Below are 57,671 nucleotides of genomic sequence, written 5' to 3'. Positions count from 1 at the left end.
TAACAAGCTGGTAGCCGGCCTTGAGAAACTGGGTATTGAAATGGCCGTTGATAAAGCCTACCGCTTACCACAGTTAAACGTAGTTCGTATTCCTGAGGGAGTAGACGATGCTGAGGTCCGTGGCCGCCTGTTAAATGATTTTAATCTGGAAATTGGTGCAGGCCTGGGTGCCTTTGCCGGCAAAGTATGGCGAATTGGTCTGATGGGCGCCGCCTGTACCGACAAAAACGTCGACTTTTGTCTGGCGGCATTAAAGACGGTATTAAAATAATACCGCTTTAAGAGGTTGTCTGCAGAGCGACTAAAAAATTCCTGAGTTTGAAGGCTGGCAAAATAAAAAATTGTTAATTGCCAGCCTTTAACGCTACTATCTCAAACTGTCGTGTCAGGTAACACCCGGGAAGGTGAGAACGACAGTGCGTTAATCTGCTATCTCTGCTTTCCTGTCTTTCGGTTTAACCTGTCCGCCTATTGTTTACTCATTATTCAGGTTAATCATCTATGCTGCATCGAATTTGGCTTATCTTTATTGTCAGCGCATTTCTGGCGACCTTATATCAGGCTCTGTGGGGCGAAAACCCTGGCGGCTTTCAGGATGTAATGAATGCGGTAAGCGGCATGGCCACGCTGAGTGTAGAGATTGCCATTGGCCTGATAGGCGTACTGGCTTTCTGGCTGGGCATATTTGAAGTGGCTGAAAAATCCGGCTTAATCAAAAAGTTTTCCAGGGTACTGGCACCGTTTTTATGCCGCATCATGCCCGACATTCCCCGCGACCATCCGGCGCTGGGCAGTATTACCATGAATATGTCGGCCAACCTGCTTGGCCTGGATAATGCGGCAACGCCGTTTGGTATTAAGGCCATGCAGGATATGCAAACCCTGGCGCCTAAAAAAGATACCCTCACCAACAGCCAGATCCTGTTTCTGGTGCTCAATACCTCGTCAGTCACTTTATTTCCCATCGCGGTATTCCTGTACCGTGGCGAGCAGGGCGCGGCCCAGCCCACAGATGTGTTTATTCCTATTTTACTGGCCACCAGTGCATCAACGCTGGCAGGGTTGATTGTTACCTGCCTGGTTCAGCGTATTAACCTGTTTAATCGTGTGGTGCTGCTGTATCTGGTGGGTGTGTTTGGCTTACTGGCGGCGGTAATTTTATATTTTGCCCAGTTGGCCGCCTCTGAGCTGGCCAGTCAGTCAGCTATTGTGGCAAACAGCTTGCTGTTTGCCTTTGTGGTCGGTGTGCTTATTTCCGGCTGGCGGGTAGGCAATAACACCTATGAGCAATTTGTTGATGGCGCCAAAAAAGGCTTTGAAGTAGCGGTATCTCTCATTCCTTTTCTGCTAGCGATGTTAGTCGCTATTGGCATGTTACGCGCCAGTGGGGTAATGGATATCCTGGTCCAGATGATTGCTACCGCAGCAGGGTGGATGGGCTTTGATCCGCGCTTTGTGGATGCGTTACCCACCGCATTAATGAAACCGCTCAGTGGCAGTGGTGCCCGGGCACTGATGATTGAAACTATGCAGCACCATGGCGCAGACTCCTTTGCCGGGCGTTTATCGTCGGTGATGCAGGGCTCTACCGAAACCACGTTTTATGTGCTGGCTGTGTATTTGGGCGCAGTAGGCATTAAACACTCACGCTATGCCGTAGCCTGTTGTCTGGCAGCCGACGTGGCCGGTATTGCCACCGCAATTGTGGTGAGTTACTGGTTCTTTGGCTAATAGCAATCTGCAGAGAAGTTCAGGTTAGGTTAAGTCTTTTGTTGCCATACTGCGCAAGTCTTATAACTGGAGTTGTTTTATGAATTGGAAAGTCATTGCATTTGCTGCGCTGGGTCTGGCGTTAAGTTTTCATTCTCAGGCAGACGAAAAAACGTTACAGGTGTCTGGCCAGGGGATTGTTGCGGCGGCGCCAGATGCTTATACCCTGACCATGGTCATTGAAGAGCGTGGTGCGGTAGTGAGCAAGCTTAACGAGCAGGCCAACGCCAAACTTAAAGCCGTAGTGAGCTTTTTATTGTCTCAGGGCGTTGCGGAACAGCACATACAGTCAATGTCAGTCAATTTATCCCCGTGGTATGAACACACACCTAATGGCAGAGAACATAAGGGGTTTATACTGAGTAGGCAGGTACGCGTAACCTCAAATCAATTGCAAAACTACGATATTGTGCTCGATGGGGCTATGAAGCGCGGCATTAACCGCATTGATCAGTTTGAGTTTATTAACTCCAATCCCGAAAAGGTCTATCGCGAGGCACTAATTGCCGCGGTGGAAGACGCCAAAGACCGCGCCAGCCTTATCGCTAAACAAATGGGCGTAACTATCGCCGGGGTCATTTCGATTAGCGAATCCATGTCTTATAACCAGCCACCGGTTGGGGTAAGAATGCGTGTTCAACAGGAAGATGCTTTCAGTCTACCCGGCCAGACTGATACCTCAGCTTCGGTGAACGTTACCTTCGCTATTGAGAATTAATCACCAGGGCGATTTTCACCGATTAACCTTTATTGAGGGAACTGCTACACTCTGCCGGTCTTGTAACTTTTCAATTGAGAATTATAGTTTGAACGACAGTAGCATTTACCCTCAATTAATTGAACAGGCGAAAAGCCTGATTGCCGGCGAACCTGATTTAATTGCCAACCTGGCTAATTTAAGCGCGTTGATTTATCACAATCTGGAAGACGTTAACTGGGCCGGCTTTTATCTTTATAAAGAAGAGCAGTTAATACTGGGCCCGTTTCAGGGGCTGCCAGCCTGTATTCGCATTCCGATGGGCAAAGGCGTATGCGGCACGGCAGCGCAATCCAATACCATCCAGCGTATCGACGATGTTCACGCGTTTCCCGGGCATATTGCCTGTGACGCCGCGTCAGAATCAGAAATTGTTATCCCGATTGTGGTAAACGACGAGCTGGTTGGTGTACTGGATATTGATAGTCCAAAACTGTCCCGCTTTAGTGCCGAAGACGAAGCCGGTTTGGTGGCCATTGTGGATGCTCTGGTGGCGGAATTATCATGAAGCACATGGTAGATATTCAGGTGGTTCTGGCCACCTGGCAAGATATGGAAGATGTGTTTGAGGATCCTGATGAGGCCGCAGAACGTCTCAATACCGTGTTACACATGGTTTATGATCGCGCCGAAGAAGACATCGAAATCGAGCGTTTAGAAAAATTATTGGCCCATACCTGGTCAATTTGGCATCAGGATGACAATTTATTGTACGTAAATGATGATGATTTGCTTGATTGGGTTGACCATCTCTTAGCAACTTGGGATGATGCAAACAATCTGGATTAACACTGACACACATTGACATTGATGGAATCATCACAGAAGTTTAGTAACAGCAAAGAGGTTATTGCCTTTCTTGCCGAGACATTTCCTAATTGCTTTACCTTAGAAGGTGAAGCCAAACCCCTTAAAATTGGCATTTTTCAGGATCTTGCCGAGCGCCTCGCCGAAGAGGAACGCGTTAGTAAAACGCTGCTGCGCTCGAGCTTACGCCATTACACAAATAGCTGGCGCTATTTGTACAGCATCAAGAAAGGGAACTTTCGCGTTGATCTGGACGGAAATCAGGATGCGGCGATAGAAGAAGAACACGAAGAGCACGCCAAAAAGCAACTGGACGAGAGCAAAGCCAAGGCTGCTGAAAAACGTAAGCAGGCAGTACAGGCAAATCGTAAGAAAGATGGCCGTTCATCTGCGGCGAATAGCGGTGAGAAAGCGGGTAAATCTCCTGCCGGACGCTATAATAACGGAACTAAATCGAAAAATAGCAGACCAATTAAGACGCCCCCGGCCAAGCTGTCTGATGCCGATTTAACCGTTGGTACATCAGTTACGGTAAAACTAGGCAAGGCACCAATGCACGCGGTAATTACCGAAGTAGCAAAAGACGGTGTACATGTTCAACTGGATACGGGGATGGTAGTAAAGGTTAATCCGCAAACACTGCGTTTAGCACGTTCCAAGAGGTAGTAATATGAAAGATATACTTCGCATTTCCGTTGCCAGTGCAATTCTTGCGTTAAGCGTAGGAGCCGGTGCGGTTACATCTGGCAATAGTGTCGAAGATCTGCCCATTCTCCAGCAAGAGCCGCAGCATTCCTCTGCGGCAAAGCGCATCAGTACGCTGTTCACCCGTGAACATTACAAACTGATCAAACTGGATGATTCGTTATCTGAGAAAGTGTACGACCGCTATCTCAAATCTCTCGACGGAAATCGAAATATCTTTTTAGCGTCCGATATTGCTGAATTTAACAAGCATCGGGATGAATTTGACGAAGCCATTCTGCGCGGAAACCTGCAAGTGGCTTATGACATGTTTAATCGCAACCTCGAATCACGCATTGGTCGCTATGAATATGCCTTAACGCTGCTCGACGGCGAGTTTAACTTCGAGAAAGAAGGCGATAAGTTTTATTACGACCGTGAAGAGGCTGCCTGGCCCGTGGATCAGGATGAGCTTGATGAGTTATGGCGTCAGCGCGTTAAGTACGATGCGCTAAACCTTAAGCTGGCTGGTAAAGAGCAGGATAAGATCAAAGAGTTGCTTACCAAGCGTTACGAGCGAGCCATTAAGCGTCTTAAACAAACTCAAAGCGAAGACGTGTTCCAAACGGTAATGAACTCATTTGCCCGAAGCATCGAAGCGCACACCAGTTATTTATCGCCACGTAACGCCGAGCGCTTCCAGATGGACATGAACCTGTCGCTGGAGGGTATTGGTGCAGTATTACAGAGCGAAGATGACTTTACCGTTATTAAGAGCATCGTTCCGGGTGGTCCGGCTGATAAGTCCAAGGCGATCAAGCCGGAAGATAAAATTATCGGTGTCGCTCAGGAAGACGAAGAATTTGTGGATGTCATTGGCTGGCGTCTGGATGACGTGGTTGAGCTGATCAAAGGCCCGAAAGGCAGTGAAGTGCGCCTGCAGGTGCAAAAAGGCGCAACCGAAAGTACAACGGTGTCGGTGATAACCTTAATCCGTGACAAAATTAAACTGGAAGATCGTGCTGCTAAATCTGAAGTGTTTGTGCCTGACTCAGGCCCGCATCAGAATGAAAAGGTAGGCGTTATCTCAATCCCGAGCTTCTATAACAATCTCCACGTTGACGTATTAAAGGAAATTAATGCGCTGAAGTCGGAAGAAGTTAAAGCGATTATTGTTGATTTACGTGGTAACGGCGGTGGTTCTTTATCAGAAGCCACGCTGGTTTCCGGCCTGTTTATTGAACAGGGGCCGGTTGTGCAGATCCGCTATGAAGGCGGCCGCATGAGCGTAAATCAGGATACCGACGGTAAAGTGGCCTATCAGGGCCCACTCACTGTGCTGGTTGACCGCTACAGTGCTTCGGCATCAGAAATCTTTGCCGCTGCCATGCAGGATTATAACCGTGCGTTGATCATCGGTGAGCAAACCTTTGGTAAAGGTACAGTGCAACAGCACAAAGGGTTAGGGCGTATTTACGACCTTTACGAAAACCCGCTGGGCAGCGTGCAGTACACCATTGCTAAGTTCTACCGTATCAATGGCGGCAGCACGCAGCATAAAGGTGTCGTGCCTGACATTCCGTTCCCGTCGCCAATCGATCCGGCAGAGTGGGGCGAAAGCCAGGAAGAAAATGCCTTGCCATGGGATAGCATCAAACGTGCTAACTACACTACCTTTGGTGATACCCAGAGTGCACTGGATGTACTGGCTGCTAAACACAACGCCCGCATAATGCAGGATCCTGAGTTTGGCTATATTCAGCAGGACATCGAAAAATATAAAGAAAATAAAGACAAAGACTTTATTTCACTGGTTGAGTCAGAGCGACTGGCCGAGAAAAAAGAGAACGAACAACAAGCACTGACCCGTGCAAATGAACGCTTATCCCGAATGGGACTGCCAGTTGTTGAAGATCTTGAGGACCTGCCTGAAGAGCTTGAGGAACTGGATCCGTACCTGACGGAAGCCGCCAACATTACTCTTGATATGGTAAATACGGGGAAATACGCACTTACCCGCGGTTAGTAGTTCGCTTCATTAAAGGGCTGACAGCACTGTCAGCCCTTTTTTCATTGCATCAGACACACAAATCACAAATACTAACGACAGTATTAAAATATATATAAAACAATAATAAAGGGAACAACGTGTATGGCGGTTCGTGGTGAGTTTTCTTCTCGTATCGGATTTATACTGGCAGCTGCCGGCTCGGCTGTGGGACTGGGCAATATCTGGGGTTTTCCAACCCAGGTAGCCAGTAATGGCGGCGCAGCTTTTGTTTTGGTCTACCTGTTACTGGCGTTCGCGCTGGCGTATCCGGTATTAATGGCAGAGCTGGTTATCGGCCGTGCTCACCGGGCCAATATGGTGGATTCACTGGGTCAAATCACCAGTAACCCGTTGGGGCGGCTTACCGGCCTGTGGGGCTGTGTTACGGTGTCGTTGATTCTGGCTTTTTACGCCATTGTTGGCGGCTGGATGATTGCTTTCTTTGCAGAATCGGCCAGCCGGCCAGTTGCGCCTCAGGCAGTCAGCGACTGGCTTACCAGTTATTCACTAAGCACCAACCTGATCTTTTGTGCGCTGTTTCTGAGCCTCACGTCTTATATCGTTCTTGGCGGGGTAAAAGCGGGTATTGAGCGCTGGTCTGTACGCCTCATGCCAACCCTGTTTATTCTGATGGGTATACTGATTGTCTATGTAAGCTTTCAGCCAGGTGCCAGCGAAGGCTGGGCTGCCTATCTGGTACCGGACTTTTCAGTAGTACTTAATCCTGATCTGCTGATCGATGCCATGGGGCAGGCGTTCTTCTCCATGTCACTCGGCGTGGGTACCATGCTGGTGTATGGCTCTTACATGAGTAAGAAAGAAGATTTACCGACCATTGGTGCCGCGGTAGCCCTGGTGGATATTGGTGTGGCCATTATTGCCGGTATGCTGATTATCCCGGCGATGTATGTAGCGCTTAATAATGGCGTGGAAATATTCTCTTCTACCGGCGAGCTGATTGCCGGCGACCAGTTGATTTTTACCGTCTTACCGGCGCTATTTAATACTATCGGGCCAATTGGCGTGGTGGTTTCCACCGTGTTCTTCGCGCTTATGGTAATAGCCGCCCTGACCAGCTCTATTTCAATGCTGGAAGTACCCGTGGCCTATTTGTCGGAAAGCCGTAATTTATCCCGTCCTAAGGCAGTAATGATTGTAACAACCGTTATTTTTGTTGCCAGCGCACTGATCATCTTTAACTTCTCTACGCTGTTTGGTTTTGTTATCGCACTGACCACTAAGTACAGTCAGCCGTTACTTGGCTTTGCTCTGTGTATCTTTGCCGGCTGGGTATGGAAACGCAACGAAATCCTGGCTGAGCTTAAGGTAAGCGCGCCGGATATGGAGCAGCGTTTATTCTGGAAAATCTGGCCATGGTATGTGAAGTTTGTTTGCCCGCTGGTCATTCTGCTGATGTTCTATCGTTCGGTTGCATAAGGAAATAACCATGACCAGAGAAATAAAACAACCGACGCTGTTAGACGCATTTATCCCGGTAATTTCACTCATTCTGATGCTCGGTACCGCCGTGTACCTGTTCGCCGATAATTCCTCTTACGGACCCAATCAGGTCTCGCTGTTAATCGGTACTGGCCTGGCGGCCATTATTGGTATGAAGAATGGCCACAAATGGCACGATATTGAAAAGGGCATTATTCAGGGCATTTCGGTGTCGCTGGGCGCCTGTCTTATTCTGCTGGTTGTCGGTGCACTGATCGGCACCTAGATGCTAGCGGGTACGGTACCTACCTTAATTTATTATGGGCTTGAACTGCTTAACCCCAGTATGTTTTATGCGGCTACCTGTATCATCTGTGCCGTGGTGGCAATGAGTATCGGCAGTTCGTGGACAACAGCAGCTACCGTAGGTGTGGCACTGATGGGCGTTTCGGCTGGTATGGATATGTCAGCGGCAATCACCGCTGGTGCGATTATTTCCGGTGCGTACTTTGGCGATAAAATTTCGCCGTTATCCGAAACCACAAACCTGGCTCCGGCAGTGGCTGGTACCGATCTGTTTGAACACATTCGCTACATGCTGTGGACGACGATTCCCAGCTTTGTACTGGCGCTGATTCTATTCGTTATCATTGGCCTCAGTGAATCCGGTGTGCAGTCTGCTGAGAAAATTAAGCAGATGCAGGTATTACTGGATGATACCTTTAACATCAATATCTTTATGCTGGTGCCGTTGGTTGTGCTGCTGACGTTGGCGGTACGCAAAATGCCGGCTTTCCCGGCAGTGGGTATCGGAGCATTGTTAGGCGGCGTCTGGGCGCTAATTTTTCAGCCGGATGTCATTCAAACCATGAAAGACAGCGCAGATTCATTTTCTGTAGGCGCGCTTAAAGTGGTCTGGACTGCCTTATTCGACGGCGTTAGTTTTAACACCAGTGACGACAACCTCAACAGTCTGCTGAGCCGCGGCGGCATGTCTTCCATGCTCAATACTATCTGGCTGATTGTGTGCGCCATGTCATTTGGTGCGGTTCTGGAGCGGGTAGGGTTACTTACTCGTGCGGTTGGCGCTATTTTACACGGCGCTAAAACTGCCGGCGCCATGGTGAGTCGCACGATCCTCACCTGTATCGGCACAAACCTGATCACTTCTGACCAGTACATGGCTATTGTTATGCCTGGCCGTATGTATAAGGATGAGTACGCCAAACGTGGCCTTGATCAGCTAAACTTATCCCGTAGCCTGGAAGACGGCGGCACCATCACGTCACCGCTGATTCCCTGGAATACCTGCGGTGCTTATATGCATGGCGTGTTAATGGTGCATCCGTTTGAATATATTTTCTTTGCCTTCTTTAACTTAATCAGTCCGGTTCTGGCGGTGATCTATGCTTATCTGGGAATTAAAATTCTCCGTCTTGAGCCACCGCAAGCCGTGACTACAGCTAAATAAACATCTTGTTAGGAGATGCAATGACGCTAGTGGCTAAACGTCGCGAGGATTATCGCGCGCCCGAGTTTACAATTACTGATATTAGCCTGGACTTTACCCTGGACCCGACTGCGACCAAAGTGGTCAGCGAACTGCAGGTAAAGCGCCAGGGTAACGCCAACGCGCCGTTAGAGCTCGATGGCGAACATATGCAACTGTTAGAAGTTGCTATTGATGATTTACCTTTTGGTGATTACCAGCAAACCGATAGCGGCTTGGTACTGAATAATGTGCCCGATGCCTTTACTCTGCGTATCGTGACGCAAGTTAATCCGTCTGAGAATAAGGCGCTGGAAGGGCTGTATCTGTCTAATGGCGTTTATTGCACTCAGTGTGAAGCTGAGGGTTTCCGCCGGATCACCTATTACCTGGACCGACCCGATGTACTGGCGCGTTTTACCGTTAAAATTACTGGTGACAAAGCCAGCCTGCCAACCATGCTGGCAAACGGTAACCCCATTGAACAAGGCAGTAACACCGACGGCACGCATTGGATTTTATGGCAGGATCCGTTTCCTAAGCCAAGCTACCTGTTTGCACTGGTAGCCGGCAGCTTTGATCAGTTAACCGATACCTTTGTTACGCAAAGCGGTAAGTCGTTAGCGCTCGAACTGTTTGTCGATAAAGGCAAGCGCCAGCGTGGCGAATTTGCCCTGGAAGCTTTAAAACGTTCCATGCGTTGGGATGAAGAAGTTTTTGGCCTCGAGTATGACCTCGACATTTACATGATTGTGGCGGTGGACTTCTTTAATATGGGGGCCATGGAAAACAAAGGGCTAAACGTTTTCAACAGCAAGTTTGTACTTGCCGATCAGGCGTCTGCTACCGATGAAGACTTCTTTAATGTAGAGTCGGTTATCGCCCATGAGTACTTTCATAACTGGACCGGTAACCGTGTCACCTGCAGGGACTGGTTCCAGCTAAGCTTAAAAGAAGGCCTTACGGTATTCCGCGATCAGCAGTTCAGCAGCGATATGAGCTCACCGCTCAGTAACCGTATCAAGCAGGTCAGGGTGATGCGTGAGCACCAGTTCGCTGAGGACGCCAGTGCTATGAGTCATCCCATCCGCCCGGATGAAGTTATCGAAATGAACAACTTCTACACGGTAACGGTTTACGATAAGGGCGCTGAAGTCATCCGAATGATGCATACACTGCTCGGTGCAGACGGTTTTCGTGCCGGGATGGATGAGTATTTCCGCCGTCATGACGGTCAGGCTGTTACCTGTGATGACTTTGTGTCAGCCATGCAGTCGGCAACCGATATTGATTTAAAGCATTTTTCCCGCTGGTACAGTCAATCGGGCACACCTCGCGTTGAGGTTAAACGTGCTTATGATGCCGCCAGCGATAAACTTACGGTAACGCTGACTCAGCAAAACCTGGCAACCGCTGATCAGTCGGAAAAACAAGACCTGTATATCCCGCTGCAAATTGAGTTTCTGGCAGCTGACGGTCAGCACGTGGCACCAGATAGCGGCATGTTCCGCGATAATCTGGTTATTCTGGATAAACCGGTAACTGAATTAACTTTTACCGGTAAAGGAAGTGATATAACGCCGGTAGCACTGGGTAATTTTTCCGCGCCGGTTAAGCTCACTTCCGATCTCACGCCGTTAGAGTGGCTGCATACTTTTCGTTTTGCCAACGATGCCTTTAGCCGCTGGGATGCTATTCAGCAGCTGTATAACTGGTGCATTGAGCAATATTATCAGGGCAGCCCGCAGCAGGTAGAAAAGGCCATCTGGCAGGGGCTCTATGAGGCCGTTGAAGCCAGCCAGGATAATCCGGAAATTCTCGGTGAATGTTTGGTGGTACCCAGCTTTGAAACCCTGTGCCAGACCCGTGAGAATATCGATGTACATGCCTTAAACGAAGCCAGACAAACCTTTAGCCACGATTTGGCTGAGTTCATGTCTGACTTGTTACTGGTAATTTACCAAACCAATCAATCAGACTCTTATGCCTATGAGCCGGCTCAGGTTAGTTCACGGCGGTGTAAGAATGTGGTGCTCACGCTACTGGCAGAATTACCACTGGCTGAAACGTTGATTACTAACCAGTTCTCAGGGTCCGACAACATGTCAGATACGCTGGGTGCACTGAAAGCTGCGCAACAGTTTGATTTAGTGTTGTTTAATAACCTGATGAATGAGTTTGAGCAACGCTGGCGCGACGATCCGCTGGTGCTGGATAAGTGGTTTGGTTTACATGCCACTTGCGATCGCAGTGATATTCTGGCGCAACTTACGCTATTGCGACAGCATCCGCAGTTCAGCCAGCAAAACCCTAACCGGGTTCGCGCGGTGATTGGTAGCTTCGCGTTTTATAATACTTCAGGTTTCCATGCCGATGATGGCAGTGGTTACCGATTCCTGACCGACTATCTGCTGGAGCTGGATAAAACCAATCCGCAGGTGGCTTCACGGTTAGTCACGCCGTTAACCCAATGGCAACACTTTGCGCCATCGCGTCAGGCCCTGATGCGACAGCAACTGTCCCGTTTGCTTGATGATGCCTCATTAAGTAAGGATCTTTACGAAAAAGTCAGTAAAGCTCTGGCCTACGGACATGATTCATAGTACCGATAAAGTGTATTTTTTTTCGGTAAATGAGCCATATCACCAGTGTCAGCTCCTTTACAGCGGTTCGATACCCGTAGTGGTATTGACCGCTGATTCTGGCGAGCGGGTGCAGGTACCATCGGGCCGCATTCGCCAATTTATTGATAGTCGGGGTTTTTATGGCCGCTTCAGACTCGTGGTTAGCGCACAAAATAAAATTAAATCTTTTGAGCGCATCGCCTGAATTTGAACTATAACTATCAAGCGGTTAAGAACGTTTTCACCAGACGCTATTTTTGTAACAGATTAAAAACACGGCTTTTTTTCAACTGGTACGATTAGTTCTTGCCATCTGTGTAAAATGATGTAATCATTTTGTTAAATAAACCGATGAGTTTGTCGTTTTATCAGCAGGTTACTGTTGAATCAGGAGTATAAAAATTATGATAACCAGGCTTAGCGCATTTAAGAAATCGCCTATCGCAGCTGGAATTTTTGCCTTTCTAGGTGCCGCCTCGCTACCAGCTGGTGCCGCTTCATGGGACTTTGGTGATGTATCCGTATCGCTGGATACAAACCTGACACTCGCTACCAGTATTCGCGTTGAAGACCGCGACTACAGTCTAATTGGTAACAGTAATCATCCTCAGTTTAACTGGTCTGGCTATAATGCGGCGACCAACGTTATTTACCCCAGTGCCGATGTGTGGGCGCTGGCTGATGGTGCCTATTCCAGTAACGGCGATTTGGGTAACCTGGCGCATGATTCAGGCGAAGCATTCTCAACCCAGATCTCCGGTAACCACGAATTAGACATTCGCTATGGCGATATCGGCTTTTTTGCCCGCGGTTTCTGGTTCTATGACTTTGAGCAAATGGACAACGACCGTCCATGGGATAACCCGATTACCGGTAATAACACTGAGCTTTGCGACGATCCAAGAGCTAAAGAATTATTGTGTACCGACGTACGTCTGCTGGACGCATTCTTCTATGGCGACTGGTGGATTGGCGATAACCCGCTAACCGTGCGTGTTGGTCAGCAGGTAGTAAGCTGGGGTGAGAGTACCTTTATTCAGCATGGTATCAATACCACTAACCCTGTGGATGTTACCCGCGCCCGTACTCCTGGTGCAGAACTTAAAGAAGTCTTTATTCCGGTAGGCATGGTTTTCGCGCAATTGGGTTTAACCCAGAATGTCAGCGTATCGGCCTATTATCAGTATGAGTGGGAGCGCAGTTGGTTACCGGTTGCCGGTAGTTACTTCGCCACCAACGATTTCGCCGGTGAGGGCGGTCAGGCAAATAATATCCAGCTTGGTTTTACCGGTAACCCGGATATCGATCTGGACTACCTGCTGTCTTCGCTGAATGGTCTTGGTGACGCCCTGCGCGCCGGCGGTAACCCTGCGGCAATTGGTCAGGCTTATCTTGCTTACCCAACAAAAGTGGCCATCCGTGGATACAGTGACGCCGCTCATGTGGATGCAGACGATCAGGGCCAGTACGGTTTACGTTTAACCTGGTTCGCCGAAGCGCTGAATGAAACGGAAATGAGTTTCTATCACATTAACTACCACAGTCAGCGCCCGCTAATTTCTGGTGAAACGTCTAACTTTACCAGTGCGGCCATTGCTGAAGATTTGGCTTATATCGCCAGTCATAACATTAACCGCGATAACATTACCGAGCTGCAGGCTTTCACTGAAGCGAAGTTCTATTATCCTGAAGACATTAAACTGTACGGTTTCAGCTTTAATACCAATATCGGTACCACAGCCCTTGCCGGTGAATTTGCTTATCGTCAGGATGAGCCTCTACAGATTGATGACGTAGAATTACTTTATATGGGTATGCCTGAACAGTTAGCGAACGCAGGTCTGCGTCCTGATCTGGCCGGTATTTCCCAGTTAAATAACATCGACCGTGCAGTTGGCCCGGGCGAAACGGCTCAGGGTTATGTATTTTCTGATACCTGGCAGGCACAGTTTACCGTGTCTCACGTATTTGGTCCGGCACTGGGTACTGACAACCTGATCCTGCTGGGTGAAGCAGGGTATGTTAATATTGTTGACTTCCCGGACCCATCGGTTGTGCGTCTTAACGCGCCGGGTACCGGCCGTACACCGTCGCTGGAGCCTACTGAAACAGGTAATCCGCGTATTGGTTTACACACAGGCTTATCAAACGGACCTGAAACTAACCCATTTGCTACGGATGATGCCTGGGGTTATCGACTACTGGCAGTGGCTGATCACAATAACGTATTTTCAGGTATTAACCTGCGGACTCGTATGACCTTCTCTCATGATGTGAAAGGTACTACACCGGATCCATTATTCCTGTTCACTGAAGATACTAAATCAGCCAATATTTCATTCACTTTTGATTACTTGAGTAAATGGTCGGCAACAGCCTCTTATAGTGCATTCTGGGGTGGTATCGGTACCACCAACCAACTGGCTGATCGCGACTTCGTTTCGTTCAACATCAAGTATGCAATCTAATAAAGAGTAGTATTTATTATGATGAAAAAAATCGGAATTATTGCAGCAGCCCTTACGGTTGCGCTAACGACAGTGCCTGTACAGGCAAAAGTAACTGCGGATGAAGCCGCTAAACTGGGCACCGAGCTGACACCTCTCGGTGGTGAAAAGGCAGGTAATGCAGACGGCTCTATCCCGGCGTGGACAGGCGGTATTACCTCTACGCCTGCTGGTTACAGTGCAGGGGATTTCCACCCGGACCCATACGCAGGGGAGACACCTGAGTTTGTAATTACCGCTGCTAACTATCAGCAATATGCTGATCAGTTATCTGAAGGCTTAAAAAAGATGTTCGAAACTTACCCGGACACCTTTAAGTTACCGGTTTACAAAACTCATCGCTCTGCATCAAACCCACAGTTTGTTTATGACGCGACCAAAGAAAACGCCACCCGTGCTACCTTATTAGATGGTGGTAACGGTATGGCAGGCGCTGCGGTAGGTATTCCTTTCCCCATTCCGGCTAATGGCCTGGAAGCGATCTGGAACCATATTGCCCGTTATCGTGGCCCGGCTGTGCAGCGTAATGGTGGTCAGGCAGCGGTAACCGCTGGCGGCGACTACAACGTAATCGGCTTTGATGAGCAGCTGTTAATTCAGTACTCACAGGAAAACGCTACGCCGGAAAGCCTGCTGGAAAACAACGTGTTATTTATGTTTAAACAGAAGGTAACTGAGCCGGCACGTCTGGCGGGTACTGCACTGTTAGTTCATGAAACACTGGATCAGGTAAAAGAGCCGCGTAAAGCCTGGACCTACAACACTGGTCAGCGTCGTGTGCGTCTGGCACCGAACATCGCTTATGATACACCGGGAACAGCGGCCGATGGCCTGCGTACTACCGATGACTTCGATATGTTTAACGGCTCGCCAAACCGTTATAACTGGGAGCTAAAAGGCAAGAAAGAAATGTACGTTGCGTATAACAACTACACCTTGCACGGCGATTCAGTAAGCTACGAAGATATTCTTAAGCCTAATCACGTAAATCCCGATTTAACCCGTTGGGAAAAACACCGTGTTTGGGTAGTAGAAGCAACCCTGAAAGAAGGCTTACGCCATATTTATCAGAAGCGCGTGTTCTATATTGATGAAGACAGCTGGCAGATCCAACTGGCCGATATGTACGACAACCGAGGTGAACTGTACCGTGTTGCTGTGGCCTATGGTGTGAACTACTACGAAGTTCCGACTCAGTGGTCTACGCTGGACGTTTATCACGACCTGAACTCACGCCGCTACCTGGCAATTGGCCTGGATAATGAGGAGAAAATGTACGACTTCTCAATTAATCCGAGAGAAGCCGAGTTCACGCCTCAGGCACTGCGCCGTGAAGGCATGAGATAACACTTCAGAATAACGGTTGGCCTGGCCAACCGTTTTCTTAATCAGGTATAACGATCCGGAGGCTAAACGTCTTAATGCGTAAATCCATTTCTTCGGTGCTACTGTTGTTAGTTTCTTTTGCATTGCATGCAGAACAGTCTTATCAGGCACCACTTGTTAAAGAATCTCTGTTACTGGATATTGCCTCCGGCGATATCACTGTTGCTGTGGGCGAACGTGGCCACGTGCTAATCAAGCGCGCTGATAGCGACTTTACTCAGGTCACCGTTCCTACCCAATCTACGTTAACCGCTGTTACCCTGGTCGGGGAACATATCTGGGCCGTTGGTCATGATGCCATTATCCTGCATTCCAGCGATGGCGGTGAGCAGTGGCAGGTGCAAATGTACCAGCCCGAACTGGAACGCCCGTTTTTAGATGTGATGTTTTTTGATAGTCGCCGTGGTCTGGCCATTGGTGCCTATGGTTTGTTTTATCAAACCAGTGATGGCGGTAATACCTGGGAAAGCGTGCGCCACGCCGAATTTCTCAACCCTTACGATCGCGAGTACTTAGAAGAAATTCGTCAGGAAGACGAAGAGTTTTATCAACTGGAGTTAAACTCCATTTTACCGCACTTAAACCGTATCAACCGTGGCCAGAACGGCACGCTATTGATAGCTGGTGAAGCCGGTTTACTGGCGATGAGCGATGATGACGGTCAGAGCTGGCAGCGTCTGGAGTCAGACTACACTGGCTCATTTTTCGATTTTGTGCAGCTGGATTCCGGTTTAATGGTGGCCGCGGGCTTACGGGGTAACATTCTGGTCAGCGAAGATGGAGAGCAGTGGGAGACTCTGCAAACCTGTAATACCGCGACGTTAAACTCGATTATCACCGGCCAGAATAAGTTGTCTTTTATAGGCAATAACGGCGTAATGGTTAAGGCCTCTCTGCCTCTGAAAACATCGTCGTTCGACCCGTATGCCGCACCAACGCTTAACTGTGAACCCGCCGCCGGAGTGAGCGTTTCACAAACCGAGAGTAAATCTGCGCTCTTAAATGCGGTGTCCGTAGACGGACAAACTGTTGTCACTGCCGCCGATGGCATCTATTCACTTTCTTTGGATTAACGTGTAGTTATGTCTTCATTTAGTCAAGTTTCAGAGCGTCTGATTTTCAATAATCGACCGCTGGTTATTATTCTGTTTATTTTTGCTACGTTGGTGCTGGCATTTCAGGCATCACGTATGCAGCTCGATGCCGGCTTCGAAAAAAATATTCCGCTGAACCACGAATACATGCAAACCTACATGGAGCACCGTAAAGACTTTGGCGGTGCTAACAATGTGCTTGTGGCAGTATGCGACAAAGACAGTGATATCTTTAATCAGTACTTCTTCGATACGCTGAAGAATGTTCACGATGAACTGTTTTTTATCAATGGCGTGAACCGTTCACTGGTGGTGTCGCTTTATTCACCATCCACCCGGTTTACCGAAATTGTTGAGGGTGGCTTTGCCGGCGGCCCGGTTATCCCGGCGGATTTTGACTCGTCTAACCCCATAGCGTTAGAGACAGTTGCCGCAAATATCGAAAAAGCCAAGATTGTTGGCCGTCAGGTGTCTAATAACTACCGCTGTGCCATGGTAACTGCCCAGCTACTTGAGTTAGATCCTGAAACCGGTGAAGCGCTTAACACCCTGGCACTGGCTGATGAGCTGGAAACCAAGCTGCGCGGGCAGTATGAAGACGATCAGGTAAGCGTACATATTATCGGTTTTGCCAAAATGATTGGCGATGTGGCGACCGGCGCTAAATTTGTTGTGCTGTTCTTTGCCATCGCTATCGTGATCACCGCCTTCATGGTGTATTTCTTCTCTCGCAATATCATGCTCACTGTGCTACCTATCATGTGCTCGGTTATCGCGGTTGTCTGGCAAATGGGTTTGCTTACCACGCTTGGCTTTGGTCTGGACCCTATGTCGATACTGGTGCCGTTTCTGGTGTTTGCCATTGGCGTGAGTCATGGCGTGCAGATGATTAATGCGGTAGAGAAAAACGTTATTAAAGGTAACAATGCCAAACAGGCAGCAATGACCGCGTTCCGCGCGCTGTTAATTCCTGGCGGTATTGCGCTGTTGTCAGACACGGTAGGTTTCTTAACCTTACTGGTTATTGATATAGGCATTATTCGCGAGCTGGCGATTACTGCCAGCTTGGGTGTGGCGGTAATTATTCTGACCAACCTTATTCTGTTGCCGGTATTAATGAGCTTTATCCGCTTCCCGGAGCATTACCTCGACCGCTTTGCCGGTAAGGAATCAAAGTCAGAAGGCCTGTGGCATGTACTGGATGTATGTACCCGTAAAAATACGGCGATCACCATCGTACTGGTTACCGGCATTCTGTTTGCGCTGGGCTTTGTGCAGTCCAAGCAAATGCAGATTGGTGATATTCAGGCCGGTGCTGCGGTATTGCATCAGGACTCACGGTACAACCAGGACACGGCTCTGATCACCGACCGCTTTGAAGTGACGGTGGATTATATTTCAGTTCTGGTAGAAACCACTCCAGAGGCCTGTACCAGCTACGAAACGATGCGCGCTATCGATGATTTCCAGTGGAAGATGACCAATGTGGATGGTGTGCAGTCAGCGGTTTCCCTTGCTTCAGTAGCGAAGGTGGTGAATGCCGGCTACAACGAAGGTAACCCGAAATGGCAGGTATTACCGCGTAATCAGCAAACCCTGGTGCAGGCGATTTCTCGTGTACCTACGTCATCAGGCTTGTTAAACGGCAATTGCTCGGTCATGCCAATCATTCTGTTTATGGAAGATCATAAAGCACAAACCATTACCCGGGTAGTCGATGCGGTGAAGGATTTCAGACAGCAATATCAGACCGAAGATACCCGTTTTAGTCTGGCGTCTGGTCCGGTAGGCGTAATGGCGGCCACTAATGAAGCGGTACAGGCAGCGCAAACACCGATGATGATGTACGTATTTGGTGCGGTGATCATCCTGTGCCTGTTGAGTTTCCGCTCTCTACGCGCCACTATTTCGGTAGTATTACCGCTGTATGTGGTCTCGGTACTGGCACAGGCATTAATGACATACCTGAATATCGGCCTGACTGTTTACACGTTACCGGTAATTGCACTGGGTGTGGGTATTGGTGTGGACTACGGTATCTATATCCTGTCGACCATGAACGGGTTGATTAAACAGGGCATGTCTGTTGAAAAAGCCTACCTTGAGGCGCTCAAGGAGCGGGGCAGTGCGGTACTGTTTACCGGTATTACTCTGGCGATTGGCGTGAGCACCTGGGTGTTCTCGTCACTCAAGTTCCAGGTAGATATGGGTATTCTGCTGACCTTCATGTTCCTGGTGAATATGCTGGGTGCCATAGTTGTGCTGCCGGCACTGGCCAGACTGTTATGGTTTAATCGTAGCGAAAAGTAAATTTTTTCGCATAAGTAACCAATAAAGGAGCCTCTCAGGCTCCTTTTTATTTGCTTAATCTGAATACTTACCCAAAATGTAAATATGATGTAAAAACAGGGCTTTTAATTCCGTCATATTTTCGAGAAAATATGTAGGTACAATCTATACTTAACTACAAATCATCATTAGGTAGAGCACATGACAGCTAACTCTCAGCGCTACTCAGTTTTGCTTGAGAATGTTTTTTCACTTATCGACAAAAAAGTAGATGCCAAAAGCCGTGAGCATATTCACACCTTTGGTCGGCATTTTTTTAAAAATATCTCTCTGGACGACCTTGAGAATCGTAACGACAGCGATCTATACGGTGCCACACTCAGTCTGTGGAATACCTTCTCCAATTTCGATGCCAGCTCACCCCACGTACGCGTATTCAACCCGGAAATCGAGAAGCATGGCTGGAAGTCGAGCCATACCATTGTTGAGCTGATCATTCGTGACGTACCATTTTTAGTCGACTCGGTGCGTATGGCATTAAATCGCCTGGGCATCACCGCACATATGCTGATCCACAGCCCAATGAATATTGAGCGTGATGACAATAACAAGCTGGTAAGTTTTCTCGATGCAAATCAAACCAGCAACTTAAGACAAACCGTGGTGTTTATCGAGGTTGACCGTCAGACCAGCAAAGCCGATCTGGAACAGTTAACCTCAGAACTGCATTCCACCATCGACGAAGTGTCACTGGCAGTGGCTGACTGGCAGCCGATGCTGGATAAGCTTAAAGCCATTACCGGCCAGGTGAGTAAAGCCAAGAAGTTACCGGTGGATAAATCCCATAAAGACACAGTACTTCGGTTTCTCGACTGGCTGAGCGATCACAATTTTACCCTGATGGGCTATCGCTACTATTCGGTTAGTGCCATTGAGGGCGATCATCAGTGGACGCCGGATAACGACAGTAGCCTGGGGCTAATGAAAAACTCCATCAGCGATAAACCACGGTTACTATCTAACCTGCCGGCAACAGCGCGGGAAGAGGCGTTGAGTCAGCACCTGTTATTACTGACCAAAACGAACAGCCGTTCACGGGTCCACCGTCCTGCGTACATGGATTATGTCGGCATTAAAGAATTTAACAGTAATGGTCAGGTTACCGGCGAGCACCGCTTCCTGGGCTTATACTCTGCCAGTTTTTATAACAGCAGTACCAAGGATATTCCGTTACTGTCGGATAAAATTCGTCGCATTTGCGAGTTGTCGCAGTTCGATCCGGATACCCACGCCTTTAAAGCGTTTAACAACATAGTAGAAACTTACCCACGGGATGAGCTGCTGCAAACGCCGGAAGAGGAAATGGCCGAAATCATCCGCGGCATCTTCCAGATGCAGGAACGCGGTATTACCCGCTTATTCGTGCGCAAAGACACCTTTGGCCGCTTCTTCTCGTGTATGGTGTATGTGCCCAGAGAGCGCTATAACACCCAGTTGCGTAAAGAAACCCAGGCATTATTGAAGCGCTCGCTGAATGCCAGCGGGGAAGTGGAATTTACTACCTTTTTCTCAGAGTCGGTGTATGCCCGGACTCATTACATCGCCAGGGTAGAAGACAACAATGCGGAATTAGACGTGAAGGATATCGAGCAGAATATTATTGAGTTAACCAAAACCTGGAATGACCGCCTGTCGTCTGCTTTATCTTCGGCTTATGGTGAAGCCAAAGCGAAAATGCTGGAGCGTAATTATCTCAATGCTTTTTCGCCCTCTTATACCGAGCAAAACCTGCCCAGTGCAGCCTTAGTCGATATCGAAAAGCTGGAACAACTGACACCTGAAGAAAACCTCGGTATGTTGTTTTATCGACCACAGGAAGAGCAGTCCGACAGTCAGATAGTGAAGCTAAAGCTATTCCACTTGTTTGAACCGATTCATTTGTCTGATGTACTCCCGATTTTGGAAAACTTTGGTTTACGGGTTATTGACGAAAGCCCGTATAAGATCCAATGCGCCGATGGCAAGCTCAAGTGGGTCATGGACTTTACCATGCTGCATAAGAGCGGTAACGACCTGGACATGGTCAAGGCCCAGCAGTTATTCCAGGATGCCTTTGCCAAGGTGTGGTACAACGATCTGGAAGACGACGGCTTTAACCGCCTGGTGCTTAGCGCAGAACTCACTGGCCGTAACGTAACCATTCTGCGCGCGTTTGCTAAGTATATGCGCCAGACCGGTAGCAGTTTCAGCCGTGATTATATTGCTAATACACTGTCGAATTATCCGCACATCGCCGAAATGCTGATCAGCTATTTTGAGCTGATCTTTAATCCAGGCCGCAAGCCGAGCAAGAAGCGCCAGCAAACGCTGCAGGATAAAATTACTGAAGCGCTGGACCAGGTAAGTAACCTGGATGATGACCGTATCATTCGTCGTTATCTGGATATGATCAACGCCACACTGCGGACTAACTTCTATCAGCCGGCAGAAGATGGCAGCGACAAGCCTTATGTGTCGTTTAAATTGCTGCCAGAGCTGATCCCGGAAATGCCATTACCGCTGCCGAAGTATGAAATCTTTGTGTATAGCCCGAAAATTGAAGGTGTGCATTTACGTGGCGGCAGGGTAGCCCGTGGTGGCTTACGCTGGTCAGATCGCCAGGAAGACTTCCGCACCGAAATTCTCGGTCTGGTAAAAGCTCAGCAGGTTAAAAATACCGTGATTGTGCCAGTAGGCGCTAAAGGCGGTTTTGTGTGTAAACAACTGCCTGCGGGGGCCAGCCGTCAGGAAATCTTCGAAGAAGGCAAAGCTTGCTACCGTACGTTTATCCGCAGCTTGCTGGATATTACCGACAACATTGTCGACGGTGAAATTGTGCCGCCGAAAAATGTTGTGCGGCTGGACGAAGACGATCCTTACCTGGTAGTTGCCGCCGATAAAGGTACAGCGACATTCTCGGATATTGCTAACGGTATCTCAGAAGAATATAACTTCTGGCTGGGCGACGCTTTTGCCTCAGGCGGTAGCATTGGCTATGACCACAAGAAGATGGGCATTACTGCCCGCGGTGCCTGGGAGTCGGTTAAACGTCACTTCCGCGAAATTGGTATCGATTGTCAGACCACTGACTTTACTTGTGTTGGCGTAGGCGATATGGGCGGCGATGTATTTGGTAATGGTATGCTGCTGTCTGAGCATACCCGCCTGATTGTTGCCTTTAACCACCTGCATATTTTCTTCGATCCGGATCCGGACGCAGCGAAAAGTTATAAAGAGCGTCAACGGCTATTTGAAAACCCCAGCCTAACCTGGGATGACTACGACAAATCGCTGATCTCAAAAGGCGGTGGTGTGTTTAGTCGGGCGGCTAAATCCATTACCTTAACGCCGGAAATGAAAACCTGGCTGGGCACCCGTCAGAATTCGATGACGCCCACGGAGCTAATTCATAACTGCCTTAAAATGCCGGTCGATTTGATTTGGAACGGTGGTATCGGCACTTATGTGAAGAGCAAAAAAGAAAGTCACAGTGACGTGGGCGACAGAGCCAACGATGCGCTGCGGGTTAACGGCTGCGATCTGAAAGCTAAAATCATTGGCGAAGGCGGTAATCTGGGCGCTACGCAGTTGGGCCGTATGGAATTTGCTGCCAACGGTGGTCGGGTGAACACCGACTTCATCGATAACGTTGGTGGTGTGGATTGCTCAGATAACGAGGTCAACATCAAAATCCTGCTAAATGCACTGGTCAGTAACGGCGATCTCACCGTTAAGCAGCGCAACAATTTGCTCTACGACATGACCGATGACGTAGCGAAAATTGTGCTACAGGATTGTTATCGCCAGACACAAACCATCTCGGTGACTGAGATGACCGGCGTTTCGTCACTTAAAGAACAATTACGCTTTATCCATGGCCTGGAGCGCGATGGCGCGTTAAACCGCGAACTGGAGTTTATCCCTAACGACGATGAAATCTCCGACCGCGCGGTGCAGAATCGCGGCCTGACCCGGCCAGAACTGAGTGTTATTACCGCCTACGGAAAAATGGTGCTCAAAGACCAGCTGAATATTCCGGCCCTTACCGACAATCCGTATCACGGTAAGTTGCTGATCAGTGCCTTCCCACCGGTATTACGTGAACGCTTTGCTGAACAAATGCAGCAGCATCCGCTGCGGGCAGAGATTATTGCCACCAAGTTAACCAATAATATGGTTAATGATATGGGCGCAAATTTTGTGTATCGCATGCAGGAAGAAACCGGCGCGGATATTGTGGAAATCACCAATGCCTACAGTATCGTTAAAGGGGTTTTCAGTATTGGTCAGTTGTGGCAGGACATTGAAAGCCTCGACAATAAGGTGGATGCCAAGGTACAACTGGCAATGCTGGAATCGGCCCGCCGTTTAATGCGCCGTGGTACCCGTTGGTATATTCGCCACGGTGATAACTGTAACGACATTCAGCAGTGCATCGAGAAGTATCAGCCGGCGGTAAATGATCTGTGTGAAAACTTGTCGAACTATCTGGTGAAACAGGAAATCAGCCAGCTCGAAAAAGCCACCCAGAACTGGATGGAGAAAGGCGTTCCGCAGGATATCGCTGCCCGTGTTGCCGCCTTCAGTAATCTGTTCAGCGCACTGGATCTTACTCAGGTGGTGGAGCAGGGCTCGCACAGCATCGATGTAGTAGGGCGGTTGTATTATCAGTTAGGCTCAACCCTGGAACTGCACTGGTTCCTTGAGCAAATCAACAATCAACCGGTAGGTAACCACTGGCAGGCACTTGCCCGGGCATCTTATCGTGAAGAGCTCGACTGGCAGCAGCGCTCGATTGTTGCCACTTTACTGGCCGGCAACACTAAATCAAAAGATGCCGATACGATTTTAGACAACTGGATGCAAAATAATGAAGCCTTGCTAAAACGTTGGTATCATATGATGAGTGAGTTTAAAACCAGCTCGAGCCACGATTTTGCGAAGTTTTCTGTTGCTCTGCGTGAATTGATGCTTTTAAGCATGAAGTCTAACCAGTAAACTACGCAACCAAGGGTTGATACCTGCTTCACGCTGGCGTTTGTCAGTGTAAGGTTGCATACAATATCTTCACAGCCCCGACCGGTATAAGTACCCGCCGGGGCTTTAATTTATGGCGTTATAACACTTCATGTACGAACTTATCCAAAAAGCTTTGCTTAACTGCGACCCCGAAAAGAGTCACGATTTCAGTATTAAATGGTTACACCGCACCCAGCGCACACCGCTGTCGGCACTGTACCGGGTAAACACTCCGGATAAGCCGGTTACGGTTGCTGGTGTTACCTTCAGAAATCCGGTAGGGCTTGCTGCCGGCCTGGATAAAAACGGTGAGTGCATTGATGCGTTTGCCGCTATGGGCTTTGGTTTTATCGAAGTTGGGACAGTCACACCTCGTCCGCAGCCGGGTAACCCCAAGCCGCGCTTGTTCCGTTTACCGGAAAAAAACGCCATCATTAATCGCATGGGGTTTAACAATAAAGGCGTAGATTATCTGGTTGAGCAAGTTAAAGCCAGTCGTTACGACGGCGCATTGGGCATTAACATTGGTAAGAACAAAGATACCGAAGAAGCCAACGCGCTGGATGACTACTTAAAGTGCCTCAACAAGGTATACGAGCATGCCAGCTACGTGACCATTAATATTTCCTCGCCAAACACGCCGGGACTGCGCAACCTGCAGTATGGCGAAGCGCTGGAAGCCCTGCTGGGTGGTCTTAAGGAAGCCCAGGGCACACTGGCTCAGGTACACGGTAAATATGTACCGCTGTTTATAAAAATTGCGCCGGATTTAACGCCTGAAGAAGTGAATGGCATCGCCGAATCGCTGATCAAATCAGAAATGGACGGCGTTATCGCCACCAACACAACGCTGGATCGCGAGGCAGTACAAGGCCTCGAACATGCCAATGAAGCCGGTGGCTTAAGCGGTGAGGTACTGGTTAATCAAAGCCAGTTGATCACCGAACAATTACACACAGCACTCAATGGTAAGATGCCCATTATCGGTGTTGGCGGTATCCATGATGTTGCCAGTGCTAAGGCCCGAATGGCAGCCGGTGCCGAGCTTATTCAGGTATATTCTTCTTTTATTTATCAGGGACCAGCGTTAGTTAAACAGCTGGTTGAAGGCCTTTAATGTCTGTTTCACAATCTCAGCCTGGATTTTTAGTTACCACCAGTCGCGGTCTCGACGAGCTGCTTAAACAGGAGCTCAGCGAACTTTGCCCTGATGCAGAGCTGGCCATCGCCCGCGGTGGGGTCAGAGTAAAAGCTAATCTACAGGCGGCCTACAAAGTATGTTTGTGGTCGCGCCTGGCTAACCGCGTGATCTGGATTTTAAACGAAGGTAACGCAGGAACGGCTGAAGAGTTATACGACAGCGCCCGTGACATCGACTGGTCGATGCACTTTGCCGTGAATAATACGTTTTCAGTGCAGTTTAATGGCAGCAGTAAAGCCATTAATAATACCCAGTTCGGTGCGTTAAAAATTAAAGATGCGATTGTCGATCACTTCTATGAAGAAGACGGTTCACGCCCCAATGTAGAGCGCGACTTACCAGATATGGTTATCAGTGGCCGATTGCATCGCGATAAAATACTGATTGGTATTGAGCTCTCTGGCGGCAGTCTGCACCAGCGGGCCTACCGTCAGGATGCTGGTCTGGCGCCATTAAAAGAACATGTAGCGGCAGCCATGCTGATGCGTAGTGGCTGGGCAGCCAATATGGAGAAGCCGTTACTGGATCCTATGTGTGGTTCTGGCACGCTGGTCATTGAAGCTGCTCTAATGGCAATGCATAAAGCACCAGGTCTGGGCCGGCCGCGCTGGGGCTTCAGCAAGTGGCTGGGGCACCGGGAAAGTGACTGGCAGGCATTAATTGAAGACGCAAAGTCCGCACAAATTCAGCCCGACATTACATTATTTGCCAGCGATATCGACCGTAAGTTAATCGCCATTGCCAAACAAAATGCCAATGAGGCAGGGGTGTTTGAACTCATCGAGTTTAACGTGGCCGATGCGACTAAATTTACCCCGCCTGCAGCCATTAGCGAGCCGGGCTATCTGGTGTCTAACCCCCCATATGGCGAGCGTTTAGGTGAGCTCACCGAACTTATTCCGTTGTTCGCTCAGTGGGGCGAGCAATTAAAGCAACACTGGCAGGACTGGCAGGTGTCGCTGTTAAGCAGTAACCGGGAATTACTGCGGCTGTTAAAGCTGCGCGGCAATAAAGAATACAGCCTGATGAACGGTAAGCTCGAGTGTAAACTGGTTAATTACCAACTCGATGCCAACAACTGCCAACAGTTCGGTGACAGTCAGGATAACGACTTTGCCAACCGGCTGAAAAAGAATCTTAAAAAGCTTAAGCCCTGGCTCAAAAAGCAGGATACCAACTGCTATCGTATTTATGATGCCGATTTGCCCGAATACAACGTAGCCATTGATGTGTACGATGATTGCCTGGTAGTGCAGGAATACGCGCCGCCTAAAACTATCGATGCCGAGAAAGCTCGTCGCCGCCTGCAGGAAGTGCTGCTGTATTTACCTGCTGTCACAGGTGTACCGGCTAAGCAAATCATGCTCAAAGTACGTGAGCAGAAAAAAGGCAAACAGCAGTACGAAAAGGTTAACACCACCGGTAACCGTAAAGTGGTGTGGGAAAACGGCGCCAAACTTTACGTTAATCTCACCGATTACCTGGATACCGGGCTGTTTCTGGATCACCGTATTACCCGCCAGAAAGTTCGTCAGATGGCCAAAGGCAAAGACGTACTGAACCTGTTTTCCTATACCGGCAGTGTATCGGTTGCGGCAGCGCTTGGCGGTGCCCGCTCGGTGACGACGGTAGATATGTCCAACACCTACATTAACTGGGCGAAAGACAACTTTAAACTGAATAAACTTAACGGGGCGTACCACTTTGTACAATCCGATTGTTTGCAGTGGTTAGTAGGTCATAATGGTAAGTACGACCTGATTTTTGTCGATCCGCCGTCATTCTCCAACTCTAAGCGAATGGATACTACCTGGGACGTACAGCGTGACCACGTGATGTTATTAACCCAGGTTCGTCGCTGTCTGAATCCGGGCGGTACCATTGTGTTTTCTAACAATAAGCGTGGGTTTAAACTGGACAACGACGCCATGGCAGAGCTAGGTTTAGCGGTTGAGAATATCTCTGCGCAAACCATACCGCAGGATTTTGCCCGCCACAGTAATATTCACCAGTGCTTTGTGCTGACCTTATCATGAAGATAACGTTTTTTACCGGCCCACAGTGCTGTTTATGTGACGATGCGGATGAGCTGCTCAGGCAATCATCCGTATACGAGCAACTGCAAATTACCAAACATAATATCCGTGATAATACCGACCATTATCATCTGTATGCGGTGCGTATACCGGTATTAAAGCGTGAGGATAACGGCGCCGAACTGGGCTGGCCGTTTACGCTCGATGAACTGGAGCTGTTTCTGAAGTGAGTGTGTTACAACTTAAAAATATATCTGTGCTATTTGGCACGCCGCCTTTGCTCGACGGTGTTGAACTGGTGGTTCAACCGGGCGAGCGGGTGTGTATTGTTGGCCGTAACGGCAGCGGTAAATCAACCCTGATGAAAGTGATCAGCGGCGATGTGATCCCCGATGACGGCCAACGTGTTGTGGAACGGGATACCATTATTGCTCGCCTTGAGCAGGATCCGCCACAAACCACTGATATCGCCTTATTTGATTACGTGGCCGAGGGGCTCGCTGAAGTAGGCGATATTCTGAAAGGCTACTTTAAGCAAATTCAGCTGGTCACAGAGGATCCCAGCGAAAAGAACCTCAACAAGTTGCAGTCGCTACAGGAGCAGCTTGAAATTCAGAATGCCTGGCAGTTTGAACAAAAAATCGAACAGACACTGACCATGCTACAACTGGACGGTAATGCCTCGCTGGCATCGCTGTCGGGTGGTTGGCGACGCAAAGCCGCGCTGGCGCGCTCGCTGGTACGATCGCCGGATATCCTGTTGCTCGATGAGCCCACCAACCACCTGGACGTGCAGATGATCCGCTGGCTGGAGCAGAGCCTGCAGCAGTATCAGGGGGCTATCGTATTTATCAGCCACGACCGGGCGTTTATCCGAGCCATGGCTACCCGCATTGTGGATCTTGACCGAGGCCAGCTCACCAGCTACCCGGGTAATTATCAGACATACCTGGATAAAAAAGAGCACGACCTTGAGGTTGAGGCCAGCCAACAGGCTGAATTTGATAAAAAGCTGGCTCAGGAAGAAGTGTGGATCCGTCAGGGCATCAAAGCCCGCCGTACCCGCAATGAAGGCCGCGTGCGGGCGCTGAAAAAGCTTCGCGAAGAACGTGCCGCACGCCGTGAACTCACTGGCAACGCGGCTATGGCGCAGCACACCGCTGCCCGTTCTGGCAAATTGGTATTTGAAACCCAGGCCTTATGCTACGCCATTGAAGGCAAGACAATCGTACAAGACCTGGATTTAACCGTACTCAGGGGCGATAAGATTGCCCTGATAGGCCCGAATGGCTGTGGTAAAAGTACCTTAATTAAGTTGTTGTTGGGCGAGCTTACGCCGGCATCCGGCAGTAGCCGCCAGGGCGCCAACCTGGAAGTGGCCTATTTTGACCAGCATCGTCTGGGCCTGGATTTAGAAAAATCAGTTATTGATGTAGTGGCCGATGGTAAACGGGATTTAATGGTCAATGGCCATCCTCGCCATGTTATCAGCTATCTGCAGGATTACCTGTTTACCCCAGAGCGGGTAAATGCGCCGGTGAAGTCGTTATCCGGTGGCGAGAAAAATCGTCTGATGATAGCGCGGTTAATGCTTAAACCCAGTAATGTGCTAATTCTCGACGAACCAACCAATGATTTGGATGTGGAAACTCTCGAAATGCTCGAGACTTTGTTGATTAATTACACAGGAACAGTGATTTTAGTCAGCCACGATCGCGAATTTGTTGATAATGTTGTAAATTCCAGTTTGCTGTTTACAGAAAACGGTAAAGTAGAGGAGTTTGTCGGCGGTTATTCTGATATTGAAAGCTGGTATGCCGGTCAGGGGAAATCAATTTATATTTCTTCTTCCGCTAAATCGGTAAAAAATGAAACTAAATCAGAAAAAGTCAGTCCGACTGCAAAGGCTTCTCCGCGCAAGGCGAAAAAGTTATCATATAAAGATCAACGCGAACTCGATAACTTACCTGCGCTAATTGAGAAACTGGAAAAGCAGGTCGAAGAACAACAGACGCTGGTTAATGATCCTGAATTCTTTAAGCAGGATAGTGAACAGACCAGCGCCGTACTCAATGCGCTTGCAGAGAGTGAAGAACAATTATCCCAAGCCTATGCGCGCTGGGACGAACTAGAAAGTATGCTGGAAGATTGACAGCAGTAAACAGGATTTTGAATGAAACTAAAACAGCTTGCATCTGCAGTAATCCTTGCAACCTCCGCAGTCACTGCCGTTGCGGTATCGCCATTAGCGACTGCAGCAACCTATGATTTAACCCTGGCTCCGGTGCAGGACAAGTCATTCTTTAACTTTGCCCAGTCCATTGATAACACAGGCACCATGGTGATGGTGAGTGAGTCGGAATATAACCCGCCTATAGATCTGTCGATTCTGGACTTTGAAAACGAAACATTTACCAATAACTTCGAAGATCCCGAAGCCGTCCAACAGGGCGTATTCAGCAATGCCGACTACCAGGCACTGTATGCCTACATTGTTAACGGTCGTAGTGGCAGCAGCGGTATTAATATTCTTATTCAGTCATTAGCGACTTATCGTAGTTACCATGGCGATACGGTTACTGCTGATTTAATCCCGGGTTTTGATGTTATTGATGAAACCTTCGAAGATTACACCCGCAGTGCCTACAGCCAGGTAAATGACTCAGTAAGCGGCGACTTTTTTGTGGGTGCCGGCAGCACACCTTTTTTCAAAGTGGATTACACTGATGAAGACGGTGATGAGTTTACTTATATCGTAAACGACACCCTGACTCAGGCTTTTGTTGAAGCTAATGGTGTAACCACGGCATTACCACCAACCATGCCAGACGATACCGGTATTAATGGCTTCAGTGAAGCCTTTGCCATTAATGAACCGTTGCAGGTAGCCGGCTGGGGCAGTGTTTCGCTTACCGAAGATTATCAGACGGATATCGACGAGTGCTATGATGATGAAACCCGGGGTGATACGCCGATTGAACTGTGTATCTACAACCTGGCCAGAGGCATTACGGCTGGCAGTTACCGCCGCGCGGTAACCTGGCAACTGGATGCCCAGGGCAACGTATTATCCTCTACCCAGTACGGTATGGTGTTCGAGCCAGCAGAAGATGAAGACTCTACGGGTTACACCAGTACAGCTTATGGCATCAATAACAATGGCATCGCAGTAGGTACCTCTCATACCGGTGAGCGTATTATTTACACACTACCAGGCGGCCGGGCAGCTTATTACGCCAATATTGTGGCTGCTACCTTTGCCAATGGTGAAACCACAGAGCTATTACCCCGTGAAGAGAACCTCAGTAGTTCAGCGGTAGATATTAACGACGATAACTGGGTTGTTGGTACTGTGCTACGTGAAAACAACGGTGTGGCCCGTAACCAGATGTTTATCTACAACATCGACAGCGGTGAGGCCGAATATCCGCAAGGTTTCTTCCAGACAGCAGCGGTTACTCCTCGTGCTATAAACAATAACGGCATTGTTGTAGGCGAGGGCGAATACGAGTCAGATGTACAGACTGGTCGTCAGTTACGCGCCTTTATGTACGACATGAATGTGGGTGAATTTATTGATCTTAATACCCTGCTTACTTGTGAACAGCGTGAACAATACACGCTGGTAAGCGCCATGGACATAAACGATAATGACGAAATTATTGCAAATGCCCGCTACATTTCAACACAGCGCTACATTACCGGTGAAGAAGTATTAACCGATGCCGGCGATACTGTTGAGACAGACCGCGTTGTGGCCGTTAAGCTTACGCCTAACAGCACCGGTAGCATTGAGCAGTGCGAGGGTGTTGAAGAAGCACCTTATGAGCGTCAGGGAGCCTCAGCAAGCTGGTATGGTATTGCCTTATTATCGCTGCTGGCTGTGTTCCGCCGTCGCGTTAAAAAATAAACAACCGCTAAGCGAGTAACTATTAAAAACGCCCGGCAATCAGCCGGGTGTTTTGTTACTGACCAACACTAATAATAAAACCAACACTATGCAGCAATGTATCAGGGAACTGTGGATATTCGGGCTTAAACAGGCCAATGCCTGTATATTCGGCGGCTTTTTACTGGCGCTCATGATAGGCACGAACCTCTGGTATCCGCTTGATAGTTTACATCGCTACGACTTTATCTTTATCGCCGCGATTGTATTTCAGGTTGCTTTGTTGGCTTTTAAACTGGAAACGCTCAGGGAGTCATTGGTCATCATCGTTTTTCATCTGGTGGCCACGGTGATGGAATTATTTAAGACCTCAGATGCCATAGGTTCCTGGACGTATCCTGAAGCTTATGTCTTTGGCATCGGCAATGTGCCTTTGTTTACCGGTTTTATGTACAGCGCGGTGGGGAGCTATATTGCCCGCGTTTGGCGGATATTTGAGTTTGAATACAGCCATTATCCGCCCGTAAAACTCACCGTGATTTTAGTTTGCCTGATCTATATTAATTTCTTTTCGCATCACTTTATTGCCGATTTTCGCTGGCTGTTACTGGCTGCTACCGTGGTCATGTTTTACCGCACCCGCATCTATTTCAGGATCATTAAAACGCACCGCTATATGCCGTTGCTGGTGGGCTGGTTTCTGGTGGCGTTATTCATTTGGTTTGCAGAAAATATCGCAACATTTGCTAATATCTGGATATACCCTAATCAGCATGAACAATGGCAAATGGTGCCATTAGCCAAGTTGAGTTCGTGGTATTTGCTGATGTTGCTGAGCTTTGTGCTGGTATCGCTGATTAACACCCTGAATATTCGTCAAAATAAGCGCTAAGTAAAAGCTATATAAGCACAAATTTCAGCTCAAAAATGGTCATAATTCCACCTGTACCAACTTGCAATGCTTTTTAGACCAATTACTTTTAAATGCTGAAACAATTATGAAAAAAAATTGTAATGTAAAATGAATCGACATTTCAGATCGTTATAGTTTGTCAAGCGTAAAAAAAACGAATCGCTCTTGAACCAAAACAAGCCTTGCACTATCTAATAAATGGTGCTCAGAAAACGCCACACTACCACTTATTATGTATTGAGTTGCTGGCCTATTCTGTTCACTGTTAACCCAACAAATGAGGCTATTCAATGAAAAGACAAAAAAGAGATAAACTGACTCGCGCTCACGCTAAAGGCTATCAGGCAGGAATCAGCGGTCGCTCTAAGGAAATATGTCCCTTTCAAACGAGCGATACTCGCTCAGAATGGTTAGGCGGGTACAGAGAGGCCATGGAAGACCGCCAGTTAGGTGTGGTGGTTCGTTAACATCTCTTGAGTCAAAGCCCCGTAAAAGGGGCTTTTTTCTTGGCTACACCAATAGCACACAGGCTATCAGTCAAAGACACCCGCTGATATTAGAAAGCGCTGGTATCCTGGAAAAGACCCACTTTCAGATCTTTCGCAGAGTAAATTTCACGGCCATCAACTTCTACAATACCGTCGGCAAGACCCATAAATAAACGGCGCTTAACAACACGCTTCATCTGAATTTTGTAAGTCACTTTCTTCGCCGTAGGCAGGATCTGACCGGTAAATTTCACTTCACCAACACCTAATGCGCGGCCTTTACCCGGACCACCGCTCCAGCCCAGGAAGAAACCCACCAGCTGCCACATGGCATCAAGACCCAAACAACCAGGCATTACCGGATCGCCAGGGAAATGGCAGTCAAAAAACCATAAATCGGGAGTGATATCTAATTCAGCAATAATCTGGCCTTTACCAAACTCGCCGCCTTCATCAGTGATCAGACTCACACGGTCCATCATAAGCATGTTAGGAGCCGGAAGCTGGCTGTTGCCCGGGCCGAACATTTCGCCGCGACTACAGGCTAACAGGTCTTCTTTGTTAAAACTGGATTGTTTCGTTGTCATTGGATTCCCATCGATTATTTTTAACGTGCGTAATTTAGCGAACACTTGTACGCTAAACAACTCTGAACAGTAATTTTTTTGCCGTGAGGCAAGGATATACTCTAATTTTAGGCTAAAATGCGCGAAGTGGTGCACAAGCTTAGTGACCACCTTTGATTCAGGGAACTAAACGGCCGTTGTTGCACTACCAAATTTTCGACTAATTACAGGGTATCATGACAGAATCTAAGAAAAATCCACGAGCTAATGCTGATAAACAAAAACGCTTCCGCGAACGCCAGCGTGAAGCCGGTAAGCGTCAGGTCAGAGGTTATGTGACGCCTGAGGCATTAAGCTGTTATGAAGAAATACAGGAAAAGACCGGCTGGAATGACAGTGAAGTGCTGTCAAACTCTATTCGGTTAATGTATGCGGCGTACCGCTGTGGCCAGGTTAAGCTGTTAAACGAGTGGCTTAAAGATCACGACCGTTAGCCGCAAACTACTTTGACCGGCTCAGGACCAGAGACTGGTGAACTTACCGTCGGGATCGTACATCTGCGCTTGTTTCTCAATATTGAAATGGCGCAGACCCCGGGGGTCGCTGCCTACACCAGCCAGATACTGCCAGTTTCCCCAGTTGGCACCCACATCGTAATCAATTAGTTGCTGTTCAAAATAGGCTGCGCCATATCGCCAGTGCTCACCGAGTTCGTTAACCAGATAGCTGGCCGCCCATTGCCTGGCCCGGTTCGACATATAACCGGTCGCATTTAATTGTCGCATACAGGCATTGATGTGGGCGTTGTCAGTGGTGCCTTGTTGCCAGTCCAGCAACGAAGCAGAGGGCTGCATGTTGGCAGCTGTTTGCTGTTGTATACCGCCCGGGGCAAACCACTGCGCGCCATGTTTTACTTGCAACCACCAGAAGAATTCCCGCCACAGTAATTCAAAATAGAGCCAGTAGGTCGAATCGTTAGCACCGTGCTCTGCTTCAAAACGTTTTAATTCTGCATAAATCCGGCGCGGAGAAATACACCCGTTGGCCAGCCAGGCCGAAAATTTACTCGAATAATCCCAGCCGTCCAGGCCGTTGCGTGTTTCTTTGTACTGACTAATAAGGTGTTTGTCGAAAAAGTAATACTTGAGCTGCTTTTGTGCGGCATGTTCTCCGCCGTTGTAGGAGGAAGAGTTGCCACGCTGTAATGGCAGTGATGGCCAGTCGGTTTGCAGCGCAATAGGAGGCGGTGGTATCAGCGCGACGGGCTCTGCAGGAGCAAGTGGTGTAATGGCTTTTTCAACCTTCTTACGAAACGGGCTGAATTTATCAGGCATCGTGTTTACTTCAAACGGCAGGTCTGTTGGCTTAAACAGGCTGTTATTACTGCCAGTAACCACATGCACGCCGGGATACTTTGAGGTAAGTTGCTTAAGCTGTTCCCGTTCATTCAGGCCCGGATATTCGCCGACACCAAGTATATCAACGTCATAAGCCTTTATGAGCTGAGCAATCTCTTCTACTGGCTCGCCGGTAACAACCAGCAGCGTTTGCTGATAGTTATTTAATTGCTGATTCAACGCATAAAGCGATTCGTACAGAAATTGTTGGCGGTGGTGACCCATGGCGCAATAGCCAAACTGGTTGCGGGTAAACCAATCCTCATCGATGCAATACACCAGCAGTAACTTTTGACAACGAGAGACCAGCTCAGTGAGGACTGGCTGGTCGTCGAGGCGCAAATCGTGTCGGAACCAGTACAGGCCCGTTTTGGAAGAAGTCATATTCATAGCAGTCTTTACGATGTCCTTATCGATATGGATTTAAGCATAGATGAGAAAAATTAAAAAAACAGTCCGCCCGTTTTAATGGCTAAATATACCCACCATCTATGGCGGTAATTGCGATCGTTTTCAGGTGCTTTACGTACAAAGCAAGGCACATCAAAAACAACGATTAAAAAAGGAACAACATAGTGAGTCAGCCCGTATGTATTGTATGGTTTCGGCAGGATTTACGCGTAATCGATAACCCGGCACTGCTTGCGGCCGTTGAGCACGGCACAGTGGTACCGGTATATATCTTCGACACAGAACTCGATGAGGCAGACCAGCCCGGTGGTGCCTCCAACTGGTGGCTTCATCATTCCTTGGTCTCACTGAATAAACGTCTGAATGGCCATCTGCAGTGCTTTACCGGTGAACCGAAGAAGATCCTCAGCGAATTAGTGGAAAAGTTCAGCGCCCGGGCAGTATTCTGGAATCGCTGCTACGAGCCGGCGGTTATCGACAGAGACAAAGAAATTAAGCAAACCCTGCGAGAACGCGATTGCCTGGTGAGCAGCTTTAACGGCTCACTGCTGTGGGAACCAATGAGTATCCGCAAGCAGGATGGCGGCGTGTACCGGGTGTTTACGCCTTACTATCGTAAAGGCTGTTTGCAGGCTTCTGCACCTCGTTATCCGTCTTCTGCGCCCGAACGAATTACCTATGCCGACGTGGCAAATGAAGGGCATAGCATTGATGATGCCGGACTGTTACCTGAAATAAACTGGGACAGTGAATTTTCCAAACACTGGACACCGGGCGAAGAGGGCGCTGCTGACAAACTCAGTGATTTTATTAAACACGCGGCCAAAGGCTACGAAGATCAGCGTAACATTCCGTCGGTAAGAGGCACATCCCGTTTATCACCACACCTCCACTTTGGCGAAATCTCCCCCAATCAGGTGTGGTATGCACTGCTAAACGCCTTTGATGATCAGGGTAGCAGTGATCTCGACTGTTTTCTAAGTGAACTGGGCTGGCGTGAGTTCAGCTACTACCTGCTGTTTCATTTTCCTACCATTACCGATAAGAATTTTAACAGCCAGTTTGATAAGTTTAAGTGGCTTAATCAGGATGAAAAATACACTGCCTGGACCAAAGGGCGAACCGGCATCCCCATTGTCGATGCGGGTATGCGCGAACTGTGGCAAACCGGCTACATGCACAACCGGGTAAGAATGATTGTCGGCTCGTTTTTAGTCAAAAACCTGCTCATCGACTGGCGCAAAGGTGAACGCTGGTTCTGGGACTGTCTGGTAGACGCCGACAGGGCCAGTAACTCTGCAAGCTGGCAATGGGTAGCGGGTTCAGGTGCTGATGCGGCGCCGTATTTCCGCATCTTTAACCCGGTACTGCAGGGTGAAAAATTCGATAAGCAGGGCAGTTATGTAAAAAAATACTGCCCTGAGCTTGCCAACATGCCAGACAAATACCTGCACAAACCCTGGGATGCGCCCAAAGATGTGTTGCAAAAAGCCGGTGTAGAACTGGGCAGCACCTATCCCAAGCCCATAGCTGACCTCAAGCAATCACGCCAGCGCGCGCTGGACGCGTACGCGGATACCAAGGAGGACTAATGGCCGGGGTATTACGTTTAGTACTGGGCGACCAGCTTTCCCGCGAGATGTCGAGTCTCAGGGACTGCACTAAATCACAGGATAAGATCCTGCTTGCCGAAGTGCGCGAAGAAGCCACCTATGTAAAGCATCACAAGAAAAAGATTGTGTTGTTGTTTTCGGCCATGCGCCACTTTGCTAAAGAGTTAAGCGACGATGGTTACGACGTTATTTACCGTCGCTACGACGATGATAACAATCAGGGCTCGCTGCTCAATGAAGTTAAACACGCCTGCAGCCAGCATAGTTTTGATAAAGTGGTAGTGACATTCCCTGGTGAATACCGGGTACTCAAGAGCATGCAACAGTGGCAACACCAGCTGGGAATACCGGTTGAAATTTGCGATGACGATCGCTTTATTGCCACGCTTGAACAGTTCAGCGAGTGGGCCGAAGGACGCAAACAATGGCGCATGGAGTATTTTTACCGGGAAATGCGTAAGTTAACCAGGCTACTGATGGAAGGCGATAAACCCATTGGCGGTAAATGGAACTACGATCAGGACAACCGTAAGTCGCTGCCGGCGGATGTGTCTCCGCCTAAGCCCTATACCGTTTCGCCGGACGACATGACCAGCCAAGTAATTGAACTGGTAGAAACTGAATTTGCCGATCACATGGGCGATGCTAAGGACTTCAATTATGCCGTGACCCGGGACGAAGCATTAAAGGTACTCGAACAGTTTATAGAGCAGCGCTTTAATGAGTTTGGCGATTATCAGGATGCCATGCGCGAAGGCAACGTATGGCTGTTTCACTCCCACTTATCGTTTTATCTCAATTGCGGGTTATTGCTGCCCATGGAAGTCATGCAAGCGGCGGAACAGGCCTACTTCGATGGCGACGCACCGCTTAATGCGGTAGAAGGTTTTATTCGTCAGATCCTGGGCTGGCGCGAATACGTCAGGGGCTTTTACTGGCACTGTATGCCGGGCCTGCAGCAGGAAAATTACTTTAATCATCAGCGCAAGTTGCCAGACTTCTACTGGAGTGGGCATACCAATATGAACTGTATGCGCCAGTGCATTGGCGACACTAAACGCCATGCCTACGCGCACCACATCCAACGCTTGATGGTGATAGGTAATTTCAGTTTGCTGGCCGGGTTATCAGTAGAAGCGGTAAATGAATGGTACCTGCTGGTGTATGCCGATGCTTTTGAGTGGGTGGAAATGCCCAATGTGAGTGGCATGATCCTGTTTGCCGACGGCGGTAATCTGGCCAGCAAACCCTATGTGGCGAGTGGTCAGTACATCAACCGGATGTCCGATTACTGCAAAAACTGCGGCTATGCTGTATCTAAAAAGACTGGTAAAAACGCGTGTCCGTTTAACTATTTATACTGGGACTTTTTAATTAAGCACCGCGATAAACTGAGCAAAAACCACCGTATGGGGCTGATCTATAAAAGCCTCGACCGGATGTCTCAGGATACCGTTGATGCTATGCAGGAACAGGCAGAGCAGCTACTGTCGGCTATCGATAATGCGTAAGGCCGATTTACCCAGCAAAATCTGCCCGGTTTGCCAGCGGCCATTTGTGTGGCGTAAAAAATGGGAGAAAAACTGGGCGGAAGTGAAGTACTGCTCAAAACGCTGCAGTAGTGCCCGTTCGCGACACACCACAGCAAAATAATCGTCATGTAATGAAACTGTGATTACTTTGCTGTGATATCCTTTGCTACTATAGTCTTAGTAAGCTAATTGCAGTTTGCCCGAACAGAAGCAAAAGATTTGAAAACTTATACTTGTCAGTGTGGTAACACCTTATATTTCGCCAATAGCCAGTGCTTGTCCTGCCAGCGCCCGGTCGGTTTTTTGTCGGATGCCAAGGTGATTTCCTCCTGCGATATTGATGCAGACGGTAACTGGATAGCCGGCCACAACGGGCAGGCTTACCGCCAGTGCAGTAATTATTCAAAGCAAAATATCTGCAACTGGCTGGTACCGGTTGAAAGCGACTATAAACTCTGTCCGTCCTGCCAACTCACCGATACCATTCCCGATTTGTCTAAACCAGACAACGTTAAACTCTGGTTTCGAATGGAGCAGGCCAAACGGCATCTGCTTTACACCCTGTATAAGCTTGAACTACCGGTTATCGGCAAGCGTCATAACCCCCGCGGATTATCCTTTCGGTTTCTCGAGGATGAAGTTGCTCAGGCATTATACGGCCGGGAGCTCACCGTCCAGAATACGGTGTTAACCGGTCACAGTAATGGGGTGATCACCATTAACCTCAAAGAAGCCGAAGAGACCAAACGCCTCGCCATGCGCGAGTTAATGAACGAACGTTATCGGACGCTGATTGGCCATTTCCGTCATGAGTCAGGCCATTATTACTGGGATGTGCTAATCAAAGGCAGTCAGTATATTGAGGCTTTCAGGGCGTTATTTGGTGACGAGCGTCAGGATTATCAGCAAAGTCTGGAAAACTACTACGCAAACGGGCCTGCCGCTGACTGGCAACAGCGCTGTATCAGTGCCTATGCCAGCATGCATCCATGGGAAGACTGGGCCGAGACCTGGGCGCACTACCTGCATATGGTAGATACCCTGGAAACGGCCAACGAATACGAAACCAGTTTAGAAAACCGGTTGCTCTCCAACCCGCTAAATGCCGATCATCCGCATACTGCCAGTTACAATGAAGAGAGTTTCGATACCTTAATTGACGACTGGGATCAGCTTACTAACCTGCTCAACTCACTGAATAACAGTATGGGCCTGGACGATGCTTATCCGTTTGTCATCAACGACAAGACCCGCGAAAAGCTCCACTTTATTCACCTTCTGGTTCGTCCGCTTTAACCTTTTCCCAATCAAACCTGGGAAGTTGTTCAAAAGCGCGGTGCAAGCCGTCTGTCCACTGCTTTTTCATGGATTTGTACATCGGGCTGTTTAAGGTGTAGGTGTGATGGAAGGGCTCATCGAGAGAGTCATCCTGATACATTGCCAGTTCAATAGGCGGCCCTACTGAGATATTACTGCGAATAGTCGAGTCCAGTGACACCATGGCACAACGCGCGGCATCCTCCAGCGTGGTGCTTTTAGCAATAATACGATCCAGAATCGGCTTACCGTATTTGGTTTCACCAATTTGCAGATAAGGGGTGTCTTCCGACGCGCTGATAAAATTACCCTGCGGATAGATGTGAAAAATTTCCGCTGCCTGACCGGCTATTTGGCCGCCAAGAATAAAGTTCGACTCCGCACTGGCGTTTGATTTTTCCATCGCTTTCTCGTGCAGGGTTTGTTCTGCCTGACTAAGCTTGCCAATGTATTGCGCTACTTCATAAAGCTGCTTGCCGTGACGCAGGCTGAATTCAGCATCCGGATCGTTAAGGTCGCGATTGATGGCATTCATTACTGCCTGAGAAGTTGCCAGGCTGCCGGATGTCATCAGCACACATACGCGCTCTCCGGGCCAGCAGTAACGGCGCATTTTACTGTAAGTAGCGACGTAATCGACACCGGCATTGGTGCGCGAATCTGATGCAAAGACTAATCCGCGATTTACTTTTAGGGCTAAACAATAGGTCAAAGGAAACTCTCTGAAAACACACGAAAAACAATAACGATAGCATGGAGTGATTCAGCGCATTTTTCCAGATCAATTTGTCATCAATTTGTCATTATTTTCGTTGCAATTTCAGTCAAAAGTCGCTTAGATGGTATTTTGTATACCGAAAATAAGCTCTAGGGATTGTAGATGGCAATAAGATGGGGAAATTATCGGGCAGGGGAGTTTTACGATGAACTCATTCGCGTTGCAAATAAACCGCGTCCTGCTGCAGAAGAAATTTGTAAATACCTGCGCAACCTTACTGACCAGGAATTAGAAGAATATAAAACCGCCGCCAACACCGCTATCCATGTAATGGGTATTACCTTTACGGTGTATACCGAAGAAGAGGGCTCAATCGACAGAGCCTGGCCGTTCGACATTATCCCCCGCATTATCGACAAAAAAGAGTGGCTGCAAATTGAAAAAGGCCTTAAGCAGCGTGTAAAAGCGCTCAACATGTTTATTGACGATTTGTATAACGAGCAGCGCATTCTTGAAGCCGGCGTTGTGCCTAGAAGCCTGCTGGATGCGTCGAAGAACTTTTTACCTGAGTGTATGGGTATTAAACCTAAACACGGGGTGTGGGCGCATATTTGTGGCTCGGATCTGGTGCGTGATCACAACGGCACCGTTTATGTGCTGGAAGATAATTTACGGGTTCCGTCTGGCGTGTCTTACATGTTGGAAAACCGCCATGTGATGAAGCGGGTGTTTCCCGATATGTTTGAAAAATATAACATTCTGCCGGTAGATGATTACCCGTCACAGCTATATGACATGCTTAGTCAGCTATCACCGCGCGACATCGATCAGCCAGAGGTGGTGGTACTTACACCGGGTATTTATAACTCTGCCTATTTTGAACACGCCTATCTGGCCCAGCAAATGGGGGCCGAACTGGTAGTGGGCAGTGATTTAGTGGTCGATGACGACGATATTGTGTATATGCGTACCGTCGATGGTCTGTCGCGAGTGGATGTTATTTACCGCCGCATTGACGATGCCTTTCTCGATCCGGAAGCTTTCCGGGAAGACTCCATGCTGGGTGTGCCCGGTTTAATGCGGGCCTGGAAAGCCGGTAATGTTGGCCTTGCCAATGCACCGGGCGCCGGCGTGGCCGACGACAAGGTAGTATATGCCTTTGTGCCGGAGATCATTAAATTCTATCTCGATGAAGAGCCATTACTGCCCAATGTGCCCACCTATAAGTGCGTTAACAAAGACGAACGGGATTACGTTATTGAGAATATCGAAAAAATGGTCGTCAAACCGGCAAACGAGTCGGGCGGCTATGGCATGCTGATTGGTCCTCACGCCACTAAAGCCGAGCGTGAAAAGTTTGTTCGTCTGATCCGTCGCGATCCCCGCAATTATGTGGCCCAGCCCATGTTATTGTTATCGACTGCTCCTACTATTATTGGTACGAAAGCCGAACCCCGACATCTTGATCTCAGACCGTTTATCTTAAGCGGCAATGACATCAGCGTGACCACCGGGGGGCTTACCCGGGTAGCCATGCGCAAGGGCTCTACTGTAGTTAATTCGTCGCAGGGTGGTGGTAGTAAAGATACCTGGATTGTAGACATGGAGGCCGACTAACGATGTTATCTAGGGTAGCTAATCATATTTACTGGATGGAGCGTTATCTGGAACGTGCGGAAAACACCGCTCGATTAATTCAGGTAAACACCCACCTTTTACTCGACTTACCACGTAACGTCACCCTGGGCTGGGAACCCATTATCGACATGCTGTCGTTTAGGGATGTGTTTTACGATCTGTATAAAGAAGCCGATGAAAAAAGCGTAATCAAATTTATGGTGACTGACACGGCTAACCCCGGTTCTATCATCAACTGCCTGGCGGCAGTGCGTGAAAATGCGCGGATCATTCGTGAAATTATCCCATCCGAAGCCTGGGAACAAATCAACAACCTGTATATTGCAGCCAAAGCCGATGGCCAGAGTGTGTTAACCCGGCGGCACCGGTTTAACTGTCTGCATCGCATTATCGTGGCCAACCAGACCATTACCGGCTTACTTGGTGGCACCATGCTGCGTGGCGAAGGCTATGCCTTCCTGCGACTCGGCCGCCATCTGGAACGTACCGACATGACATCACGCATTATTGATGTGCGTTCAGCGTCGCTGTTACCGGATCTCTCACCGGAACAGTCGGCGTTCGAGAATATCCAGTGGATGGGGGTGTTAAAGTCGCTAACGGCTTATCAGATGTACCGTCAGGAAATGCGCATCAGAATTAACCGTGCTGACGTGCTGGAATTTTTAATTAACAATAAACAGTTCCCGCGTTCACTTCAGCATGGCCTGATGCAAATTGGCAAATGCCTGTTGGAACTGCCGAAATCGGACAGTATTTCAAAGCAGGTCGAAGCGTTATCAGAGGAATTACAACAACTCGATACCCATGAACTGACTCAGGACAGACTCCACGAAGTCATTGATGACATTCAGCTTGGCGTAGTGAAACTCCACCAGGCGATTGACAGTCAGTATTTTTAAGCTACAAAGCTAGTCGGGGCTGGTTTATTCTAACCAGCCCGTTTTCTCTTTACCCGTCAAAAAACACATCAGGATATTTTGTCCGCAGCTGTATTTTTCGTCATAGCCTGACTAGGCTTACTGTATATCACTTTTCTGTAGCGACGCACCGTGTTTCATTCTTATTACGTTATCAGATCTTTTCACCTTTTGCTTCTCGCCACGCTGGTTACGGGAATTTGCTTCACTTCGCCGGCTAGTGCGGAGAGGTCTTATACCGTCCGCGTGCCTGCTGTGGTGTTTGAGGACAGCGATATTCATGCTTATTTTGTTGAAGTACTCAGGCTGGCACTGGATAAAACCAATACCAACGGCCGCCCGATAAAGGTTGTTCCTGATCCATTTAATGCTAATCAGGATCGTGTGTTGCGGCAGGTTAAGGAAGGGTCGACTGATGTTACCTGGGCGGTTACTTCTGAAGAACGTGAACGAGAGCATTTAGCGGTTTATTTTCCATTGGCGCGTGGATTGCTGGGCTACCGGGTGTTTTTAGTCCATCCGGATAATCAACAGTCCTTTGGCACCAGAGCGCCGGGTGAATTGAAACAGAGTTTATCGGTACAGGGGATAGGGTGGCCAGATACCGACGTAATGCGTTTTAATGGTTACCGCGTTGAAGAAGTCCCTTTGACCATGATGTTTAAACTTATCGAGTCAAAAATGGCCGACTACTTTCCGCGTTCGGTGATGGAAGTCGAATATGAACTGGCATCCAGGCCATCTGCGCAACTGGTCATTGAACCGGACCTGGCTTTTTACTACCCGTCGCCAACCTACTTTTTTGTGAGCAAGCGAAACCGCAGTCTGGCAGAGCGTCTTAAAAAGGGACTGGATTTAGCCCTTGCCGACGGCAGCTTAAATGCTTTGTACAATCAGCAGGCCTTTGCTCAGTCTGCCAACAACATGCTCAGGGAAAGGCAAATCATCCGTCTGCAAAGCCCCGTTTTAACACCGCAGTCAAGGCAAACGCTAACACGTTACCAGGACTTCCTACTTAAACATTAAATTCAATAATTTCAATTGATTATGCATTTATAAGCGTTAGTCTCTTTCATTTCTAGACGGGCGGTCTATAATAAATAGACGATCGGTCTAAAATAAGAGAGATATGCAACAGAATCGCCGGGGCAGACCCCCTAAGTCGGCCAGAAACTTTGACGATACCAAAGAGGCCTTACTCCTTGCTGGCATGGCAATACTCACTGAGCGGGGTTTTAACACCGTTGGTATCGACATGATCCTAAAGCGTGTGGGTGTGCCGAAGGGCTCCTTTTATCATTACTTTAAAAACAAAGACGATTTTGGTTTGCAGGTGATTGAGCGCTACGACCAGTATTTTTGCGCCAAGCTGAGACGATGCCTGGCCTCTAATCCATCACAGCCGCTTACCGGTGTTTCGACCTTTGTTCAGGAAGCTATCGATGGCATGGAGAAATACCGGTTTAGCCGCGGCTGCCTGATTGGCAACTTCGGGCAGGAAATGCCCATATTGGCAGAGTCTTTCAAGCAACCCCTGGCGCAGTGTTTAAAGAACTGGACGTCCATGCTGGCACATAACCTGGAGCAGGCAAAAGTGCTCGGTTTAATTCACCAGGAGACCGACTGCCTGCAGCAGGCTGAGTTTTTCTGGATAGGCTGGGAAGGCGCCATCCTGACTGCCAAGGTAATGCAGTCCAGTTCACCAATGCAAAAATTTGCCGATGGTTTTATCCATCAACTTACTATCAAGCGTTAACCCCGGAGGGCACGATGTTTAAAGCGATTTATATTAATAAAGACGACCAGGACTACACTGCACAAATTACCGAACTCGATGAGTCAGTATTACCGGATGAAGATGTCCTGATAGCGGTTGAGTACAGTACGTTAAACTATAAGGATGCGCTGGGGATCACCGGTAAAAGTCCGGTAGTCAGACAATTCCCCATGGTAGCGGGGATTGATTTGGCGGGCACAGTGCTGGAAAGTCGTTCAGATAGATTTTCCGCCGGTGACAAAGTGTTGGTAAACGGCTGGGGTCTGGGTGAACAGTATTGGGGAGGGTTAGCCCAAAAAGCCCGCATTAATGCCGATTTTGTGCAACAGATGCCTGCGGGTTTAACAGGTAAGCATGCTATGGCTGTGGGCACTGCTGGCTATACTGCCATGCTGTGTGTGATGGCACTTGAATCACAGGGCGTTACCCCCGACAAGGGCGAGGTACTGGTTACCGGTGCAAATGGTGGGGTGGGCACCACCGCAATCGCCATTCTGGCGAATCTTGGTTATGACGTGGTTGCTTCCACTGGCCGTTTGGAACAAGCGGATACGTTAAAAGCGTTGGGTGCTAAAGAGGTTATCGATCGTGCAACGCTCAGTGAACCAGGCCGCCCATTGGCAAAAGAACGCTGGGCGGGAGTCGTTGACTCTGTAGGCAGTCACACCCTGGCTAATGCTTGCGCGGCCACTCAGTCTGAAGGTGCTGTAGCAGCTTGTGGCCTGGCTCAGGGCATGGACTTTCCGGCTACGGTAGCGCCGTTTATTTTGCGCGGCGTAAAACTGATGGGGATAAACAGCGTAACACAAACCCTGGCAGTGCGTGAAAAGGCCTGGGCACGGGTTATTAAGGACTTACCTGAATCGAGCCTATCGACCATTACCAAAAAGGTTACCTTAGCCGAAGCCCTTGAGGTTGCTCCTCAGTTTCTTTCCGGGCAGGTGCAGGGGCGTATTGTTGTCGACGTGAATGCCTGATTTCATTCTGAGCTCCCCTTAAACAGGGGAGCTTTTTTTATCATCACCGAAAATTCAAAATCTTCGCTCGCTATTTTTCTTCTCTGTCTGCCATTTTTCACTTTTTTATTCACAATAAAGCTGTTTTTATTCTTCAGGAATAGACCGCCTGGTGTATCCTGTGATTACTCTTATTAGCTAAGAATAAAATACGTTCTTAAAAGCTATTGGCCTCCTACAAAGAGTGCGTTGAGGGTTAGTCATATGCCAGGAACCTTACCTCGACGATTGGTAATACGTTAGGATTTTGGCTGCAAAATCATCAAAAATAGTTACGCGTAACGGTTTTAGCCTCATTTTCAGAGTATTTTAAGACCTAAAGGCTATGTTGGCGACATCTGTTCTGTATGAAGAGCCAGTGACCAGCTACACAATGAAACGATTGTTTCACTCCTATTGCAAGCGCCAACTGGGCTATTATTGAGGAATGAACGGGTCTTAATTAGTACTCCAGTCGATGGAATTAGCGTACTGGTTTTACACAATATGATTGAAGAATCCGGCTGATTATGACTTGCAAAATTCTCCTCCGTTTCGAACTAAAGAATAGTTTTCATGACACTTAGACAGGGTAATATTGCGCTATAATAGGTAGTGATACTTATCCTTAGCCGGTTCAATACTGTTTGGAAATATGCGGTTCTATCTGCAGTTTTAATCAGGTTATTCAGGAGTCGAAGCCAATCGGTACTCAAAAACTCACCAAAAAGCTGTTTATCAAAATCCTGACGATTATTATTGTTGTCGAGACAGTTATAATGGTTGGGCTGTACGCATTACCTACAGAGTTTACGCCGTGGCAAAATGTACTGGTTGATGTGGCTTTCCTTGCTTTATTTTCCACGCCGGTGATTTATTTCTTAGTTATCCGGCCCTATGAAAAGAGTCTGCTTAAAATGCGTGCGGACGAAGAGCGTATCCTTTGTCAGTTAAAGCAGGTGAATAACGATCTTGCGTTGCAAAAACGAACCCTCGACGAACACGCCATAGTGAGCACCGCAGATAAAAGCGGCGATATTATTTATGTTAATGATAAGTTCTGCCAGATAAGCGGCTTCACTCGTGAAGAACTACTTGGTCAGAATCATCGAATTGTAAGCTCAGGTTATCATGACAGAGCCTTCTTTAAAGAGCTTTGGTCAACGATTTGCAGCGGCAGTGTATGGCACGGTGATATTAAAAACCGGGCGAAAAACGGCACATTTTACTGGGTAAATGCGACCATTGTGCCGGTTCTGGATGAACACGATAAGCCTTATCAGTATATCGCCATTCGTACCGATATAACGGCGCAAAAGCGTACCGAAGAAACCCTTAATCAGGCGCAGCGAGTGGGCCATATTGGCAGTTGGGATTGGGACCAGACTACTGAAAAGTTGATATGGTCAGACGAAATTTACAATATATGCGGGTTACCCAAGTCGGTTCGCTCTACCAGTAAAGAGCTCTTTATTACCGTTATCCATCCTGATGACAGAGAGTATGTACTACAGCAGTTTGACTGGTCTACAACCACTAACACTCCGTTTGATGTAGAGCACCGTATCACCCGACAGGACAACGGCGAGGTGCGCTGGGTTCACGAAAAGTGTGTGCACGACCGCGATGTGATGGGCAATGTGGTGCAATCCCATGGCATTGTTCAGGACATCACTGAACGAAAACTCGCTCAGCAAAAGATTAAGCAAATGGCCATGACGGATCAGCTAACCGGATTGGCTAACCGCAATCAGTTTTATGCCACTTTTGATAAATTCATTAATATGGCTAAGCGCGATAGTGCGCTGCTTGGCGTAATGATCCTCGATTTGGATATGTTTAAAGCGGTTAACGATACTTACGGGCACCAGACCGGAGATAAACTCCTGCATATCATTGCTCAGGTATTTCGTGAAAACTGCCGGGAAATTGATTTAATTGCCCGCCTGGGCGGCGACGAGTTTGCCATTGTGCTGTATAAACCTCTTGATAAAGGCGCTATAAGAGAGGTTGCGAGCCGTATTGTTCGTGCTTTTGAAGCACCAATGCACGTTAATGGTCACCGATTACAGGTAGGCGTGAGTATTGGAATCTCAATATTTCCCACCCACGGTACCGATCAGCACGCGCTGATAGAAAATGCCGACGCGGCACTCTACGAAGTAAAACGCCAGGGCAAAAACAACTTTTGTTTTTACGATCCTGCTGACTACACACTGAGCTAGCGGTTTGCGTTTGATTTTGTTGTGCTGATGAAAATTATTTGTCCTGGCGAAGAATATTTTCCACTCTGAATGTAATAGGTAGATTGACCGACAAAGCGCATAATCGCGCGGTTTTCATCTATTGGTTACAGCATTCATGCAATTTACTAATGACCGTGTTTCGGTTTACGCACTGCCGGAAAGTCAGCTGACTTCCGACTATGCGATTGATATTGGTACCCGTTATCGTGACGCCTCATTGATCGAGCTGCCCGGTGGCGAAGCCTGGGTATTTGACTACGGTGTTATGGTTTTCTGGGGCATCGACGAAGATGAACGTTTGTCGTTGTTACATCGCTTAAAGATTCAAAGCGAGTTACTGGCTGGGGAACATCAGGAACATTTCCGGTTTACCGTTGGTGCAGGTGAGGTCAAACTGCAAAAAGACCATATTACGCTGTCGTCAGATGATCCCTTGCTGCGCCTGGCGAAAAGTCACGCGCTGGCACAGTCTATCAAGCTTAATGATTATGAACTCAGAGCTCAGCATACTATTGCCGAGTACAGTCACTTACCTAAAGTGCTGGCCGAGACTGGCTCCATTAAGCTGGGACGGCGTGAAATAGCCAGTATTCGCGGACATTTGTTTAGCACTAAAAGCGATATTTTTCTGCACTATAACCTTCTTGATACGCCTGAGTTTTTCTGGGAATACCCGGTTTACGAGCTGGCCTACAACACGGCTGCGAAGTATCTGGATATTCGCCCACGGGTTGAGCTGTTATCGAACAAACTTAACGTTATCCACGAATTGTTCGATATGCTGGCCGATGAACTAAAGCATAAGCACTCTTCGTTTTTAGAGTGGATCATTATCATCCTTATTGCCTTTGAAATAGTAATGGTTGGCGCTGAAGGTTTGCTGTCTTTGTTCTGATGTAGTCAGCCCAGCTTATTGACCATTAACGGCTAAATCCTCCCGCTTTATCGCGGTGCCGTGCAGTACGATGGTATCGATGGTCAGCCAGTTGCTCACCTTCAGTCTTGGATTTTTATCCAGGATCAGCAGGTTAGCGACTTTTCCGGGCTCAATGGTTCCGTACTGTTCATCCAGGCCAAATTGCCGGGGTCCGTTAATGGTGGCTGCGGTAAAAATCTGCGCTGCAGAAATACCGGCATCAGCCATTTGTTCCATCTCATAATAAGTTGAGAGGCCGGGGCTCGCCGCAAAAGAGGGACTGGAAGGATAATCAGAGGCCAACAGCAGGGGATAGCCCTTATCAGCAAGATAGCGGGCTGCTTGCCTGGCACGCTGCACACCGTAGCCGGTAAGCTTATGCACAATGTTGTCGGGCGGCTCGCCAAAATCCCGCGTAATCTCTGATTTAAACCACTGTCCATCATTGGTTTGGTACCAGTTTAATAGCGACGCAGGCATTACTTTATTTCGTCTGGGATCGTTGAGAACCGCTTCATCATACATGCCCTGTAACGACAGCATCACCTGAATGGTTGGCATATAAGCGGTTGAACTGCTTATAACACTATTGAGTGTTTTTGTGACCGGTGGATTATCGGGATCTTCCTGCCATTGCCAGTTCCATAGCCCATGGGCAAGGCCGTCAACCTCATGGTTCAGTGCAATGTGATACATATCGATGGCATTGGCATGGGCCCATACCTGTAAGCCATATTTATCGGCCTCCTGGCGTATTTTTGTGAGTGTGGGATCAGCTAACAGGGGCCAGTCTGATGCGGCGCCGAAACCATCTTCAATATACACTTTAATACACGGCGACCCTGTATCAGCAATGGACTTCACAACTGCTTCAACAGTATGACTGGCCGGATCGATCCCTTCGGGAAGGGACAGGTCTGCATGTTCTTCGAGAATAAAGTAGCGGGTATGACGAAGAGTAAACTCAGCTGAAAGATGAGGGTAGCCGCCAATTACCGGAATAGGCTGACAGCTGAAATAATCCGGATGCGGGCTGCCGCGGGTAAACGCGGACTCGCCATCACTGGCGCCTAAATTTAATACCTGAGTAATACCGAAGTAGAGCATGCTCCTGGGTAATTGAGTCAGATAGTCATTTACCAGAGCCGGCTGCTCGCGGGCTTTATCACTGTTTAAAAAGCCAATGCCGGGAATACTGTCTGCATGTATATGGCTATCCATAATACCGGGCGATAAAAACTTCCCCTCACCATCAATAATTCGGGTGGAAGAGCTGACATCCGTTACAGGTTGCGCTGATACCTGGGTAATTACACCATCGGTAATCCAGACATTAGCATTGGGCACATCATCGGCAAGATGGGGGGACACCAGGGTAATGTTTTGTATTAAGATATCTTGTGCCAGAGCACCAGTTGATAAAAACGCTACGCCTGCAAGAAAACGCCATAGGCTTTTCAACATCGGTATTTCCTTTACCAGAGTAAAACACTATTTTAAAAAATGACATCTTACTGGCAAGTGGCTATTTGTAAGCAAACGTATAAACAGTGTACTGAGCAAAGATGAGAAAGCACGTTGCCTACGCTGCAGTGTATTCTCAAAAGCAAAATAGCCCCTGGTGCTATACCATTAAAACCTTACTGTAACCAAGGGGAATACCTTTTAGGTATAAGATTCGCCTTTAAAAGGTATTTCCCAGCTCATCCAAGCACGTGTAAGTTTACACACTGTTAACGAATGGCTTTGCAATGTTAGGCTGGTCCAACCGCCATGCAGTAACACACTCTGTTGTGAGTTGTTGCTTTAAGGTAAAGATAACAGATACCTACCGTTTATCACCGGGGTTTTGTTCCTGGTGTTTTTAGTTAATAGGCGGCACAAAAAAATTAACAATTCGCGACTAAATTAAATCATTGCCATAAAAAAATGTAACAAATACAAGGTGGTAAATATGTCAATGCGTGGTGTACTAAGGCTGGCTGAAGTTCAGATGCGAGTACTGGATATGGCCGACTCCAAACAACATTACGGCACCCGAATGGGCTTGCACGAGATGATGACCGACGATAATGGCCTGGTCTATTTTAAAGCCTGGGCGGAACACGATCATCACAGTCTGGTATTGCGTGAAACTGATCAGGCTGGATTGGATCATATTGCCTTTAAGGTATATGACGACGCTACGCTGGACGATTTAGAAAAGAGTATTATCGATTTTGGCATTGAGGTAGAGCGCGTAGATGCCGGGGTTTACCCTAAAAGTGGGCGTCGCTTAAAGTTTATTCTGCCCACCGGTCATGAAATGCATCTGTTTGCCGAGAAAGAGCAGGTGGGTAATTCACTGGGCACGCTCAACCCTGATGTGATCCCCGATGATGATGTATGTCGCGGTTTTCGCATAAACGGGCTGGATCACGTCTTTATTGTGGGGCCTGATGCAGACCAAAACTTAAAACTGTTTACCGAAGTCTTTGAGTTTAGCTATACCGAACGAGTCATTGATGGTGAGGGGAATACGGTGTTGTTTTTCGTGAGCTGTTCAAGCCGGGCCCACGACATCGCTTTTGGAGTAAATCCTAATCCTGGCCTTATCCACCACGTATCCTTCAGACTGGAAAACTCCCAGGATCACATTCGCGCTGCCGATCTGATAGGCAAATATGAAATACCGGTAGAAATGAACGATCGCCATGGTGTGACTCAGGTTAAGACTGTTTATTACTTTGATCCATCAGGTAATCGTAACGAAGTGTTCTGCGACGGCTACACCTATTATCCGGATATGCCGCTGTTAACCTGGACCATGGACGAACTTGGCCATGCCGCCTTTTCACAGTCTCTGCATGTACCGGAGAGTTTTTTAGGGGTTTACACCTAACCAGTTTTGAATGGTATCCAACCACATTCAACAGCCGGCTCATCTTCGATGCCGGCTTTTTTATTTTACGCGTGCCGATTTGTGCACTTTTTCATCAACTTCAACGTAAATATAATAACTCAAGTTTTTTGCTGGGTCAGAAATGGAGCTATTGATTACCACATTGCTAAGCTGGATTGAAATGCATACGAGCTATCGTACGCAGGGCCTGCCGCATCCAGAAGTTGTGGTGTTAAGTCGCAAGGAACTCACCGAAGAATATTATCAAAATGCCGATGCTACCGCGCCGGTATCAGGTATCGATATGCGCATAAAGGCCCTCTATGCATTCGAGGATGGCAATTACGGCACTATTTATATACTGGACCCACAGTCAGTTGCCAATGCCCGGCATTATGTTAATGCATTGGATAACCCCAGATTCAAAGAGGTATTACTGCATGAACTGGTGCATCACGTTCAGTGGCATTCAAACGTGGTTGAGCAATGGCAGTGTAGCAATGAGGGCGAGCTGGAAGCTTACTTGTTAGGTGCCATGTATCTCAATCAGCAAAATACCCATGACACCATGACCAACCGCATCTTCTGGGCTAATAGTTATTCACGTTGTTAGTTCTGGCCGGGCACTAACATACCAAATTACTGTGTTTAGTTGCCAGAGTTTGCTGAACCAGTACGTCACCCCCGCGCGTTATCTGAACCAGGTCGACACCTGAATTCCCGTTACAATCAGACCAAATCGTTAGCGTTAAGTAACCGTCTTCATTTTGCTGATAGTAATAGCTTTCTGGTGAAACAAACGAGATCTCCGCCGGGGTATTGATATCGCCCAGGAAACTACGCAAATCGAGCAGGTTGTCTACCAGCGTGGTTTGTAAACCATGCAGAGCAACCAGGTAGATAACACAGTGAGCCGGTAAACAACCCGAATCATAGCCTGAAAGGGTGGTTTCGGTGTTCAGGGCAAACAGTTGGGCTTCACTTAACGATGCCTTAATATCTTCATCGAATGCCTTAATCACTTCATAATCTGACGCGGATGAATCGGTAAACACCAATCGAATTTCTGCGTAATCCTGCTCAGTACTCAAATCCAGATCAGCCAGTGAGACATTGTCCTGATTGGGCACAGCAGTAAAACCGCGCCTTTCTGCCTGACTAGCGGCGAAGGCTTGCAGATCGTCCGGGCCATCATCTCCGCCACAGCCGCTTAGCAGTAATACACACAAACAGGCTAAAAAATAACGCATTCTTACACTCCATTGTGAGATTAAAGATCATCCATTGTCGTCAGCTCACACAGCCAGATGTGTTGCTGCACTAAACAGGTTTAATCACTGTACTGGTAAGGAATGCACTTAGCTACAGAAAAACTGTTACAATTTGAACACCTTGTATATGACGTTAGCGGATAAACCCCAGCCAGTTTTCAAGCAGATTAGCAAAGTCCATCAGACCACAGCCTGAGACCGGGCCTTCAGCCAAATCTTCGTCGAACTCACTGTGATTGAGTTCGGTGTTATTCAGGAACAGTTCGACTTCATCGTCGGCAATCATCAGGTGATAAATTTTGCCGGTATATTCATATTCCATTTGTTGTCTGGTAAGTAGCTTTTCAATCGCTGCCAGTAAAGTGGTAACAGCTACAGTATCTGCACCAATATCATGGCTTAGCCAGTCACCAAAATATTCACTTTCCACATCGCATTTGGCCAGCGGCTCGCCGGTAACATCGGTTAAAAATTCAAAATCCATGGTTTATCTCAGGCTGTGGGAGTTACAAAAACATGGCCGGTATTTTCCAGCTCAGTTAAGTACACGCGAACGTCAAATTCAATTTGATGGTAGTCGGGCAACATGTGTCGGCACAGCTGATAGAACGCTTTATTGTGTTCTTTTTCCTTCAGGTGGGCGAGCTCATGCACAACAATCATATTTAAAAAGGCTTCCGGGGTAGCTTTAAATAGTTCGCTCACCCTCAGCTCATTTTTACTTTTCAGCTTGCCGCCCTGAACCCGCGAGACATAGGAATGCAGGCCCAGCGCATGGTTTACAATGTGGATCTTATTGTCGTAAACCACCTTACTTAAGGGCTGCGTTTTCTTCATGTACTGATTCTTAATCACCATCGCATAATCACGTAACGCTTTATCGTTATTGATGTTATGTATATGGGGATAACGAGCGCGCAGCCAGTCTCCGAGCTTGTTGGCATCCAATAGTTGTGCAACCTGATCCTGCAAATGTTGCGGATAATGAGACAGGTAGGTAAGGGAAGAGGCCATTGATGATTCTTTTTTCTGGTAAGACTCGCCGCATTATACACGGCGGTGACTGAGGTGTTTAACCAAAGTTTAGCGCACCACTACATATGCCGGTCCTGCCAGGCACTTTTTAGGCGTTAAAATAAATTAACAATGTTGTAAAAATTGGCTAATCTAAATGATATTGCCTGTGGTTAAAATACTGCTTAAGGCTCAAATCTTCCCAAAGTGACTGCGTATTATGATGTTGCGGCTTTTTGTATTTTTTTTGCTCTTTTTTTCGGCCAGCACATCTGCCAGACAAGCCGAAGGCTACAGCGTTATTCTGGTTAATTCGTTTAACGAGTCTGATTTTGAAGTGAAAATGATGTACCGGTTAATGAGCCAGGTGTCAGAGAGCGAAAATATCCTGGTGTTAACGGTACCGGCCTATTATGCCGATTCGGTTGAAGATTTCGGGCCTGAAGTCAAAAAAACCATTCTTGATAACTTTAACTATCAATTACAAAACCTCCTTCGGGATAAGCAAAACGCGAGTTTCTCCCGCCTTGTGGCGATCGGTCGCCACGCCAGCGTATTTGTGGATACCAACCCAACCATTTTGCCCCAGGCAGAACGCTATTTTTTACACATAGACTGGAGCCCCAGAACAGGCACCCTGGTGCGCTCTGACTATGAGCCTGATTTATCTTATTCACAGATTTTAGCTGCATTGCCAGATACCAAAGAAATACTGCTGGTGCATGGCCATCTTGGCCTGGAACAAGATGACGGTCTGGTACAAAACTTTGTCTCCAAGGTTCCCGTTGGAATTGGCTTCAGATATTTCAACCCGGAAAAATACCCCGAACAAACGCTGACAGCATTACGCGATAGCCCGGCAGGTACACCCATTATTTACATCAATTATAAATTTCACGAACGAAACTGGGAGACCGTACATGACTGGTTAACCACACAAACTCAACATCCCGTTTTTACCATATTTGCTCACAATGTGAGTCGGTATGCCGGTGGTGCTGTAGTGGTACCAGAAAGAATAGCTGACGCAGCAATTGCCCTGGCAGCAGGGGAGCAGTTGCCCGCGCATCAGAATAGGGTAGTCAGCCAACAATTCAACGCACAACAGCTGGACCGATGGGGAATCGATGCAAAAGCTTTACCGCCTGGTGCAGAACTGGTGAATGAGGAACCGTCGGTTTACTCGTTAGAGGTGGTTCTTGTTATCGTGAGCTTCTTTCTGGTGGTCATCGTTGTAATGACCATATTCATGCTGTATCGCGCGCACTTACATAATAAAAATATGGCCAGAGCTTTGCTGGAAGCAGATAGTGCCAACCGCTCTAAAAGTGACTTTCAGGCGAATATGAGTCACGAAATCCGCACCCCGATGAATGGTGTTCTGGGCACACTGCAAGTGCTTGAACGTTCAGATTTAACCAGTCACACCAAAGAGCGGGTTAACAAGGCACTGTTTTCTGCTAAACATCTGTTAACCATCATAAATGACATACTCGACTACTCAAAAATCGAAGCCAATAAACTCGAGCTTGAGGAACAACCATTTTCATTACTGGAAATTACTGAGTCGGCAGTGTCTGATCTTAAAGCACTGGCACAGAGCAAAGACCTGAAGCTGGCGATGGAGATTGAGAGCTCCTTCCAGGATGGTTGGCTTGGAGATTCGGTAAGGGTTAAACAAATCATTGTTAACCTGGTCTCAAACGCAGTGAAATTTACCGAGGCGGGTTCGGTAACGGTTAAGTTAAGTATGGCCTCTGCCAGTGACCAGCAGGAGCAAATAGTAATAGCAGTAACCGATACCGGCATTGGGATGAATAAAGCTATGCAGAGTAAGATCTTTGAGCGCTTCTCCCAGGCCGATACATCCAGTACCCGTAAGGTGGGTGGCACTGGTCTTGGCATGTCGATTACACATAGCCTTGTAAGCATAATGCAAGGGCGACTGAACGTGGAGAGTGAAGAGCAGCAGGGCACCCGGGTAACAGTGGAACTGCCATTACCGCGAGCCGAACTGGTCAGTGAAACCGAAGTGCCCTTTAGTTTGGCTGTACCGGACTTAACCGGCAAACAAATATTGGTAGCAGAAGATAATATGATTAATCAGACCATCATTGAGTCTATGCTGGAGTCAACCAATGTGAGCTTTGATATGGTGGAAAACGGTCAGCTTGCGCTGGATGCCGTTAGCGGTAAACAGGGCCGTTACGATGCTGTATTAATGGATATTCAAATGCCAGTGATGGATGGTGTTCAGGCATGTAAGGAAATTAAAGCGCAATTCCCACACCTTCCTTTGATCGCCCTAACCGCAGATGTAATGGCTGATGAGGTTCAAAAGTACCTTCAATTGGGGTTTGATGAGCATATCGGGAAACCAATTGATATGAACCGTTTGTATAGTGTTTTGGCTGCTAGCTGTGAAGGTTGATAACTGCCGCGGTTGAGTCACGTTTGTTTCTGAAGGTTGATACAGATGAGCATTTTATGCGTAGCAGGCATTAAGCAAACGCGACGCAGGTAAAGCCAATATGTATGCAAATGAAAACAGCGAAATTATCACGTTATTCACGTACCGTTACTTACTCGACGAACCACAGCCGCCCCATGATTTTAAACAGGATATTGAAGATCTCAGAATCTTTCCGGAACGCCTGGAAGTTAGTCATTTAGATGAATGGCGCAGTTATATCAGGCGGTACATTAACCGGAATAAACTGAGCGACAAAGAGTTGGAAACGCTTACAGAACGTCTGAATATCCCCGAGGTTTCTGAGGAGTATCAGTACCTTAAATCTATTGTTATTACAGCACTCAAGATAAACGATAGCCCGGATGTAAAGGTTATCAACACGCCGCTAAAAGATTACCTCAATAAACTAATCAATATGTAAAACCAGACAGTTAGGTTCGTAAGTAAGGCGCAACATAAGGCTTGTTAGCAGTGATTTCTTCGTGACTCAGGCCCTTTAATTCATAGGGAAATACCAGCCAGTCTGAAGTTTCATGCAGGCAAAAATCGGGCTTTAGGGTAGTGCGGTTATAACCGGTGCGCTGATAAAGTGTGGCTATTCTGACTTCTTCGGGCATATTACGTTTGAGCTTGGTGCTTAAACGATTGATCACAGCAGTAATGTTATGGCCAGAACTGAATACGTCATCAACAATCAGCAAACCGTCATCAATATTAAGATTTTCAATAAGATATTGGGTGCCGTGCACTCTTATGCGCTCGGGGGTCTCGACCATATTCTGATACTCAGGCAGGCCCGGATAAGAGGTTCTCAATGCTATATGGTCGGTTTGTACGCCCAGTGTTTGCAGGCATTCCTGTACATAAATGCCAACCGCGCTGCCACCGCGCCACAAGCCCACAATAAACGTAGGCCTAAAACCACTTTCAAAAATCTGAACGCCTAAACGAAAAGAATCTTCAATAATTTGCTGTTCTTCAAGATAACGCTTTTCCACCAAGCATCTCCAGTGTGACACAATGCTATGTTAAGGCTACCATAGCATTTGATTGGCCGGTTAGTTAATACCTTTTACAGGACAAGCAATGAAAAGCAAAACATATTTAAATGCGCAAGGGTTGCTGGACGACTCATTTAAACTGGCAGCTCAGGTCTATGATTCAGGCTTCGAGCCAACGTTTATTATTGCAGTATGGCGTGGTGGCGCACCCATTGGCATAGCGGTTCAGGAGTATCTGGCATTTCATGGCGTCGAAACGGATAACATTGCGATTCGAACTTCGTCCTACCAGGGGATTGATGATCAGGCCAAAGAAGTTAAAGTCCACGGCTTAAACTATCTGGTTAAGAATATTCAGCATCAGGACAAGTTGTTAATTGTTGATGACGTGTTTGACAGCGGCCGTTCCGTACAGGCCATTATTAATAAACTGACGGATTTGTGCCGTAAGCGATCAATTTAGACCGTCTTCCCCAGACAGAACCACTCCGTAAAATAGTCCC

General features: G+C 47.9%; 46 protein-coding genes and 2 pseudogenes (1 of these 48 running past the window's edge). 40 read left to right on the top strand and 8 right to left on the bottom strand.

The window, feature by feature from the left end:
* The 23 genes and pseudogenes from D9T21_RS22525 to rmf all read left to right on the top strand — a co-directional run.
* On the top strand, positions 1 to 271 hold the 3' end of the coding sequence (locus D9T21_RS22525) for a pyridoxal-phosphate-dependent aminotransferase family protein (RefSeq protein ID WP_240622045.1). The gene continues 851 nt to the left of window position 1, outside the view; only the last 271 of its 1,122 coding nucleotides appear in the window; the start codon falls outside the window, past its left edge; its stop codon occupies positions 269 to 271.
* Between the two features lie 230 nt (positions 272 to 501).
* Positions 502 to 1,731 (top strand): nucleoside recognition domain-containing protein, encoded by a 1,230-nt coding sequence (locus D9T21_RS22520; RefSeq protein WP_123327399.1) that lies wholly within the window; start codon positions 502 to 504, stop codon positions 1,729 to 1,731.
* A 79-nt stretch (positions 1,732 to 1,810) separates the two neighbouring features.
* Positions 1,811 to 2,488, top strand: a complete 678-nt coding sequence (locus D9T21_RS22515; RefSeq protein ID WP_123327398.1) for an SIMPL domain-containing protein — start codon at positions 1,811 to 1,813, stop codon at positions 2,486 to 2,488.
* 88 nt (positions 2,489 to 2,576) lie between these two features.
* Complete coding sequence (locus D9T21_RS22510; protein ID WP_123327397.1) at positions 2,577 to 3,035, top strand: GAF domain-containing protein; 459 nt, start codon at positions 2,577 to 2,579, stop codon at positions 3,033 to 3,035.
* Entirely contained in the window at positions 3,032 to 3,316 is a 285-nt protein-coding gene (locus D9T21_RS22505; RefSeq protein WP_123327396.1) for a hypothetical protein, read from the top strand. Before D9T21_RS22510 ends, D9T21_RS22505 begins: the two co-directional genes overlap by 4 nt.
* Before the next feature lie 21 nt (positions 3,317 to 3,337).
* Positions 3,338 to 4,000, top strand: a complete 663-nt coding sequence (gene proQ / locus D9T21_RS22500; protein WP_123327395.1) for an RNA chaperone ProQ — start codon at positions 3,338 to 3,340, stop codon at positions 3,998 to 4,000.
* 4 nt (positions 4,001 to 4,004) lie between these two features.
* Positions 4,005 to 6,044: a carboxy terminal-processing peptidase gene (gene prc, locus D9T21_RS22495; RefSeq protein ID WP_123327394.1), complete on the top strand. Its 2,040-nt coding sequence runs from the start codon at positions 4,005 to 4,007 to the stop codon at positions 6,042 to 6,044.
* 126 nt (positions 6,045 to 6,170) lie between these two features.
* Positions 6,171 to 7,505, top strand: coding sequence for a sodium-dependent transporter (locus D9T21_RS22490; protein WP_123327393.1), 1,335 nt, complete (start codon positions 6,171 to 6,173; stop codon positions 7,503 to 7,505).
* Between the two features lie 10 nt (positions 7,506 to 7,515).
* A pseudogene (gene nhaC / locus D9T21_RS22485) lies at positions 7,516 to 8,979 on the top strand (Na+/H+ antiporter NhaC).
* A gap of 20 nt (positions 8,980 to 8,999) precedes the next feature.
* Complete coding sequence (gene pepN / locus D9T21_RS22480) at positions 9,000 to 11,600, top strand: aminopeptidase N (RefSeq protein ID WP_123327392.1); 2,601 nt, start codon at positions 9,000 to 9,002, stop codon at positions 11,598 to 11,600.
* Entirely contained in the window at positions 11,590 to 11,826 is a 237-nt protein-coding gene (locus D9T21_RS22475; RefSeq protein ID WP_123327391.1) for a DUF2835 family protein, read from the top strand. The genes pepN and D9T21_RS22475 overlap by 11 nt, the downstream gene beginning before the upstream one ends.
* Before the next feature lie 199 nt (positions 11,827 to 12,025).
* Entirely contained in the window at positions 12,026 to 14,089 is a 2,064-nt protein-coding gene (locus D9T21_RS22470) for a DUF1302 domain-containing protein (RefSeq protein WP_123327390.1), read from the top strand.
* A gap of 18 nt (positions 14,090 to 14,107) precedes the next feature.
* Positions 14,108 to 15,475, top strand: a complete 1,368-nt coding sequence (locus D9T21_RS22465; protein WP_123327389.1) for a DUF1329 domain-containing protein — start codon at positions 14,108 to 14,110, stop codon at positions 15,473 to 15,475.
* A gap of 74 nt (positions 15,476 to 15,549) precedes the next feature.
* Positions 15,550 to 16,587, top strand: a complete 1,038-nt coding sequence (locus tag D9T21_RS22460; RefSeq protein WP_123327388.1) for a WD40/YVTN/BNR-like repeat-containing protein — start codon at positions 15,550 to 15,552, stop codon at positions 16,585 to 16,587.
* A gap of 9 nt (positions 16,588 to 16,596) precedes the next feature.
* Entirely contained in the window at positions 16,597 to 18,918 is a 2,322-nt protein-coding gene (locus tag D9T21_RS22455) for an efflux RND transporter permease subunit (protein WP_123327387.1), read from the top strand.
* A gap of 180 nt (positions 18,919 to 19,098) precedes the next feature.
* Positions 19,099 to 23,934: an NAD-glutamate dehydrogenase gene (locus D9T21_RS22450; protein ID WP_123327386.1), complete on the top strand. Its 4,836-nt coding sequence runs from the start codon at positions 19,099 to 19,101 to the stop codon at positions 23,932 to 23,934.
* A gap of 130 nt (positions 23,935 to 24,064) precedes the next feature.
* The gene (pyrD, locus tag D9T21_RS22445) at positions 24,065 to 25,072 is read left to right on the top strand and encodes a quinone-dependent dihydroorotate dehydrogenase (RefSeq protein WP_123327385.1); all 1,008 of its coding nucleotides are present in this window, start codon (positions 24,065 to 24,067) and stop codon (positions 25,070 to 25,072) included.
* On the top strand, positions 25,072 to 27,192 hold the full coding sequence (gene rlmKL / locus D9T21_RS22440) for a bifunctional 23S rRNA (guanine(2069)-N(7))-methyltransferase RlmK/23S rRNA (guanine(2445)-N(2))-methyltransferase RlmL (protein WP_123327384.1): 2,121 nt from the start codon (positions 25,072 to 25,074) through the stop codon (positions 27,190 to 27,192). Before pyrD ends, rlmKL begins: the two co-directional genes overlap by 1 nt.
* On the top strand, positions 27,189 to 27,422 hold the full coding sequence (locus D9T21_RS22435; RefSeq protein ID WP_123327383.1) for a glutaredoxin family protein: 234 nt from the start codon (positions 27,189 to 27,191) through the stop codon (positions 27,420 to 27,422). The genes rlmKL and D9T21_RS22435 overlap by 4 nt, the downstream gene beginning before the upstream one ends.
* Positions 27,419 to 29,344, top strand: a complete 1,926-nt coding sequence (uup, locus tag D9T21_RS22430) for an ATP-binding cassette ATPase Uup (protein ID WP_123327382.1) — start codon at positions 27,419 to 27,421, stop codon at positions 29,342 to 29,344. The genes D9T21_RS22435 and uup overlap by 4 nt, the downstream gene beginning before the upstream one ends.
* Positions 29,345 to 29,365: 21 nt before the next feature.
* Complete coding sequence (locus tag D9T21_RS22425) at positions 29,366 to 31,102, top strand: DUF3466 family protein (RefSeq protein ID WP_123327381.1); 1,737 nt, start codon at positions 29,366 to 29,368, stop codon at positions 31,100 to 31,102.
* A 52-nt stretch (positions 31,103 to 31,154) separates the two neighbouring features.
* Complete coding sequence (locus D9T21_RS22420) at positions 31,155 to 31,973, top strand: DUF817 domain-containing protein (protein ID WP_241155795.1); 819 nt, start codon at positions 31,155 to 31,157, stop codon at positions 31,971 to 31,973.
* A gap of 311 nt (positions 31,974 to 32,284) precedes the next feature.
* Positions 32,285 to 32,461: a ribosome modulation factor gene (gene rmf / locus D9T21_RS22415; protein ID WP_105936351.1), complete on the top strand. Its 177-nt coding sequence runs from the start codon at positions 32,285 to 32,287 to the stop codon at positions 32,459 to 32,461.
* 89 nt (positions 32,462 to 32,550) lie between these two features.
* On the opposite strand, the gene fabA is transcribed toward rmf, so the two are convergent.
* The gene (gene fabA / locus D9T21_RS22410) at positions 32,551 to 33,069 is read right to left on the bottom strand and encodes a 3-hydroxyacyl-[acyl-carrier-protein] dehydratase FabA (protein ID WP_123327380.1); all 519 of its coding nucleotides are present in this window, start codon (positions 33,067 to 33,069) and stop codon (positions 32,551 to 32,553) included.
* A gap of 215 nt (positions 33,070 to 33,284) precedes the next feature.
* Between fabA and D9T21_RS22405 the strand changes: the two genes are divergently transcribed.
* Positions 33,285 to 33,542, top strand: coding sequence for a hypothetical protein (locus D9T21_RS22405; protein WP_123327379.1), 258 nt, complete (start codon positions 33,285 to 33,287; stop codon positions 33,540 to 33,542).
* A gap of 21 nt (positions 33,543 to 33,563) precedes the next feature.
* On the opposite strand, the gene D9T21_RS22400 is transcribed toward D9T21_RS22405, so the two are convergent.
* Positions 33,564 to 34,835, bottom strand: coding sequence for a DASH family cryptochrome (locus tag D9T21_RS22400; protein WP_123327378.1), 1,272 nt, complete (start codon positions 34,833 to 34,835; stop codon positions 33,564 to 33,566).
* Positions 34,836 to 35,020: 185 nt separating this feature from the next.
* Between D9T21_RS22400 and D9T21_RS22395 the strand changes: the two genes are divergently transcribed.
* The 4 genes from D9T21_RS22395 (at position 35,021) to D9T21_RS22380 (ending at position 39,297) form a co-directional block, all read left to right on the top strand.
* Positions 35,021 to 36,448 carry a cryptochrome/photolyase family protein gene (locus D9T21_RS22395; RefSeq protein ID WP_123327377.1) on the top strand — a complete coding sequence of 476 codons (1,428 nt, stop codon included), beginning with the start codon at positions 35,021 to 35,023 and terminating at the stop codon, positions 36,446 to 36,448.
* Complete coding sequence (locus D9T21_RS22390) at positions 36,448 to 37,980, top strand: cryptochrome/photolyase family protein (RefSeq protein WP_123327376.1); 1,533 nt, start codon at positions 36,448 to 36,450, stop codon at positions 37,978 to 37,980. The genes D9T21_RS22395 and D9T21_RS22390 overlap by 1 nt, the downstream gene beginning before the upstream one ends.
* Positions 37,973 to 38,122: a DUF2256 domain-containing protein gene (locus D9T21_RS22385; RefSeq protein WP_123327375.1), complete on the top strand. Its 150-nt coding sequence runs from the start codon at positions 37,973 to 37,975 to the stop codon at positions 38,120 to 38,122. The genes D9T21_RS22390 and D9T21_RS22385 overlap by 8 nt, the downstream gene beginning before the upstream one ends.
* Before the next feature lie 98 nt (positions 38,123 to 38,220).
* Positions 38,221 to 39,297 (top strand): zinc-binding metallopeptidase family protein, encoded by a 1,077-nt coding sequence (locus D9T21_RS22380; protein ID WP_123327374.1) that lies wholly within the window; start codon positions 38,221 to 38,223, stop codon positions 39,295 to 39,297.
* Here D9T21_RS22380 and D9T21_RS22375 read toward each other — a convergent pair.
* The gene (locus D9T21_RS22375; RefSeq protein ID WP_123327373.1) at positions 39,269 to 40,030 is read right to left on the bottom strand and encodes a proteasome-type protease; all 762 of its coding nucleotides are present in this window, start codon (positions 40,028 to 40,030) and stop codon (positions 39,269 to 39,271) included. The two genes, D9T21_RS22380 and D9T21_RS22375, sit on opposite strands and share 29 nt — an antisense overlap.
* 168 nt (positions 40,031 to 40,198) lie before the next feature.
* Between D9T21_RS22375 and D9T21_RS22370 the strand changes: the two genes are divergently transcribed.
* The 7 genes from D9T21_RS22370 (at position 40,199) to D9T21_RS22340 (ending at position 48,507) form a co-directional block, all read left to right on the top strand.
* Positions 40,199 to 41,653: a circularly permuted type 2 ATP-grasp protein gene (locus D9T21_RS22370; RefSeq protein WP_123327372.1), complete on the top strand. Its 1,455-nt coding sequence runs from the start codon at positions 40,199 to 40,201 to the stop codon at positions 41,651 to 41,653.
* A gap of 2 nt (positions 41,654 to 41,655) precedes the next feature.
* Positions 41,656 to 42,576, top strand: a complete 921-nt coding sequence (locus D9T21_RS22365) for an alpha-E domain-containing protein (RefSeq protein ID WP_123327371.1) — start codon at positions 41,656 to 41,658, stop codon at positions 42,574 to 42,576.
* A gap of 264 nt (positions 42,577 to 42,840) precedes the next feature.
* The gene (locus D9T21_RS22360) at positions 42,841 to 43,620 is read left to right on the top strand and encodes a substrate-binding periplasmic protein (RefSeq protein WP_123327370.1); all 780 of its coding nucleotides are present in this window, start codon (positions 42,841 to 42,843) and stop codon (positions 43,618 to 43,620) included.
* Positions 43,621 to 43,723: 103 nt separating this feature from the next.
* Positions 43,724 to 44,350, top strand: a complete 627-nt coding sequence (acuR, locus tag D9T21_RS22355) for an acrylate utilization transcriptional regulator AcuR (RefSeq protein WP_123327369.1) — start codon at positions 43,724 to 43,726, stop codon at positions 44,348 to 44,350.
* Positions 44,351 to 44,364: 14 nt separating this feature from the next.
* On the top strand, positions 44,365 to 45,348 hold the full coding sequence (acuI, locus tag D9T21_RS22350; protein WP_123327368.1) for an acrylyl-CoA reductase (NADPH): 984 nt from the start codon (positions 44,365 to 44,367) through the stop codon (positions 45,346 to 45,348).
* A gap of 665 nt (positions 45,349 to 46,013) precedes the next feature.
* Positions 46,014 to 47,591, top strand: a complete 1,578-nt coding sequence (locus D9T21_RS22345; RefSeq protein ID WP_123327367.1) for a diguanylate cyclase domain-containing protein — start codon at positions 46,014 to 46,016, stop codon at positions 47,589 to 47,591.
* Positions 47,592 to 47,727: 136 nt separating this feature from the next.
* Positions 47,728 to 48,507, top strand: a complete 780-nt coding sequence (locus D9T21_RS22340) for an RMD1 family protein (RefSeq protein WP_123327366.1) — start codon at positions 47,728 to 47,730, stop codon at positions 48,505 to 48,507.
* A gap of 15 nt (positions 48,508 to 48,522) precedes the next feature.
* On the opposite strand, the gene D9T21_RS22335 is transcribed toward D9T21_RS22340, so the two are convergent.
* Positions 48,523 to 49,992 (bottom strand): amidohydrolase family protein, encoded by a 1,470-nt coding sequence (locus D9T21_RS22335; RefSeq protein WP_123327365.1) that lies wholly within the window; start codon positions 49,990 to 49,992, stop codon positions 48,523 to 48,525.
* Between the two features lie 490 nt (positions 49,993 to 50,482).
* On the opposite strand from D9T21_RS22335, the gene D9T21_RS22330 reads away from it, so the two are divergent.
* Together D9T21_RS22330 and D9T21_RS22325 are read left to right on the top strand one after the other, a co-directional pair.
* Positions 50,483 to 51,409, top strand: a complete 927-nt coding sequence (locus tag D9T21_RS22330) for a catechol 2,3-dioxygenase (RefSeq protein WP_123327364.1) — start codon at positions 50,483 to 50,485, stop codon at positions 51,407 to 51,409.
* Positions 51,410 to 51,551: 142 nt separating this feature from the next.
* Complete coding sequence (locus D9T21_RS22325; RefSeq protein WP_123327363.1) at positions 51,552 to 52,022, top strand: hypothetical protein; 471 nt, start codon at positions 51,552 to 51,554, stop codon at positions 52,020 to 52,022.
* A 13-nt stretch (positions 52,023 to 52,035) separates the two neighbouring features.
* Here the strand turns inward: D9T21_RS22325 and D9T21_RS22320 are convergent, their stop codons facing one another.
* From D9T21_RS22320 to D9T21_RS22310, 3 genes are all read right to left on the bottom strand, one after another.
* On the bottom strand, positions 52,036 to 52,659 hold the full coding sequence (locus D9T21_RS22320; RefSeq protein WP_123327362.1) for a hypothetical protein: 624 nt from the start codon (positions 52,657 to 52,659) through the stop codon (positions 52,036 to 52,038).
* 154 nt (positions 52,660 to 52,813) lie between these two features.
* Positions 52,814 to 53,164, bottom strand: coding sequence for a YacL family protein (locus D9T21_RS22315; RefSeq protein WP_123327361.1), 351 nt, complete (start codon positions 53,162 to 53,164; stop codon positions 52,814 to 52,816).
* Positions 53,165 to 53,172: 8 nt separating this feature from the next.
* Complete coding sequence (locus tag D9T21_RS22310) at positions 53,173 to 53,694, bottom strand: M48 metallopeptidase family protein (RefSeq protein WP_123327360.1); 522 nt, start codon at positions 53,692 to 53,694, stop codon at positions 53,173 to 53,175.
* Positions 53,695 to 53,941: 247 nt separating this feature from the next.
* Between D9T21_RS22310 and D9T21_RS22305 the strand changes: the two genes are divergently transcribed.
* A complete protein-coding gene (locus D9T21_RS22305) occupies positions 53,942 to 56,125 on the top strand; it encodes an ATP-binding protein (protein ID WP_164464816.1) in 2,184 nt (727 codons plus the stop codon).
* Positions 56,126 to 56,225: 100 nt separating this feature from the next.
* Complete coding sequence (locus D9T21_RS22300) at positions 56,226 to 56,588, top strand: hypothetical protein (protein WP_123327358.1); 363 nt, start codon at positions 56,226 to 56,228, stop codon at positions 56,586 to 56,588.
* A gap of 10 nt (positions 56,589 to 56,598) precedes the next feature.
* On the opposite strand, the gene D9T21_RS22295 is transcribed toward D9T21_RS22300, so the two are convergent.
* Complete coding sequence (locus D9T21_RS22295; RefSeq protein ID WP_123327357.1) at positions 56,599 to 57,165, bottom strand: phosphoribosyltransferase family protein; 567 nt, start codon at positions 57,163 to 57,165, stop codon at positions 56,599 to 56,601.
* Positions 57,166 to 57,253: 88 nt separating this feature from the next.
* On the opposite strand from D9T21_RS22295, the pseudogene D9T21_RS22290 reads away from it, so the two are divergent.
* Positions 57,254 to 57,616: pseudogene (locus tag D9T21_RS22290) on the top strand (phosphoribosyltransferase); the annotation flags it as partial.
* Between the last annotated feature and the right edge of the window lie 55 nt (positions 57,617 to 57,671).

This window comes from Marisediminitalea oceani (assembly GCF_003731635.1).
Taxonomy (GTDB): Bacteria; Pseudomonadota; Gammaproteobacteria; order Enterobacterales; family Alteromonadaceae; genus Alteromonas; species Alteromonas oceani.
This window is presented reverse-complemented; position numbering and strand designations above follow the sequence as displayed.

What these genes read in the sequence shown, in the direction of transcription:
- D9T21_RS22385 (WP_123327375.1), top strand. Translation starts at nt 37,973, where the DNA reads ATGCGTAAGGCCGATTTACCCAGCAAAATCTGCCCGGTTTGCCAGCGG.
- acuI (WP_123327368.1), top strand. Translation starts at nt 44,365, where the DNA reads ATGTTTAAAGCGATTTATATTAATAAAGACGACCAGGACTACACTGCA.
- fabA (WP_123327380.1), bottom strand. Translation starts at nt 33,069, where the DNA reads ATGACAACGAAACAATCCAGTTTTAACAAAGAAGACCTGTTAGCCTGT.
- D9T21_RS22330 (WP_123327364.1), top strand. Translation starts at nt 50,483, where the DNA reads ATGTCAATGCGTGGTGTACTAAGGCTGGCTGAAGTTCAGATGCGAGTA.
- D9T21_RS22425 (WP_123327381.1), top strand. Translation starts at nt 29,366, where the DNA reads ATGAAACTAAAACAGCTTGCATCTGCAGTAATCCTTGCAACCTCCGCA.
- D9T21_RS22490 (WP_123327393.1), top strand. Translation starts at nt 6,171, where the DNA reads ATGGCGGTTCGTGGTGAGTTTTCTTCTCGTATCGGATTTATACTGGCA.
- D9T21_RS22370 (WP_123327372.1), top strand. Translation starts at nt 40,199, where the DNA reads ATGGCAATAAGATGGGGAAATTATCGGGCAGGGGAGTTTTACGATGAA.
- prc (WP_123327394.1), top strand. Translation starts at nt 4,005, where the DNA reads ATGAAAGATATACTTCGCATTTCCGTTGCCAGTGCAATTCTTGCGTTA.
- D9T21_RS22335 (WP_123327365.1), bottom strand. Translation starts at nt 49,992, where the DNA reads ATGTTGAAAAGCCTATGGCGTTTTCTTGCAGGCGTAGCGTTTTTATCA.
- D9T21_RS22310 (WP_123327360.1), bottom strand. Translation starts at nt 53,694, where the DNA reads ATGGCCTCTTCCCTTACCTACCTGTCTCATTATCCGCAACATTTGCAG.
- D9T21_RS22460 (WP_123327388.1), top strand. Translation starts at nt 15,550, where the DNA reads ATGCGTAAATCCATTTCTTCGGTGCTACTGTTGTTAGTTTCTTTTGCA.
- D9T21_RS22475 (WP_123327391.1), top strand. Translation starts at nt 11,590, where the DNA reads ATGATTCATAGTACCGATAAAGTGTATTTTTTTTCGGTAAATGAGCCA.
- proQ (WP_123327395.1), top strand. Translation starts at nt 3,338, where the DNA reads ATGGAATCATCACAGAAGTTTAGTAACAGCAAAGAGGTTATTGCCTTT.
- D9T21_RS22400 (WP_123327378.1), bottom strand. Translation starts at nt 34,835, where the DNA reads ATGAATATGACTTCTTCCAAAACGGGCCTGTACTGGTTCCGACACGAT.
- D9T21_RS22470 (WP_123327390.1), top strand. Translation starts at nt 12,026, where the DNA reads ATGATAACCAGGCTTAGCGCATTTAAGAAATCGCCTATCGCAGCTGGA.
- D9T21_RS22320 (WP_123327362.1), bottom strand. Translation starts at nt 52,659, where the DNA reads ATGCGTTATTTTTTAGCCTGTTTGTGTGTATTACTGCTAAGCGGCTGT.
- rmf (WP_105936351.1), top strand. Translation starts at nt 32,285, where the DNA reads ATGAAAAGACAAAAAAGAGATAAACTGACTCGCGCTCACGCTAAAGGC.
- D9T21_RS22465 (WP_123327389.1), top strand. Translation starts at nt 14,108, where the DNA reads ATGATGAAAAAAATCGGAATTATTGCAGCAGCCCTTACGGTTGCGCTA.
- D9T21_RS22300 (WP_123327358.1), top strand. Translation starts at nt 56,226, where the DNA reads ATGTATGCAAATGAAAACAGCGAAATTATCACGTTATTCACGTACCGT.
- D9T21_RS22390 (WP_123327376.1), top strand. Translation starts at nt 36,448, where the DNA reads ATGGCCGGGGTATTACGTTTAGTACTGGGCGACCAGCTTTCCCGCGAG.
- D9T21_RS22435 (WP_123327383.1), top strand. Translation starts at nt 27,189, where the DNA reads ATGAAGATAACGTTTTTTACCGGCCCACAGTGCTGTTTATGTGACGAT.
- D9T21_RS22455 (WP_123327387.1), top strand. Translation starts at nt 16,597, where the DNA reads ATGTCTTCATTTAGTCAAGTTTCAGAGCGTCTGATTTTCAATAATCGA.
- D9T21_RS22450 (WP_123327386.1), top strand. Translation starts at nt 19,099, where the DNA reads ATGACAGCTAACTCTCAGCGCTACTCAGTTTTGCTTGAGAATGTTTTT.
- D9T21_RS22520 (WP_123327399.1), top strand. Translation starts at nt 502, where the DNA reads ATGCTGCATCGAATTTGGCTTATCTTTATTGTCAGCGCATTTCTGGCG.
- D9T21_RS22505 (WP_123327396.1), top strand. Translation starts at nt 3,032, where the DNA reads ATGAAGCACATGGTAGATATTCAGGTGGTTCTGGCCACCTGGCAAGAT.
- D9T21_RS22325 (WP_123327363.1), top strand. Translation starts at nt 51,552, where the DNA reads ATGGAGCTATTGATTACCACATTGCTAAGCTGGATTGAAATGCATACG.
- D9T21_RS22405 (WP_123327379.1), top strand. Translation starts at nt 33,285, where the DNA reads ATGACAGAATCTAAGAAAAATCCACGAGCTAATGCTGATAAACAAAAA.
- D9T21_RS22365 (WP_123327371.1), top strand. Translation starts at nt 41,656, where the DNA reads ATGTTATCTAGGGTAGCTAATCATATTTACTGGATGGAGCGTTATCTG.
- D9T21_RS22315 (WP_123327361.1), bottom strand. Translation starts at nt 53,164, where the DNA reads ATGGATTTTGAATTTTTAACCGATGTTACCGGCGAGCCGCTGGCCAAA.
- rlmKL (WP_123327384.1), top strand. Translation starts at nt 25,072, where the DNA reads ATGTCTGTTTCACAATCTCAGCCTGGATTTTTAGTTACCACCAGTCGC.
- pyrD (WP_123327385.1), top strand. Translation starts at nt 24,065, where the DNA reads ATGTACGAACTTATCCAAAAAGCTTTGCTTAACTGCGACCCCGAAAAG.
- pepN (WP_123327392.1), top strand. Translation starts at nt 9,000, where the DNA reads ATGACGCTAGTGGCTAAACGTCGCGAGGATTATCGCGCGCCCGAGTTT.
- D9T21_RS22515 (WP_123327398.1), top strand. Translation starts at nt 1,811, where the DNA reads ATGAATTGGAAAGTCATTGCATTTGCTGCGCTGGGTCTGGCGTTAAGT.
- acuR (WP_123327369.1), top strand. Translation starts at nt 43,724, where the DNA reads ATGCAACAGAATCGCCGGGGCAGACCCCCTAAGTCGGCCAGAAACTTT.
- D9T21_RS22340 (WP_123327366.1), top strand. Translation starts at nt 47,728, where the DNA reads ATGCAATTTACTAATGACCGTGTTTCGGTTTACGCACTGCCGGAAAGT.